60 protein-coding genes (2 of these 60 only partly in view) are annotated in these 54,766 nt (G+C 66.6%); 38 read left to right on the top strand and 22 right to left on the bottom strand.

Annotated features, from left to right (window positions below):
* On the bottom strand, window positions 1-337 hold the start of the coding sequence (locus tag JCQ34_RS00845) for an ROK family transcriptional regulator (RefSeq protein WP_286400885.1). The gene continues 881 nt to the left of window position 1, outside the view; the window shows 337 of its 1,218 coding nt (coding positions 1-337); the start codon lies at window positions 335-337; its stop codon lies beyond the left edge, outside the window.
* A 193-nt stretch (window positions 338-530) separates the two neighbouring features.
* On the opposite strand from JCQ34_RS00845, the gene JCQ34_RS00840 reads away from it, so the two are divergent.
* The 10 genes from JCQ34_RS00840 to JCQ34_RS00795 all read left to right on the top strand — a co-directional run bounded on the left by JCQ34_RS00840 (window position 531) and on the right by JCQ34_RS00795 (window position 10,806).
* Window positions 531-1,628 (top strand): Gfo/Idh/MocA family protein, encoded by a 1,098-nt coding sequence (locus JCQ34_RS00840; RefSeq protein ID WP_286400883.1) that lies wholly within the window; start codon window positions 531-533, stop codon window positions 1,626-1,628.
* The gene (locus JCQ34_RS00835) at window positions 1,625-2,455 is read left to right on the top strand and encodes a hypothetical protein (protein WP_286400881.1); all 831 of its coding nucleotides are present in this window, start codon (window positions 1,625-1,627) and stop codon (window positions 2,453-2,455) included. The genes JCQ34_RS00840 and JCQ34_RS00835 overlap by 4 nt, the downstream gene beginning before the upstream one ends.
* Before the next feature lie 113 nt (window positions 2,456-2,568).
* Window positions 2,569-3,897 (top strand): ABC transporter substrate-binding protein, encoded by a 1,329-nt coding sequence (locus tag JCQ34_RS00830; protein WP_286400879.1) that lies wholly within the window; start codon window positions 2,569-2,571, stop codon window positions 3,895-3,897.
* Between the two features lie 12 nt (window positions 3,898-3,909).
* A complete protein-coding gene (locus JCQ34_RS00825) occupies window positions 3,910-4,872 on the top strand; it encodes a carbohydrate ABC transporter permease (protein ID WP_286400877.1) in 963 nt (320 codons plus the stop codon).
* On the top strand, window positions 4,872-5,762 hold the full coding sequence (locus JCQ34_RS00820) for a carbohydrate ABC transporter permease (RefSeq protein WP_142131714.1): 891 nt from the start codon (window positions 4,872-4,874) through the stop codon (window positions 5,760-5,762). Before JCQ34_RS00825 ends, JCQ34_RS00820 begins: the two co-directional genes overlap by 1 nt.
* Window positions 5,763-5,804: 42 nt before the next feature.
* The gene (locus JCQ34_RS00815) at window positions 5,805-6,551 is read left to right on the top strand and encodes a sugar phosphate isomerase/epimerase family protein (protein WP_286400874.1); all 747 of its coding nucleotides are present in this window, start codon (window positions 5,805-5,807) and stop codon (window positions 6,549-6,551) included.
* Window positions 6,548-7,666 (top strand): Gfo/Idh/MocA family protein, encoded by a 1,119-nt coding sequence (locus JCQ34_RS00810; protein WP_286400872.1) that lies wholly within the window; start codon window positions 6,548-6,550, stop codon window positions 7,664-7,666. The genes JCQ34_RS00815 and JCQ34_RS00810 overlap by 4 nt, the downstream gene beginning before the upstream one ends.
* Window positions 7,667-7,712: 46 nt before the next feature.
* Window positions 7,713-8,903, top strand: coding sequence for a Gfo/Idh/MocA family protein (locus tag JCQ34_RS00805; RefSeq protein ID WP_286400870.1), 1,191 nt, complete (start codon window positions 7,713-7,715; stop codon window positions 8,901-8,903).
* Window positions 8,904-8,926: 23 nt separating this feature from the next.
* On the top strand, window positions 8,927-9,928 hold the full coding sequence (locus tag JCQ34_RS00800; protein ID WP_286400868.1) for a sugar phosphate isomerase/epimerase family protein: 1,002 nt from the start codon (window positions 8,927-8,929) through the stop codon (window positions 9,926-9,928).
* A 5-nt stretch (window positions 9,929-9,933) separates the two neighbouring features.
* Complete coding sequence (locus JCQ34_RS00795; protein ID WP_434738921.1) at window positions 9,934-10,806, top strand: TolB family protein; 873 nt, start codon at window positions 9,934-9,936, stop codon at window positions 10,804-10,806.
* A gap of 7 nt (window positions 10,807-10,813) precedes the next feature.
* On the opposite strand, the gene JCQ34_RS00790 is transcribed toward JCQ34_RS00795, so the two are convergent.
* From JCQ34_RS00790 to JCQ34_RS00780, 3 genes are all read right to left on the bottom strand, one after another.
* Window positions 10,814-11,686: a glycosyltransferase gene (locus JCQ34_RS00790; RefSeq protein ID WP_286400866.1), complete on the bottom strand. Its 873-nt coding sequence runs from the start codon at window positions 11,684-11,686 to the stop codon at window positions 10,814-10,816.
* Between the two features lie 243 nt (window positions 11,687-11,929).
* Window positions 11,930-12,289: a hypothetical protein gene (locus JCQ34_RS00785; protein WP_286400864.1), complete on the bottom strand. Its 360-nt coding sequence runs from the start codon at window positions 12,287-12,289 to the stop codon at window positions 11,930-11,932.
* 79 nt (window positions 12,290-12,368) lie between these two features.
* Window positions 12,369-13,268, bottom strand: a complete 900-nt coding sequence (locus JCQ34_RS00780; RefSeq protein ID WP_286400862.1) for an SDR family oxidoreductase — start codon at window positions 13,266-13,268, stop codon at window positions 12,369-12,371.
* Window positions 13,269-13,485: 217 nt separating this feature from the next.
* Here JCQ34_RS00780 and JCQ34_RS00775 point away from each other — a divergent pair, with 217 nt between their 5' ends.
* The 3 genes from JCQ34_RS00775 to JCQ34_RS00765 are packed head-to-tail and all read left to right on the top strand — an operon-like array spanning window position 13,486 to window position 15,079.
* Window positions 13,486-14,007 carry a DUF6328 family protein gene (locus JCQ34_RS00775; RefSeq protein WP_286400860.1) on the top strand — a complete coding sequence of 174 codons (522 nt, stop codon included), beginning with the start codon at window positions 13,486-13,488 and terminating at the stop codon, window positions 14,005-14,007.
* Window positions 14,008-14,009: 2 nt separating this feature from the next.
* The gene (locus tag JCQ34_RS00770) at window positions 14,010-14,672 is read left to right on the top strand and encodes a DUF6766 family protein (RefSeq protein WP_286400858.1); all 663 of its coding nucleotides are present in this window, start codon (window positions 14,010-14,012) and stop codon (window positions 14,670-14,672) included.
* Window positions 14,673-14,728: 56 nt separating this feature from the next.
* Window positions 14,729-15,079 carry a LuxR family transcriptional regulator gene (locus tag JCQ34_RS00765; protein WP_286400856.1) on the top strand — a complete coding sequence of 117 codons (351 nt, stop codon included), beginning with the start codon at window positions 14,729-14,731 and terminating at the stop codon, window positions 15,077-15,079.
* On the opposite strand, the gene JCQ34_RS00760 is transcribed toward JCQ34_RS00765, so the two are convergent.
* The 5 genes from JCQ34_RS00760 to JCQ34_RS00740 form a co-directional block, all read right to left on the bottom strand.
* Complete coding sequence (locus tag JCQ34_RS00760) at window positions 15,076-16,197, bottom strand: glycerate kinase (RefSeq protein ID WP_286400854.1); 1,122 nt, start codon at window positions 16,195-16,197, stop codon at window positions 15,076-15,078. The genes JCQ34_RS00765 and JCQ34_RS00760 overlap by 4 nt on opposite strands.
* A 105-nt stretch (window positions 16,198-16,302) precedes the next feature.
* On the bottom strand, window positions 16,303-17,112 hold the full coding sequence (locus JCQ34_RS00755) for an SDR family oxidoreductase (RefSeq protein ID WP_286400852.1): 810 nt from the start codon (window positions 17,110-17,112) through the stop codon (window positions 16,303-16,305).
* A 67-nt stretch (window positions 17,113-17,179) separates the two neighbouring features.
* A complete protein-coding gene (locus tag JCQ34_RS00750) occupies window positions 17,180-17,626 on the bottom strand; it encodes a hypothetical protein (RefSeq protein WP_286400851.1) in 447 nt (148 codons plus the stop codon).
* A gap of 88 nt (window positions 17,627-17,714) precedes the next feature.
* Window positions 17,715-18,164 (bottom strand): hypothetical protein, encoded by a 450-nt coding sequence (locus JCQ34_RS00745; RefSeq protein ID WP_286400850.1) that lies wholly within the window; start codon window positions 18,162-18,164, stop codon window positions 17,715-17,717.
* A 156-nt stretch (window positions 18,165-18,320) separates the two neighbouring features.
* Window positions 18,321-19,094 (bottom strand): class I SAM-dependent methyltransferase, encoded by a 774-nt coding sequence (locus JCQ34_RS00740; protein ID WP_286400848.1) that lies wholly within the window; start codon window positions 19,092-19,094, stop codon window positions 18,321-18,323.
* 225 nt (window positions 19,095-19,319) lie between these two features.
* Between JCQ34_RS00740 and JCQ34_RS00735 the strand changes: the two genes are divergently transcribed.
* The 3 genes from JCQ34_RS00735 to JCQ34_RS00725 all read left to right on the top strand — a co-directional run bounded on the left by JCQ34_RS00735 (window position 19,320) and on the right by JCQ34_RS00725 (window position 23,779).
* The gene (locus JCQ34_RS00735; protein WP_286400846.1) at window positions 19,320-20,975 is read left to right on the top strand and encodes an ATP-binding protein; all 1,656 of its coding nucleotides are present in this window, start codon (window positions 19,320-19,322) and stop codon (window positions 20,973-20,975) included.
* 20 nt (window positions 20,976-20,995) lie between these two features.
* Complete coding sequence (locus tag JCQ34_RS00730; RefSeq protein ID WP_286400844.1) at window positions 20,996-22,546, top strand: putative bifunctional diguanylate cyclase/phosphodiesterase; 1,551 nt, start codon at window positions 20,996-20,998, stop codon at window positions 22,544-22,546.
* A gap of 171 nt (window positions 22,547-22,717) precedes the next feature.
* Entirely contained in the window at window positions 22,718-23,779 is a 1,062-nt protein-coding gene (locus tag JCQ34_RS00725) for an EAL domain-containing protein (protein WP_286400842.1), read from the top strand.
* 60 nt (window positions 23,780-23,839) lie between these two features.
* On the opposite strand, the gene JCQ34_RS00720 is transcribed toward JCQ34_RS00725, so the two are convergent.
* Window positions 23,840-24,076 carry a DUF6480 family protein gene (locus JCQ34_RS00720; protein ID WP_236800509.1) on the bottom strand — a complete coding sequence of 79 codons (237 nt, stop codon included), beginning with the start codon at window positions 24,074-24,076 and terminating at the stop codon, window positions 23,840-23,842.
* 135 nt (window positions 24,077-24,211) lie between these two features.
* Here JCQ34_RS00720 and JCQ34_RS00715 point away from each other — a divergent pair, with 135 nt between their 5' ends.
* The gene (locus tag JCQ34_RS00715; RefSeq protein ID WP_286400839.1) at window positions 24,212-24,580 is read left to right on the top strand and encodes a hypothetical protein; all 369 of its coding nucleotides are present in this window, start codon (window positions 24,212-24,214) and stop codon (window positions 24,578-24,580) included.
* Window positions 24,581-24,612: 32 nt separating this feature from the next.
* Here JCQ34_RS00715 and JCQ34_RS00710 read toward each other — a convergent pair whose 3' ends face one another.
* From JCQ34_RS00710 to JCQ34_RS00695, 4 genes are all read right to left on the bottom strand, one after another.
* Window positions 24,613-25,440, bottom strand: coding sequence for a glycerophosphodiester phosphodiesterase (locus JCQ34_RS00710; protein ID WP_286400837.1), 828 nt, complete (start codon window positions 25,438-25,440; stop codon window positions 24,613-24,615).
* Between the two features lie 49 nt (window positions 25,441-25,489).
* Complete coding sequence (locus JCQ34_RS00705) at window positions 25,490-25,738, bottom strand: hypothetical protein (RefSeq protein WP_286400836.1); 249 nt, start codon at window positions 25,736-25,738, stop codon at window positions 25,490-25,492.
* A 120-nt stretch (window positions 25,739-25,858) separates the two neighbouring features.
* The gene (locus JCQ34_RS00700; RefSeq protein WP_286400835.1) at window positions 25,859-26,677 is read right to left on the bottom strand and encodes an HAD family hydrolase; all 819 of its coding nucleotides are present in this window, start codon (window positions 26,675-26,677) and stop codon (window positions 25,859-25,861) included.
* 115 nt (window positions 26,678-26,792) lie between these two features.
* Complete coding sequence (locus JCQ34_RS00695) at window positions 26,793-27,635, bottom strand: hypothetical protein (protein ID WP_286400834.1); 843 nt, start codon at window positions 27,633-27,635, stop codon at window positions 26,793-26,795.
* 137 nt (window positions 27,636-27,772) lie between these two features.
* Between JCQ34_RS00695 and JCQ34_RS00690 the strand changes: the two genes are divergently transcribed.
* Complete coding sequence (locus JCQ34_RS00690) at window positions 27,773-28,204, top strand: LexA family protein (protein ID WP_286400832.1); 432 nt, start codon at window positions 27,773-27,775, stop codon at window positions 28,202-28,204.
* Window positions 28,205-28,246: 42 nt separating this feature from the next.
* A complete protein-coding gene (locus JCQ34_RS00685) occupies window positions 28,247-29,527 on the top strand; it encodes a Y-family DNA polymerase (RefSeq protein WP_286404713.1) in 1,281 nt (426 codons plus the stop codon).
* A gap of 83 nt (window positions 29,528-29,610) precedes the next feature.
* Here JCQ34_RS00685 and JCQ34_RS00680 read toward each other — a convergent pair whose 3' ends face one another.
* Window positions 29,611-29,757 carry a lmo0937 family membrane protein gene (locus JCQ34_RS00680; protein ID WP_142131759.1) on the bottom strand — a complete coding sequence of 49 codons (147 nt, stop codon included), beginning with the start codon at window positions 29,755-29,757 and terminating at the stop codon, window positions 29,611-29,613.
* Window positions 29,758-30,046: 289 nt separating this feature from the next.
* Between JCQ34_RS00680 and JCQ34_RS00675 the strand changes: the two genes are divergently transcribed.
* Both JCQ34_RS00675 and JCQ34_RS00670 read left to right on the top strand, forming a co-directional pair.
* Entirely contained in the window at window positions 30,047-31,225 is a 1,179-nt protein-coding gene (locus JCQ34_RS00675) for an ABC transporter substrate-binding protein (RefSeq protein WP_286400831.1), read from the top strand.
* Between the two features lie 415 nt (window positions 31,226-31,640).
* The gene (locus tag JCQ34_RS00670) at window positions 31,641-32,423 is read left to right on the top strand and encodes a matrixin family metalloprotease (protein ID WP_286400830.1); all 783 of its coding nucleotides are present in this window, start codon (window positions 31,641-31,643) and stop codon (window positions 32,421-32,423) included.
* Between the two features lie 47 nt (window positions 32,424-32,470).
* Here JCQ34_RS00670 and JCQ34_RS00665 read toward each other — a convergent pair whose 3' ends face one another.
* Both JCQ34_RS00665 and JCQ34_RS00660 read right to left on the bottom strand, forming a co-directional pair.
* Window positions 32,471-33,439, bottom strand: a complete 969-nt coding sequence (locus JCQ34_RS00665; RefSeq protein ID WP_286404710.1) for a carbohydrate kinase family protein — start codon at window positions 33,437-33,439, stop codon at window positions 32,471-32,473.
* Between the two features lie 15 nt (window positions 33,440-33,454).
* Window positions 33,455-34,246, bottom strand: coding sequence for an alpha/beta hydrolase (locus JCQ34_RS00660; protein ID WP_286400829.1), 792 nt, complete (start codon window positions 34,244-34,246; stop codon window positions 33,455-33,457).
* A 133-nt stretch (window positions 34,247-34,379) separates the two neighbouring features.
* Between JCQ34_RS00660 and JCQ34_RS00655 the strand changes: the two genes are divergently transcribed.
* The 4 genes from JCQ34_RS00655 to JCQ34_RS00640 all read left to right on the top strand — a co-directional run bounded on the left by JCQ34_RS00655 (window position 34,380) and on the right by JCQ34_RS00640 (window position 37,217).
* A complete protein-coding gene (locus tag JCQ34_RS00655; protein WP_286400827.1) occupies window positions 34,380-35,027 on the top strand; it encodes a cyclodeaminase/cyclohydrolase family protein in 648 nt (215 codons plus the stop codon).
* 93 nt (window positions 35,028-35,120) lie between these two features.
* Window positions 35,121-36,086, top strand: a complete 966-nt coding sequence (locus JCQ34_RS00650) for a hypothetical protein (protein ID WP_286400825.1) — start codon at window positions 35,121-35,123, stop codon at window positions 36,084-36,086.
* A 91-nt stretch (window positions 36,087-36,177) separates the two neighbouring features.
* Complete coding sequence (locus JCQ34_RS00645; RefSeq protein WP_286400823.1) at window positions 36,178-36,411, top strand: hypothetical protein; 234 nt, start codon at window positions 36,178-36,180, stop codon at window positions 36,409-36,411.
* A 65-nt stretch (window positions 36,412-36,476) separates the two neighbouring features.
* Window positions 36,477-37,217 carry an SDR family NAD(P)-dependent oxidoreductase gene (locus JCQ34_RS00640; RefSeq protein WP_286400822.1) on the top strand — a complete coding sequence of 247 codons (741 nt, stop codon included), beginning with the start codon at window positions 36,477-36,479 and terminating at the stop codon, window positions 37,215-37,217.
* Between the two features lie 70 nt (window positions 37,218-37,287).
* Here JCQ34_RS00640 and JCQ34_RS00635 read toward each other — a convergent pair whose 3' ends face one another.
* Genes JCQ34_RS00635 through JCQ34_RS00625 form a run of 3 tightly spaced genes read right to left on the bottom strand, consistent with a single transcriptional unit; the run spans window position 37,288 to window position 40,784 of the window.
* Complete coding sequence (locus JCQ34_RS00635) at window positions 37,288-38,250, bottom strand: ribokinase (RefSeq protein ID WP_286400821.1); 963 nt, start codon at window positions 38,248-38,250, stop codon at window positions 37,288-37,290.
* A complete protein-coding gene (locus tag JCQ34_RS00630; protein ID WP_286400820.1) occupies window positions 38,247-39,677 on the bottom strand; it encodes an MFS transporter in 1,431 nt (476 codons plus the stop codon). Before JCQ34_RS00630 ends, JCQ34_RS00635 begins: the two co-directional genes overlap by 4 nt.
* Window positions 39,678-40,784 (bottom strand): nucleoside hydrolase, encoded by a 1,107-nt coding sequence (locus JCQ34_RS00625; RefSeq protein WP_286400818.1) that lies wholly within the window; start codon window positions 40,782-40,784, stop codon window positions 39,678-39,680.
* A 219-nt stretch (window positions 40,785-41,003) separates the two neighbouring features.
* Between JCQ34_RS00625 and JCQ34_RS00620 the strand changes: the two genes are divergently transcribed.
* The 13 genes from JCQ34_RS00620 (at window position 41,004) to JCQ34_RS00560 (ending at window position 53,332) form a co-directional block, all read left to right on the top strand.
* Complete coding sequence (locus JCQ34_RS00620; protein ID WP_376978701.1) at window positions 41,004-41,993, top strand: LacI family DNA-binding transcriptional regulator; 990 nt, start codon at window positions 41,004-41,006, stop codon at window positions 41,991-41,993.
* A 46-nt stretch (window positions 41,994-42,039) separates the two neighbouring features.
* Window positions 42,040-43,146 carry a GTP pyrophosphokinase gene (locus JCQ34_RS00615; RefSeq protein WP_286400814.1) on the top strand — a complete coding sequence of 369 codons (1,107 nt, stop codon included), beginning with the start codon at window positions 42,040-42,042 and terminating at the stop codon, window positions 43,144-43,146.
* A complete protein-coding gene (locus JCQ34_RS00610) occupies window positions 43,147-44,127 on the top strand; it encodes a hypothetical protein (RefSeq protein WP_286400813.1) in 981 nt (326 codons plus the stop codon).
* A 10-nt stretch (window positions 44,128-44,137) separates the two neighbouring features.
* The gene (locus JCQ34_RS00605) at window positions 44,138-44,539 is read left to right on the top strand and encodes a rhodanese-like domain-containing protein (RefSeq protein WP_286400812.1); all 402 of its coding nucleotides are present in this window, start codon (window positions 44,138-44,140) and stop codon (window positions 44,537-44,539) included.
* A 166-nt stretch (window positions 44,540-44,705) separates the two neighbouring features.
* The gene (locus tag JCQ34_RS00600; RefSeq protein WP_286400811.1) at window positions 44,706-45,404 is read left to right on the top strand and encodes an ABC transporter ATP-binding protein; all 699 of its coding nucleotides are present in this window, start codon (window positions 44,706-44,708) and stop codon (window positions 45,402-45,404) included.
* On the top strand, window positions 45,401-46,687 hold the full coding sequence (locus JCQ34_RS00595) for an ABC transporter permease (RefSeq protein ID WP_286400809.1): 1,287 nt from the start codon (window positions 45,401-45,403) through the stop codon (window positions 46,685-46,687). Before JCQ34_RS00600 ends, JCQ34_RS00595 begins: the two co-directional genes overlap by 4 nt.
* A 60-nt stretch (window positions 46,688-46,747) precedes the next feature.
* Window positions 46,748-47,308, top strand: a complete 561-nt coding sequence (locus JCQ34_RS00590; protein WP_286400807.1) for a hypothetical protein — start codon at window positions 46,748-46,750, stop codon at window positions 47,306-47,308.
* Between the two features lie 85 nt (window positions 47,309-47,393).
* Window positions 47,394-48,446 carry a D-2-hydroxyacid dehydrogenase gene (locus tag JCQ34_RS00585; RefSeq protein WP_286400805.1) on the top strand — a complete coding sequence of 351 codons (1,053 nt, stop codon included), beginning with the start codon at window positions 47,394-47,396 and terminating at the stop codon, window positions 48,444-48,446.
* A 9-nt stretch (window positions 48,447-48,455) separates the two neighbouring features.
* On the top strand, window positions 48,456-49,193 hold the full coding sequence (locus JCQ34_RS00580; protein WP_286400803.1) for a fumarylacetoacetate hydrolase family protein: 738 nt from the start codon (window positions 48,456-48,458) through the stop codon (window positions 49,191-49,193).
* Window positions 49,194-49,291: 98 nt separating this feature from the next.
* Window positions 49,292-50,089 carry an IclR family transcriptional regulator gene (locus tag JCQ34_RS00575; RefSeq protein WP_286400802.1) on the top strand — a complete coding sequence of 266 codons (798 nt, stop codon included), beginning with the start codon at window positions 49,292-49,294 and terminating at the stop codon, window positions 50,087-50,089.
* A gap of 160 nt (window positions 50,090-50,249) precedes the next feature.
* Window positions 50,250-51,599, top strand: a complete 1,350-nt coding sequence (locus tag JCQ34_RS00570) for an MFS transporter (RefSeq protein ID WP_142131826.1) — start codon at window positions 50,250-50,252, stop codon at window positions 51,597-51,599.
* On the top strand, window positions 51,596-52,555 hold the full coding sequence (locus JCQ34_RS00565; RefSeq protein WP_286400800.1) for an NAD(P)-dependent oxidoreductase: 960 nt from the start codon (window positions 51,596-51,598) through the stop codon (window positions 52,553-52,555). Before JCQ34_RS00570 ends, JCQ34_RS00565 begins: the two co-directional genes overlap by 4 nt.
* Window positions 52,556-52,678: 123 nt before the next feature.
* The gene (locus tag JCQ34_RS00560) at window positions 52,679-53,332 is read left to right on the top strand and encodes an ANTAR domain-containing protein (protein WP_286400798.1); all 654 of its coding nucleotides are present in this window, start codon (window positions 52,679-52,681) and stop codon (window positions 53,330-53,332) included.
* Window positions 53,333-53,352: 20 nt separating this feature from the next.
* On the opposite strand, the gene JCQ34_RS00555 is transcribed toward JCQ34_RS00560, so the two are convergent.
* Both JCQ34_RS00555 and JCQ34_RS00550 read right to left on the bottom strand, forming a co-directional pair.
* On the bottom strand, window positions 53,353-54,240 hold the full coding sequence (locus tag JCQ34_RS00555; RefSeq protein ID WP_286400796.1) for an AraC family transcriptional regulator: 888 nt from the start codon (window positions 54,238-54,240) through the stop codon (window positions 53,353-53,355).
* A 31-nt stretch (window positions 54,241-54,271) separates the two neighbouring features.
* A protein-coding gene (locus JCQ34_RS00550; protein ID WP_286400794.1) for a beta-galactosidase crosses the window boundary here: on the bottom strand, window positions 54,272-54,766 show its final stretch. 1,845 nt of this gene lie beyond the right edge of the window; 495 of the gene's 2,340 nt are visible here — the last part of the coding sequence; the start codon falls outside the window, past its right edge; the stop codon is at window positions 54,272-54,274.

Here is a 54,766-nt window from a genome sequence, read left to right as displayed (position 1 = left end):
CGGCAAGGATGGTCCCGCCAAGGTCCGTGACCGCCACGATGACATGCGTGGCACCCACATCCACGGCCAGCACCAGGCGGGCTGAAGGGTTGAAGGCAAAGCGCGACGGCGGCCTGCCGCCGCTGGAGAGGGCCTCCCCTGCCGGACCCACCAGGCCGGACAGCATCAGTGCGTCAATCCTGGAAGCGACGGTGGAACGGGCCAGCCCGGTGGTCAGGGCCAGCTCGGCACGGGTGCGTGCCCTGCCGTCCCGGAGCAGCTGGAACAGGTCGCCCGCCCGTGACAGGCTGCCGACGTCAGCGTCCTTCGCGGCCTGTTTCCCCGTGGCTTGAGTCATGTCTAAGTCATAACACTCTTACTTACTGCTGTCATCACGGCAGAAGAATGACGCGCAACAGACAACTTTTGCTTGACGCGCGTCATAAGTCGTCCTAGGTTGTGACTCACGGCACATTCGAGAATCCAATGCCTGGCATCGGCTGCAGTGATGGCCCCGCACTCCCCGAGTCCGCTTACAAAGAGGTAGGAACTTGTCCCAGCACGCAGCGCCCGCAGACCGGCCCCTCGGCGTCGGCATCCTCGGCGCCGGACCGGTCACGCAGGCCATCCACCTCCCGGCCCTGGCGCGCCTCCAGGACATCCTGGAGGTGCGGCACATCATGGATGTGGACCCCGCCGTCGCCTCCTCCGTGGCCGCCCGCGTCGGCGCGGTGGCCGGCACCAGCATGGACGCCCTGCTGGCGGATCCCGCCGTGGACATCGTGGCGATCTGCAGCCCGCACCAATTCCACGCAGACCAGGTCATTGCCGCCTGCAGGGCCGGCAAGAAAGCCGTCCTCTGCGAGAAGCCGTTTGCCATGAATGCTGAAGAAGCGGCGCGCATCTCGGCCGTCAGCACCGAAACCGGCGTTCCGATCGTCGTCGGGGCCATGCACACATTCGATCCGGGCTGGCTGGCGGCCGAACAGAACTGGGGCGACCTTCCGGAGCAGGTGCACACCATCCGCTCTTCGATCGTGTTGCCGCCCAATGCCCGGTTCGAGGACTTCGCTACCGAAATCATCACCCGGCCCGCCGCCGGCAGCCCCGACTATTCGGATATCGAAGTCATCAAGGGCGCACTGCAAGGCGGGATCATGGGGCTGGCCATCCACGACCTTCCCCTGGTGCGCCGGTTCACGCCCGACTTCGCGGACATCGAGGTCCTCAACGTGTTCCACGTCCGCCCGTTCGGCTACGCAGTTTCGCTCCGCACTCCCACCCGCGTCATCGAACTGCGCGCCGTCATGAATAGCACCTGGAAGCCGGAATGGACCTTCGAGGCCATCGGGGATGATGCTGCGCTGCATATCGACTTCACGCCGTCCTACGTCCAGGCGGGGTCCGCCGTCGCCACGATTTCCCGTGGCAACGGGAGCGAAACCAGCGTTTTCGGCCCGTATGGCCACAACGGCTACGAGGGCGAATGGCGTGAACTCGCCGGGCTCGCACGGGGAACCCGCCCTGCCCCTTCCGCCCAAACCCTGATTGACGACCTCACGTTCGCCCTGGCCATCGCCGAGGCAACGGTGGCAAGCGCCGCGGCAGGACACGCCGGCGCCGCAGAAGAAGCAGGAGTTTCGGCATGAGCGGCCAGTACACAGTTGCGGCGGCCCCCGTGGCCCGGGAAGCCGGGGCCGTCACCCCAACCATGGCTTCCCTGCCTGAAACCTTCGGCCCCGCCCAGGACACCCAAGCGGGTACAGCGGACGTGCTGGTGGTTGCAGGCGTGCCGGGTTGGACCGCCGAGGCCGCGAGTGCCGTCGCGGCGGGTACGCGGGGAATCGTGGTGGCCAACCCTGTTCCCGAAGACACCACGCAACTAGCAGCCGCGGCAGGCGCCGCAGGAACCGCCGTCGTCCTTGACCTCCGCTGGGCTTCCAACCCGGCCCTGGTGGGCGACGCCACGGAACCGGACGCCCGCGACGCGGTGCGCAGCGCCGCAGGCACCGCGTCACTGCTGGACAGTGTGGCGACGGCGGCTCAAGGCACTGATCCGCAGCGGCTCCTTGCCGACCATCTCGCCTCGCTGCTGGCCGTTTGCGGGCCGCTTGATGCCGTGCGCGTCCTGCGCCGTGGTGCCACCGGGTACACGGTGGGCGGCAGGCTGGCCAACGGAGCCCCGTTCACCGCCCAGGGCGTGCTCACCCCCGCGCGGGCGGCCGGCGTCGACATCCGCCTCTACACCGCCGACGGCGGGGTGAGCGTCCAGGTTCCCGATCCGGGCGCCGCCTGGCCCGCCGAAGTCCGGGTCACCGGCCCCCAAGGTGAGCTTTTGCTTCCCACGCTCTACGAATCCGCCCACCGGTCTGCGTGGCGGCGCCTGAAGGACCATCTTCGCGCCGGCACCAGCCCGGACGATCTGGCCGGGTTCGCCCGGCTGACCGACCTCTACACAACCCTCGCTGCCACGTAACCAGCCCTACCGATACGCAACCGAAAAAAGCAGTCCAGTCCCACCTCCACTCTCAACGATGAGCAGGACCGCACCAACCGCGCACAGCGCAAGCGGTCCCGAAAGGACACATCATGAACGCAACTTCCGAACAGCGCCGCTCCTTCTCCCGGCGCGGTTTCCTGGGCCTGACGGCTGCCGCTGCCGCAACACCCCTCCTCGCGGCCTGCGGCGGCGGTTCGGCCTCACAGGGCGGCGGCGGAGGCGGAGCCGGCGGGACCGTGAAGTTCTGGGACATGCCGTGGGCAACACCGGCGTACAACGACGCCGCCAAGGGCATCGCGGAAGGTTTCAACGGTGCCAACGGCGCCAAGGCGAGTTACCAGATCATCCAGTGGAACAACTTCTACCAGACCTTCTCCTCGGCAATCGCGTCCAAGACCGGCCCGGCTGTGTCCACGGGCGGCGGCTTTCAGGCCTTCCAGTTCGAGCAGCAGGGCCAGATCGCCTACGCGGACAAAGTCATCGAGAAGCTGAAGGCCAACGGCCAGTTCGACGACTTCCTGCCCGGCGTACTGGACCCGTTCAAGTCGGACAAGGGCTACGTGGCCGTCCCGTGGCAGCTGGACATGCGCGTCTTCTGGTACCGCAAGTCCCTGTTCGAGAAGGCCAACGTGGCACTTCCCACGGACTGGCCGTCCCTGCTGGAAGCCGGCAAGGCCCTGAAGAAGGTGGGAGCGTTCGGCTTCACCACCGGCGCCGGTGCGGGCAACAACTACGCCAACCACTCCATGATCATGATGATGGTCAACAACGGCGGCGGTGTCTGGAACAAGGACGGCGAGCTGGACCTGATGAACGACCGCAACGTTGAGGCCATGGAGTTCGTCCTGGAACTCGTGTCCAACGGCATCATCGATCCCGCCGCAGTCAGCTACACCACGGACAACATGTCGGCGCAGTGGAAGGACGGAAAGGCAGGCTACGGCCTGTTCCAGGTGAACGTGCCGCAGCGTGTCGGCGACACCTCGGGCGACCTCCTGGTAGCTGACCCCATTAAGGGCCCGCACGGCGACAAGGCCACCATCGTGTTCCCGAACAACATCATGATGTACACCAACACCCCGTCGCAGGACGCCTCGGAGGAGTTCCTGGTGTACTACCTGGGCCAGCTCAAGCAGCTGTGGCAGAAGAAGCTGATGTCTGCCCTGCCGGTCTTCAAGTCGATCACAGAGATTCCCGAGTTCGCCAACGACCCCAACAACGTCAAGATCGTCAAGGACTGGCAGCCCATCGCCAAGACCTTCGCTGCCCAGGGCAGCAAGCTGAACGCCAACCTCGCAGCGCTCGACGGCGGGCAGGCCCTGAACCAGTTCAGCCAGACCATTATCACCGGGAAGTCGGACGCCAAGACCGCCCTGCAGACCTTCCAGTCCGGCCTCGAATCGGTCCTGAAGAAGTAGGACGTACCGCCCATGTCCAGCGCCACCACCCAGTCCGGCCTGTCCCGGGCCCGCCGCGGGGTTGCCCCCGGCGGGTCCGGGCCCGTCCCCGGAAAACGCAAGAGCAAGCTTTCGGCGCAGGCCACCAGGACATTCTTCTGGCTCCTGCTCCCCTCCGTGGTCCTCCTTGTCCTGATCCACGGTTACCCCCTGATCTATGCCGCCGTCCAGGCGACGCACGACGGAAACCTGCTCCAGACCGGCAACTTCGTGGGCGGGCAGAACTTCGCCACCGTCCTGACCTCGCCGGCGTTCTGGAAGGCCGCCCAGTTCACGCTGTGGTTCACCATCGTGGGTGTCTTCGGATCCTGGCTGGTGGGGCTCGGCCTGGCCCTGCTCCTGCGCACCAAGATCCCGGCCGCCGGCACGTTCAAGGTCCTGCTGCTCCTGCCCTGGGTGGTGCCCATCGTGGTCTCATCCACCGCATGGAACTGGCTAGTGGCCACCCCGGACAGCCTGATCCCGTCGCTGTTCCGGAACCTGGGCATGGGCACCCCGCTCTTCCTGGCCGACCCCAACCTAGCCTCCATCACGGTGATGGTGTTCAAGGTCTGGGTCAGCTTCCCGTTCATGATGATGATGATCTCGGCCGCGCTGGCGTCCGTGGACACCACCGTCTATGAAGCAGCGAGCATGGACGGCGCCAGCCGCTGGCAGCAGTTCACCCAGATCACCCTGCCGCTGATTGCCCGCTCCACCTACATCAGCTGGATCCTGATGACCATCTTCTGCGTCAACGACTTCCCCACCATCTACCTGCTCACCGGCGGCGGCCCGGTCAACGCCACCACATCCCTGGTGGTCCTGGCCTACCGGACCGTGTTCCAGGACTTCGCCACCGGCCCCGGCGTGGCCATCGCCTTCCTCATGACCATGACCCTGGTGGTCATCTCGGTCATCCTGTACCGCCAGATCCGAAAGTCGAGCGTCGAATAATGAGCGCAGTCCTCCACGCCCATCCCGAATCCGGCCCGTCTCTTGGCATCGATGCCGGCAAACGGCGCAGGTCCCTCTCCGAAGCCGGCCAGCGCGGCCGCTGGTGGCGGTTCGCCGCAATCCTGATCATCACCGGGATCGTTTTGGTGCCCATCATGGTCACGGTCCTGCTGGCCTTCACGCCCGGACCCAACAGCACCGCCACCGGCTTCACCTTCGAAAACCTCAGCAATGTCTTCTCCAAGACCCTGGCCGCCACCTGGCTGAAGAACAGCCTGGTCACCACGCTCTCCACCGTGGTGGTGTCCGTAGCCGTCGCCGCCCCGGCCGGCTACGTCCTCTCCCGCGGCCGCAGCAAGGCAGTCTCCGGCTACTCGCTGCTGCTGTTCGTGATGCAGTCGCTGCCCATCATCACCTCGGTGGTGCCGCTGTTCATCCTGTTCGCCGGCATGGGCCTGGTGGACAACCTCCTGGGCCTGACCATCATCTACGTCGGCTCCACCATGACCGTGGCCACCTGGATGATGGCGGCGTACTTCGACTCCATTCCCATCAGCCTCGAGGAAGCCTCGTGGATCGACGGCTGTTCCGTCTTCGGGTCCTTCACCCGGGTGGTCCTGCGGAACTCGCTTCCCGGCGTACTGTCCACCGCGATCTTCGCTTTCCTCCTGGCCTGGAACGACTACCTGGTAGCCATCGTGTTCCTGCGCTCGAACGAAATCTTCACCCTCCCCATGGGCGTGCAGTCCTTCTTCCAGCAGAACGCGACAGACTGGACTTCGGTCATGGCCCTGGCAGTCGTCATGATGCTCCCGCCCGTAATCGTCTTCGCCACCCTGAACAAATACTTCAGCGTCGGCGGCATCGGCGGCTCGCTCGCCGGCCGCTGACTCCCCAACTTCCTCTGAACAACCACTCCACAAAGGAAATCCATGTCCTACTCATTGCAGCTTTACACCCTCCGCAACGCCATTTCGGAGGACCTTCCGGGAACCATCAAAAAGGTGGCGCAGATCGGCTACACCCAGGTTGAGCCGTACAACTTCGTGGCCACGGCCAAGGAGCTTGGTGCGGCCCTGAAGGAGAACGGCCTGACCGCACCGTCCGGCCACGCTCCCCTGATGAGCCAGGACCAGGACGAGATCTTTGCGGCAGCCAAGGAACTGGGCATCACCACGGTCATCGATCCGTTCCTGCCAGCCGAGCACTGGCAGAAGGCCGAAGACATCCAGGCCACGGCCGAAAAGCTCAACGCCGCTGCGAAGAAGGGTGCGGAGTACGGCATCCGGGTGGGCTACCACAACCATGCCTGGGAGCTGGAGTCCACCATCGAAGGCCGCACCGCTTTGGAGTACTTCGAGTCGCTGCTGGATCCGGAACTGGTCCTGGAAGTGGACACCTACTGGGCGGCAGTGGGCGGCCAGGACCCCGTGGAACTCCTCCAGCGGCTTGGCGACCGGGTGAAGTTCATCCACATCAAGGACGGGCCCCTGAACAAGGACAACAAAACCCAGCAGCCGGCAGGCCAGGGCAAGGTGCCGGTCATGGACGTCATCGCAGCCGCGAAGTCCCTTGAGGTGGGCGTGGTGGAGTTCGACGACTACGCCGGGGACATCTTCGAGGGCATCACCCAGAGCCTGTCCTTCCTGGACGCTGCAGGCGAAGGAGTCAAGGCATGAGCACCACAGCATCCCGCAAGGGACCTGTCGGCGTTGGCGTCATCGGCGCCGGCGTGATCAGCAAGCAGTACCTGGACAACCTCACGGCGTTCCCGGACCTGAAGGTCCACGTCATTGCGGACCTCTTCGAGGAAGCAGCCGAGGCACGCGCCAAGGAATACGGCATCGCCGAGTGGGGCGGGGTGGACAAGGCCCTGAACCACCCCGACGTCGAAATCATCGTCAACCTCACCATCCCCGCCGCGCACGTGGAGGTGGCAACCGCCGCCGTCAACGCCGGCAAGCACGTCTGGACCGAAAAGCCGTTCTCCCTGGACCGCGAATCCGGGCTGGGCCTGCTGAAGACCGCCGACGCCGCCGGCATCCGGCTGGGCTGCGCCCCGGACACTTTCCTGGGCGCGGGCTTGCAGACCGCGCTGCGGCTGATCCGGCGCGGCGACATCGGCACACCGCTGACGGCGATGACCACGTTCCAGACCCCCGGCCCGGAGTCCTGGCACCCCAACCCGGCATTCCTCTTCCAGCACGGTGCCGGGCCCCTGTTCGACATGGGCCCGTACTACCTCACCACCCTGGTCCAGGCCTTCGGTTCCATCCGCAAGGTGGCCGCCGTCGGCTCCAAGTCAAAGGACGTGCGCGTGATCGGTTCCGGACCCAAGGCGGGCGAGGAGTTCACCGTGGAGGTGCCCACCCACGTCTCCGCGATGGCGCAGTTCGAATCCGGTGCCTCCTCGCACAGCGTCTTCTCCTTCGAGTCCCCCCGCACGCGCATGGGCTTCGTGGAAATCACCGGCACCGAGGCCACCATTTCACTGCCGGACCCGAATTACTTCACCGGCGACATCAAGCTTTGGCGCGCCGGCGACGAGGACTGGACCACTGTTCCCGCCACCGGTCCGGCCAACGGCCGCGGCATGGGCGTGCTGGACATGGCCCGCTCCCTGCGCGCCAGCGTCCCGCACCGCGCCACCGGCGAGCTGGCCTACCACGTCCTGGACACGATGGTCTCCATCTCGGAATCCATCGACGCCGGCACGTTTATCGACGTGGAAAGCTCGGCTCCGGCATCCCCCGCCCTCCCCGAGGATTGGGCCCCGGAAACCGCAACCATCTAACCCGGCAACACCTCTCCAGCAAGCAGGAAGCCAGCAGGAACGCAAAATGACCACACCCGCACCCCCGTCAGAACCACCGGCCTCCCGCCCGGTTTCCCGGCCGGGCACCCGCCCGCTGGGCGTGGCCGCCATCGGTTACGCCTTCATGGGCAAGGCCCACTCCAACGCGTGGCGGAACGTGGCCAGTTTCTTCGACGTCCCGGCCTTCGAGCAGAAAGTCCTCGTGGGCCGGGACGCCGGCGCCGTCGCGGAGGCAGCAGCAAAGTATGGCTGGGCGGAATCGGCCACGGACTGGCGCACGGTGATCAGCCGGGACGACATCGACATCGTGGACATCTGCGCCCCGGGCTGGATGCACGCCGAGATCGCCATTGCGGCGCTGGAGGCAGGCAAGCACGTGCTGGTGGAAAAGCCGCTGGCCAACACCCTGGCCGAAGCCGAACTCATGACGGCGGCCGCCGCCAAAGCCAGGGCCAAGGGCATCCAGTCGATGATCGGCTTCAACTACCGCCGCGTCCCAGCCCTCGCCCTGGCCAAGGAGCTGATCGCCGAAGGCCGGATCGGCACAGTCCGGCACGGCCGCGCCGCGTACCTGCAGGACTGGCTCGCCGACGCCCAGGCCCCCATGACCTGGCGGTTGCGCAAGGAAACCGCCGGGTCCGGAGCACTCGGGGACATCGCCTCCCACGCCATCGACCAGGTCCTGTTCCTCCTCGGGGACCAGGTCACCGAGGTATCCGGCCGGCTCAGCACCTTCGTCAACCAGCGACCCGGCACGGACGGCCCCGAGGACGTAACGGTCGACGACGCCGCCTGGGCCACGCTGTCCCTCACCTCCGGGGCCATCGCCTCAGTGGAGGTCTCCCGGCTGGCCACGGGCAGGAAAAACAGCCTCCAGATCGAAATCTACGGCGACAAGGGCAGCCTCCTGTTCGACCTGGAAAACCTCAACGAACTTGGCTTCCTGGACGCCACCCTCCCGGTCCGCGAACAGGGCTTCCGCAGGATCCTGGTCAACGAGCCCGAACACCCCTACCTCGAGGCATGGTGGCCGCAGGGCCACATCATCGGCTGGGAACACACCTTCACCCACCAAGTCCGCGACTTCCTCACCGCGATCGAGGACGGAACCGCGCCCTCGCCGTCGTTCGAAGAAGGACTGAACGTCCAGTACGTGCTGAACGCGGTGGAGGAATCCGCCGCCAACAAGAGCACCCTCACCGTCGTCCGCCACTAACGCCCACCAGTTAAGGACCCCCCATGCCCCGCCCCTTTACCCTGTTCACCGGCCAGTGGGCCGACCTGCCCTTCGAAGAAGTCGCGAAGCTTGCTTCCGGCTGGGGCTACGACGGCCTCGAAATCGCGGTCTCCGGCGACCACCTGGACGCCTGGCGCTGGGACGAACCCGGCTACGTCGAATCCAAACTCGAGATCCTGGACAAGTACAACCTCAAGGTCTGGGCCATCTCCAACCACCTCAAAGGCCAGGCCGTCTGCGATGACCCCATCGACTTCCGCCACCAAGCCATCGTGGGGTCCAAGGTCTGGGGCGACGGCGACCCCGAAGGTGTCCGCACCCGCGCCGCCGAGGAAATGAAGCACACCGCCCGGCTCGCCAAGGCCCTCGGCGTGGACACGGTCGTCGGCTTCACCGGCTCCTCCATCTGGCAATACGTCGCCATGTTCCCGCCCGTCCCCGAAAAAGTCATCAATGCCGGCTACCAGGACTTCGCCGACCGCTGGAACCCCATCCTGGACGTCTTCGACGAAAACGGCATCCGCTTCGCCCACGAAGTCCACCCGAGCGAAATCGCCTACGACTACTGGACCACCGTCCGCACCCTCGAAGCCATCGGCCACCGCGAAGCCTTCGGCCTGAACTGGGACCCCTCGCACATGATGTGGCAGGGCATCGACCCCGTCTCCTTCATCTGGGACTTCAAGGACCGGATCTACCACGTGGACTGCAAGGACACCAAAGTCCGCCAGACCGGCCGCAACACCGTCATGGGCTCCCACCTGCCCTGGGGCGATCCCCGCCGCGGCTGGGACTTCGTCTCCGCAGGCCGCGGCGACGTCCCCTGGGAAGCCTCCTTCCGCGCCCTGACCGCCATCGGCTACAACGGCCCCATCAGCATCGAATGGGAAGATGCCGGCATGGACCGCCTCCACGGCGCCCCCGAAGCCCTCGCCGCCCTCAAGAAATACGACTTCCCCGCCTCCCAAACCAGCTTCGACGCCGCGTTCAGCAGCAAAGACTGAGCCCGGTGCGCAGGCTTCAGCCGCGCCAGCGTTGCGAAGTGTGGGTGGCCTCAGAGACGGCGGAACAGGAACTTGCATACTCCACCGGGAATATACTCCTCGAGGCACCCAACTGGACACTCGATGGCCGCGCATTGATCCTCAACGGAAATGGCAGGCTGTGGCGGTTCGACCTTGCGTCCGGTGCCCTCGCGGAAGTTCCGCTCCACGGCGTCCCGGAGCTTAATAACGACCACGTCCTGCACCCGGACGGCAGCAGCATCTTCCTGTCAGGCGAGGACGGCCATATCTACCGGGCGCCCCTTGCGGGCGGCTCGGCCACCAGGATCACGGACGACGACGGGTCCTGGCACTTCCTGCACGGTGTCAGCCCCGACGGACGGCAACTGGCGTACGTGGACATAGAGGGCGGGGACTTCGGCAAACCCGGCCGGCTTCGGACCATCCCCGCAGCAGGCGGAGCCTCCCACGACGTGGAGGTGGGTCCAGGGCACTGCGACGGGCCCGAGTACTCCCCCGAGGGAGACTGGCTCTACCTCAACACGGAATCCTTCAGCAGCGCTCCCGGCCACGCCCAGCTTGCCCGGATCCGGCCCGACGGCAGCGGATTCGAGCGGTTGCTGCACAGCAGCACCGTCGACTGGTTCCCGCACTTGTCACCCGACAGCAGACTGGCCACGTACATCCGTTTCCCCGCTGGAACCCAAGGCCACCCCGCGGACCTGCCGGTTGACGTCGTCCTTGTGCCCACCAGCGACTGGGCGGCGCCGCTGCACACCTGGCCGGTGTTCGGCGGCCAGGGCACCCTCAACGTCAACAGTTGGTCGCCGGACTCCCAACGCTTCGCCTACGTGGCATACCCGCTGGAAGCGCACTAAGGAGCCGCTAGGTCCCCCGAACGGACTCCTGGCCAAGGACCACGTCGTACGCCTCCACAGCGCGGTCCGTTACGGTGGTGGGTGCTTCCAGGTGGACGGCGCCGGAGGGCAGGATGCCGGCGCCGCCGTTCCGTTCCATGACCTGCCACTGGGCCACCACGTCCTCCCCCGCGTGGCCGGCCGGAAGGCTGGTCCAGAAACGGAACCCGCCGGCGTCGTTCAGTGCTTCCCTGCGGTACAGCACGCACCCGCCCAGCCATGCGACGTGGTACGGCACCCACTGGCCGGGCTTCAGCGATAGTTCCGCGCTGAGGTGGCTGAGGTTGGCGGCGTTATGCAGCGGCCACTGTTCGAATTCCAGTGTGCCCGGCCGGACGTGCTCCGGGGTCACGGGGCCGTCCCAAGCCTGGAAGTTAGCGGTCTGTTCCGGCCTGCGGTCGTCCAGGAAGGACAGGCCCTGGGGCGCCATCCCCACGAAGCCGCACTGGAGTTCGTCGAGCGCCTGGCTCAGCCGTGCCAGGGCGCCCGGTTCCAGCCAGACGTCGTCGTCCAGGAAAAGGCATTGGTCCGCGGTGGACTGGTTTAGCAGGAACTGCCGGTGTTCGGCCAGGCCCTGGCGCGGGAGGTGTCGCAGCAGCGTGACCTGCCGGCCCTGCGCCTCAAGCACCCGCACCATCGCGGCAACGGCCGGGTGTTCCCAAGCGGGTTGCCCCGCTGACTGGTCGCTGACCACGACGGCGAACGCGGGTTCCTGCTGCGCGGCCAGTCCCGCGAGGGTGACGGCGAGTTCGGCTGGCCTGTTGCAGGTGGGCACCAGGACATCCACCGCTGCCGTGTCCGGCCGGTCCTGTTGCTGCGCCCACTGCTCCGAAAACCTCATGCCCACGGTCCACCTTCCTGCCGTCGAAGTTGGCGCCGGCGGGGCGGCACAAAGTGCCTGCCGCTGCGCGTTGCCGGCGAATTGGTTTCGCGTGTTCCGTACCCAGCCGTGCGGGATGTATTCGCGCCGCCATCCCCCGCCACAGCCCCGCCAGGCCCCGGGCCCGGGCCCTCCGGAACGGCAAAGGCCCCCGCCTCCGCTGCCGGGTGGCAGCAGGAACGGGGGCCTATGGTTCAGGGCGACTTATCCGGCGTCGAAGCTTTCGTCGTCGTCATTGGGGGATTCCTCCTGCGGAAGGTCGTTGCCGCTCCCATCGGGAATGCCCGTGGCTTCCTGGCCGGACTCGGATGAGACCTCTGCCGACCCCTGGGAATCGTCATTCGACTCATCGATGTCCGCTGCGCTGGAGGGAAGGTCCATGTCGCGCGAGAGGGGGTCCCCGCCTGTGCCCGACTGCGGCTCATTGGTTTCCGCGCCGGCCGAAGACGTGCCACCGCCGGACTGCTGGCCGCCCTGCGTGCCGGCCGCCTCCTGCTCGGCGGTGGGGGTGCCGTAGCCGCCCGGGGCGGTCTCGGGTTCAGCCTGCTGGTTTTCCTGCGTCATGCTTCCTCCTGTTGTGCGTTGCCGATGGTGCTGGTCTGGTGAATATTCGTGGTCAGTGCTGGACGCGTGTAGTCCTGGACTACAGCCCCTTGCCGCCGGTGACCGGCAGGACTGCACCCGAAATGTAGGAGCCGTCCTCGGAGGCAAGCAGCACGTACGCGGCTGCCAGCTCCGCGGGCTGTCCCGCGCGTTCCAGGGGCGTGTCCTGGCCGAAGGATGGGAGCTTGTCCGGCCGCTCGGTGGCGGGGATAAGGGGTGTCCAGATGGGGCCGGGCGCCACCGCGTTGACGCGGATCCCCTTGGGTCCCAGTTCCTGGGCCAGGGCCTTGGTGAATGCCACCTGTGCGGCCTTGGTCATGGCGTAGTCGATGAGCCCGGGTGAGGGGTTGAAGGCCTGGATGGAGGCTGTGGTGATGATCGAGGCCCCCGCCTTCAAGTGCGGTACCGCGGCCCGTGCCGACCACAGCAGCGAGTAAAGGTTGGTCCGGAAAACCCGGTCAAACTCCTCGGTGGGAAGCGTCTCCAGGCTCTCGCGGTTCTTCTGGTACGCCGCGTTCAGCACCAGGACATCGAGCCGGCCGAACCCGGATACGGTCTCCTCCACGATGCGGGTGCTGAAGTCCTCTTCGCGTCCGTCGCCGGGAAAGAGGAGCGCGCGGCGTCCGGCTTTCCGGATCCATTCCGCGGTGTCCTGCGCGTCGTCTTCCTCTTCGGGAAGGTAGGAAATGGCGACGTCGGCCCCTTCGCGGGCGAAGGCGATGGCCGCGGCCTTGCCGATGCCGGAGTCCCCGCCGGTGATGAGCGCCGCTTTCCCTTCGAGCTTGCCGTTCCCCTTGTAGCTCTGCTCCCCGTGGTCCGGTTTGGGGTCCATGGGCGCGGTAAGTCCGGGCTGTTTCTGTTCCTGCTCCGGGAACGGTCCCGAGTGGTAGCCGCCGCGCGGATCTTTTGGCTGGTCTGTCTGCTTGTCCGTGTCGCTCATGTCCGCCTGCCTGTGTCGGTTGACCTGTTCGGTTGGAAGAGCACCGCCGCGCTCCGGCCCTTCGAAGCTATCCGGAGTAGCGGACCAAGTCCACCACTCCAAGGTAATAATCAGTAAACTTATCAAATGTGGTCGCAGGCGCAACGCCAGCCTTGTTTCTGGGTATGGGAGGAGTAGAAAGAAGGCCTGGAAGTGGCTGGAGTGGAAGGAGGGCCGTATGTCCGAAGTCGAGGACTACACGGGCCGGACGGGACGGAATGAAACCCGCGAGGAGCAGCTGGACCGCAACTGGGCGGAACTCCTGCAGGAGCTGCGCGTGCTCCAGACCGGGGTACAGATCCTGGCCGGCTTCCTACTGACGCTGCCTTTCCAGCAGCGCTTCGAAAAGCTGGACGACTGGGAGGTTGGCCTCTACCTCACCAACGTGGTGATCGCCGCCCTGACAACGGCCTTTATCCTTCTCCCGGTCAGCGTGCACCGGCGGCTCTTCCGGAAGCGGCTCAAGGAGACGCTGGTTTCGAGCGCGGACACCATCACCAAGATTGCCCTTGGCGGCATCGCCCTGCTGAGCGCCGGTACCGCAGCCTTGGTGTTCGACGTCGCGGCCGGAAGGTCCGCGGGGGTCACCGCCGGCGGGGCGCTGCTGGGCGTCATGGTGGTCATGCTGGTGTTCGTCCCGCTTCGGCTGAACAAACGGGCCACCGGGAAAATCCTCCCGCCCACCCAGGAGAAGGAGTGAAAATGCGGAAATGGGCCAAAGAGCATGGCCTGCTGGTTGCCAACCTGGCTTGCTTCCTGGTGTTCTTCGTTGGCATGGTCCTCTCCGGGGCCGCGTCCTACAGCGAGGACCAGCAGGCCCACGGCGAACCGCCGGTCTCAGTTCTTCAGTTCCTGGGCACCGGCGCTTTCGTGGAAGCCACCTTTGAGAACTGGGAATCCGAGTTCCTGCAGATGGCCATGTATGTGGTCCTCACGGTGTTCCTGTTTCAAAAAGGATCAAGTGAGTCCAAACCGGTGGGAAAGAAAGCGCCGCAGGATGGGGACCCGCAGCAGGCGGCCGTCAGCAGGGCCACGCCGTGGCCCGTCCGGCGGGGCGGTGCAGTACTCAAGCTGTACGAGAACTCCCTGTCGATCCTGCTCTTCGCCCTCTTCCTTGCATCATTTGCCCTTCACGCCGCCGGGGGTGTGGACGAGTACAACCAGGACCAGCAAAGCCACGGCCAGCCCGCCATCACCTTCCTGCAGTATCTGGGCAGCAGCCGCTTTTGGTTTGAGTCCTTCCAGAACTGGCAAAGCGAATTCCTGGCCGTGGGCGTCCTGGTGGGCGCCTCGGTCTACCTGCGGCAAAAGGGGTCCCCGGAATCAAAGCCCGTCGCCGAACCCCACTACGAAACCGGCGCCTGAAGACCCCAACCAATCCAGCACCAATCCACCCAGCCCCAACCAAAAGGAGAGACTGTATGCGAACCATTGTGCGAACCACCCTTCTGGCCCTGCTGCTCCTTGCCGCCCCGGCCCTGCCGGCCGGCGCAGCCACTGCGTCGGCACCGGCAGCCACCGCCAGCCAGGCAGCCCCGGAACAGGTGGCCCCGGGATCAACAGGCGCTGCGTGGGCGGCAGCCACTTCTCCCACACCTTCTCCGGGGGATTCCGCGTCCACCGGCCCGGCCAACCCCGGGACCGGGGAGTCGGCCCAGAATGAGAACACGCGCCTTAACTACACCCCGTGGGTGATTGCCGGCGTGGCCGTCCTGGTGGTGATCGCCATCCTGATCTTCCGGCGCCGCCGCAACACCACGATCGTCGGCTAGGCGCCCTCAAGTACCTGGCTTGTAACCCAGGTCAAGTACTTGCCGGCGTTAGCCACCGCATCCTCCGGGCTGGATGCCACGTCCAGCAACTGGGCAGCCGCCTCCACGCCGTGCCCGGCGAGATCCTCAAGGGTCACCAGGATCCTGCCCGCCACCACGATGACAGGAATCCCGCGGTCCCGGGCCGCGTCGGCGAGCGCAATCGGCGCCTTGCCGGTGAGCGATTGCGAGTCCATGGATCCTTCGCCCGTAATCACCAGGTCCGCCTGGCCCAGTTGGTCCGCCAGTCCGGTGAGGCCGGCCACCAGCGCGAAGCCGCCTTCCAGCGTGGCGCTGGTGAAGGCAAGGAACGACGCCGGGAAGCCGCCGGCGGCGCCGGCGCCCGGTACGTTCACGTCCCGCCCCGTCGCCTCCCGCAGCACAGATGCCCAGTTGCGGAGCCCGGCGTCGAGCATTTCCACGGCGTCCCGGTCCGCACCTTTCTGGGGCCCAAAGACGTGCGCCGCGCCGGTGGGACCGTACAGCGGGTTGCGGACATCGACAGCGATGCGGAAAGTAGTGGCGGACAGCCGCGGGTCCAGCCCACTCGTGTCCAAGGCAACCACATCCGCCAGCGCGCCGCCGCCCAGTGGCACCACGTTTCCGGCGGAGTCGAGCGGCTTCAGGCCCAGGGCACGCAGGGCGCCGCTGCCGCCGTCGGTCATGGCCGAACCGCCCAAGCCCAGGACGATCTCGGTGGCTCCGGCGTCAAGCGCCGCCGCGATCAGCTGGCCGCAGCCGTAGCTGTGGGCGCGCAATGAGTTGGCCGGGGTTGGTTCCATGTCGGCCAGGCCGGACGCCTGCGCCGTCTCGATCACCGCGGTCACCTTGCCGGCGCCCTTGTGGATGGCCCAGGCAGCGCCGAGCGGGGCGAGGATGGGGCCAACTACCGCGTTCAGCCGCTCCTCATAGCCTGCCGCAACCGCCGCTTCCAGGGTGCCTTCCCCGCCGTCGGCAATGGGGAACTGGGTGGCGACGGCGTCCGGGTACACCCGCAGGGCCCCTTCGGCGATGGCTGCGGCTGCCTCGGCTGCCGTCAGGGACCCCTTGAACTTGTCCGGAGCGATAAGAATGCGCATGCCGTCCATCATGCCAGCACGCCGCGGGAAAGCGTTTGCCCAATCCGGGATGTGGACCTCAGCATTGCAGGGAATGGGAGACTCCCCTCCCCCGCGCGGCTCCCTTTAGGCCTCGCGCCAGTCGTGGCTGGTGATGTGCGAGCCCGCCTGCGGTCCCATCTGCAGCATGCCGCCGTCAACAACCCAGCCCGCGCCAGTGACATAGCTGGAGGCCGGCGAGGCAAGGAACGCGATGACGTTGGCGATCTCCCAGGCGTTCCCCGGCCGCCCCAGCGGCACCCCGGGCCGCTCCGCCGCCGTCGGGTCCTGGTCCTCCTGCCCGGTCATGGGGGTGGCAATCTCTCCGGGTGCCACCGTGTTGGCCGTGATGCCGTACTGGCCCAGCTCAAGGGCAAGTGTCTTCATGAGGCCGCCCAGGCCGTGCTTGGACGCGTCGTAGGCGGATGAGCCCACGCGCGGCTGGAACTCGTGCACGCTGGACACCGCCACGAGCCGTCCGCCCGTGCCCGCCTTGACCATGCGCCGCGCAGCGGCCTGCAGGCAGACGAAGGCGCCGTTGAGGTTCGTGTCCAGGATCTGCATCCAGTCGTCGATTTCCATGTCCAGGAACTTGGTGCTTGCCCCCGTCCCCGCGTTGTTGACGAAAACATCCAGCCCGCCCAGCTCCTCGGCAAGTTCGTCGATGACGCCTCCCGCGTCGCGCAGTTGACTGGTATCCAGCCGCCGGACCACAGCCTTGCGCCCCAGGCCCCGGATTTCCCCAGCAGTTTCCTCCGCCCCCTCCTTGTCCGAGTGCCAGGTGACGCCGACGTCCATCCCGGCGCGGGCCAGCGCCACGGCAGTGGCCTTGCCGATCCCGGAATCGGAGCCGGTGACGATGGCGGTGGTGGGGGCAAAGTGGCTGGTGTCCGGCATGGCGGGCCTTTCGTTTGCGTTGGGCTCGGTCGGTTGGGCTGGTCGTTGGGTCAGGCGGGGCGTTGGGTTAAGCGGGGCGGCGCAAGTCCGGCTGGCAGGACTCGCTGTCGGCTTCGGCAACGTCATCCCGGACCGCCGCCCCCGAATCATCAGCTGCTTCTGGGACGGCCATCAGCGGGACGGCGAAGGTCACCACGGGCCGGCCGTCGGAGTCGTCCGCGGACCTGATGGTCAGGCTCCTGGTGCCCGGCGGTACCGACGGGGTGAACACCTGCAGGTTGCGGGAACCCACGGTGGCCGATTCCTGCAGGGTGTATTCGGTTCCGAAGTGGTCCTGCAGGATGAGCCGCGGTTCAGGTGCGTCATCCGAGGGCAGATGGATGTTGACCACCAGGCCGGAAGCCCACACCTCCACGGAAAGGATGGTGAATTCGGTGGCGGAGGTGACGTGCCGTCCATAGGTGGGGGGCAGCAGCATCCGGCGCAGTGCGCCGGATGGAATGAGGTTGCTCATGATATGTCCTGTAGGTCTTGCGCCGGCGGTTGGCAGATGGCGCCGGAGGGTGATCCGGCGCCGTCAAGCGCTGGGGCGCGGGTGCGGCTCAGGCGTCTTCCCGGTTGGGATTTTCCAGCCGGAAGAAGTTCGATTGGGTGCCGTCGCTGCGCTGTTCCTGGTAGATGAAGTTGAGTTTCCGGGAGTCGAAGGTGTCGAACCATTCCTCCCAGCTGACGTGGCGGAGCTTGTCGTCCTTGCCACCGAAGTCGATCCGCAATACTCCGAGGTGGTCGCCGTGTTCCGTGCCCTCCACGGTGGCCGGCACGCCGTCGCGCTCCTCCGCCCACTGCTTGATGACTTCGTGGTGGGTGGTGGCCAGGCTGCGGCCTTCACGCTCTGGCTCATCCTCGGTTGGGGTTACTTCCTGCGAGTACTTCAGGGACTTTGCGGAGTCCGGTCCGCGGCGGATCTTCCCGCCCTCGGGGCCAGCCCCCAGGTCCTCGACGTCCCCGCTCCCACCCGCTTCGCGGTTCCTGCTGCCTTTGTCTTCTGCCACGCCCGCCTTCCTTTCGCTTCGGGCTAACTAGTAAGTCTACTTACCATGGAGCCTCCGGAGCGGACCCCCTGTCAAGGGGAGGGGAGGGTGCTTTGCGGACGGTTTGCGGAGCGGGGGGTAAAGCCTGCGTGACAGGCAGGGGAGGTACGGGGGCCGCTATCGGAGCGGGCGGACCACCGCGTAGTAGCCGGGCACCCGGTCCTGTCCCGGGACACCGGTTGCCGGGTTGGTTTCGATAGCCACGTGGCCATCCTCAAGGAGTTCCCAAGCCGACGCCGGGAAGGCACGTTCGCGCTCTTCGGGCCCGAAGTGCCCCGGCATGGGCAGTCCGCGGATGGCGAGTTCCAACGGCGCCGGAATGCCGCGGGTGGTGGCTCCGAGGTGGGACACGTACTCCACCGGGTTCCCCTGGAAATTCGTCTCGGCCATGAACACGGTGCCGCGAAGGCCGGCAAGATGCCACAGGTTTTCAACGAGTGCCGTCTGGTGCCCGGGGTCGAGGACGTGCAGTACGCCGCGGATGAAAACGTTCGCCCCGTCCTCGCCTGCGCCAATGGCCTGGGCCAGCGCTGCGCCTGCACCCTCCGCCGTCATGTCCCGTGCTTCAAATGCTGCGCTGCTGCCTGCAGACTCCGCGCGCGCCCTGGCAATGGCGTGCCGGGAGACATCAACACCAATGACCTTGGGAAAGATCCCGGCGAGCTCACGGGTAAAACCACCGTGGCCGCAGCCGGTGTCCACTACGGGAAGTGCAGGATCCAGGTAGCGCTGGAGGCTGTCCTTGTAGCCAAGGAACTCATGGTCGCTGCCGGAGTCCCACAGGACCTCCCCACCCGGGCCCGTGGCGGTGATACCGGCCCAGTAGGTGTCCCACGCCTTGTGCCGGTCCTTCGGGGCGTTCCGGGAGAGCCTGACGAGTTTGGGGATCATCAGGTACTTCTGCCAGGCCGAGGAAGATGAGTTTGTTGGGGACACGGCTCAAATATATGTTCCCCCGCCGGGAGCCGCGGCACGTTGGGCTACATTACGGCGCGCCCTGCCGTACGTGGCGTGGAGCCGGGACGGGAACGGAGTGGTGGAAGCAGCTTCCTCCCAGTAGACCTGCCCGGCGGCCATCCCCCTAGAATGTACTCAACTGGGAGGGAAGGGAGCACCGTGACGGCTGTGCCGAGTGACACCCGCCTGCCCCGCACCGCCGTCGTCGCCGATCCCGACGCCGGCCGGCTGGCCACCAACACCCAGGCACTGCGCGACGCCGGCTACAGCGTCTTCGAAGCGGCCGACGCCGCTGGCCTCGCCGCCCTGCTGCACACCACCGAACCCTCCGTCATCGTCGCCGACGCCGCCCTGTCCGCAGCATTGTCAAAAGTCCCGTCCACCGTCCCCGTCCTGGTGCTGGTGGACCTGGACAACCCGCAGGAGATCCGCGCCGCCAACGCGCCAGGCGTCCACGACTGCATCACCAAGCCGCCTGCCCCCAGGGAGCTGGTCCACCGGGCCTCCGTCCTGATCGAGCAGGTGTCCCGGCGCCGCGCCTCCCGGCAGGAGGCCGAAGGGCTGCGCGGGCAGCTGCGCGAGGTCTCGGCTGCAGTGCGCGCCACCAACGATCCCCAGGAGATCGCCAACCACGTCGTCACCGGATTCGGGCGGACCTTTAGGGCGGACCACGTAGTCCTGGCCACCTTCGAGGACCACCGGGTCCCCGTGATCACGGCCGCCTGGCACCGGCCCGGGCTGGCAGGGCTGCCCGCGGATGCCCTTCCCGGCGAGGACGAAGCCCGCGCCACGGCGGACGCGCTCTGGGCGGGGACCGAGACCCTCTCCGCCGAAGGGAACGAGGCCGAGCCCAAAACAGACGACAAGCCCGTGGCCGCCGTCGCCGGAGCCGCCTCCACCCTGGCAGTGCCCATCGGCGAAGGAAATTCCTCCCTGGGCATCATCTGGATCGCCATGATGGACCGGCCCCGCACTTGGTCCAGCGCCGAACTGGGGCTGATCCAGCACGTGGCCGGCAACGCCGCCTATGGCCTGATCCAAAGCCACCTGATCAGCAGCCAGCAGCAGGTGGTGAAGCAGCTGCGCGAACTCGACAAAGCCAAGACAGACTTCCTGGCCACCGTGAACCACGAGCTGCGCACGCCCCTGACCTCGATCATGGCGTACCTGGACATGATCCAGGAAAGCACTGAGCACCCCGTGTCCAGGGAGGTCCACCAGATGCTGGACATCGTGGTCCGCAACACCGAGCGGCTCCGGACGCTCATAGAGGACATGCTCAGCGTTTCGCGCGGCGGCCTGGACAACACGGAGATGCACCTGGCGCCGGTGCGCCTGGGCCACACCCTGGACCTGGTGGCCGCGGCGCTGCGGCCGTTGGCCACACTGCAAAACGTGACCATCGAGGTGGACCCGGTGCCGGAGGACCCGGAAATCCTTGCCGATGAGGTGCAGCTGCAGCAGGTGTTCACCAACCTGGTGTCCAACGCCATCAAGTTCACGCCCAAGGGCGGCCGGATCGAGGTGGGCAGCGAATCCCACGCCGCCGAGGACGGCTCCAAGTGGGCCACCGTCCGGATTTCCGACACCGGCATCGGCATCTCGAGTGACGAAATCAACCACGTCTTCACCAGGTTCTACCGCGCCTCCAACGCCATGAACGGTGCCATCCCGGGGACAGGGCTGGGCCTCGCCATCTCCAAGGACATCGTGGACCGCCACGGCGGGCAGATCGAAGTCGACTCCACCCTGGGCTCCGGGACCACGGTTACCGTCTGCCTCCCCCTTGGGACTGACCGCGTGCAGGCCAACTAGGCGCCGAAGGAGGACTGCCCATGTTTACCGACGACGACCCCCGGCTCTCCCAGCTGCTGGAAGGCATTGTCCGGCTTGCCTCCGGCGACCTCACCTCCCGCATCGAGGTATCACCGGCCCGGGATGAGCTGGATGCCATCATCATGGGCACCAACCTGCTGGCCGAGGACCTGCAGGTTATCTACGAAGAACTTGAACAGCGCGTCCAGGTCCGCACCCAGCTCCTGCACGAGGCACACCTTGAGATGCAAAAGATGGCCATGCAGGACCCGCTGACGGGCCTGGCCAACCGTTCGGCGCTGATCGAAGCCCTTCGCGCGGCCCTCGAGGCCCGCTCGGGGTCCGGGCGGGAAACGGGAGAAGAAGGTCCAGCCATCCTGCTGATGGACCTCGACGCCTTCAAATCGATCAACGACAGCATGGGGCACACGGCCGGGGACCAGGTACTGGTCACCGTGGGTGAAAGGCTCCGGAACGCCGTCAGGGTGTCCGACGTCGTTGCCCGGCTGGGCGGGGATGAGTTCGCCATCGTCATGCCGTCGGCGTCGGCGGACCAGGCCGCCGTCGTGGCGCACCGGATCCTGGCCTCGCTCAACGAACCCATCGAGCTGCCCGGCCGCAGCGTTCGTTGTGGTGCCAGCATCGGGCTCAGCGTGGGCAGCGAAGGCCGGACCCCGGAAGACATGCTGATGGAGGCCGACGTCGCCATGTACGCCTCCAAGGCCGAGGGGCAAAACAAGCTGCACAGGTTCGAGCCCGCGTTGCTGCTGATGCGGCGGCTCCGCAGCCAGTTGGTGGACGACCTGCGGGCCGCCATCAAAGACGACGCGCTGACGCTGCACTACCAGCCGGTGGTAGAGCTTGCCACCGGCCGGATTGAAGGCGTCGAGGCGCTGGTCCGGTGGAACCACCCCACCCGCGGCTTCATCATGCCTGACGAGTTCATTCCCCTTGCCGAGGAAGCCGGGCTGATCTCGGAACTGGGCCTGTGGGTGCTCCAGACCGCCGTGAAGCAGCTCCGGTGCTGGACCGACGCCGAACTGGTGGACAGTTCCTTCTCCGTGCGCATCAACATTTCCGCCACGGACCTGCAGAGCCTGCAGTTCATTGAGGACGTGCGGAACACCCTCCAGGAAACAGGGGTCAAGCCGGAGCAGGTGGTCCTGGAACTGACGGAAGTGGCCATCGTCAAAGGCAACGAGTTGGACCGGTATTCACTGGGTGGTCTCCGCGGCCTGGGCGTGGGCATCGAAATCGACGACTTCGGCACCGGCTACTCCTCCATCAGCTACCTCCGCCGCCTCCCGGTGGACCGGGTCAAGGTGGACAGGTCGCTGATCACCGGCCTTGAGAGCGACCCCAGCCAGCCGGCCCTGGTGGCAGCGGTGCTGCAGTTGGTCCGGGCATGCGGGCTGGAAGCGGTCTGGGAAGGCGTTGAGACGGCGGAGCAGGCGCAGATCCTGCGTGATCTGGGCTGCCGCAGCGCCCAAGGCTACTACTTCAGCCGCCCCGTCCCGCCGGAGCAAATACCGGAACTGCTTGCTGACCAGCAGGAAAGCGCTAACCAATAGCGCGAAACTACTGCGCTTTTGGAGCCGCCGTTATACGATCAGCGTGCGGTGTCCGGTTCTTCTTCGCCGCAGGTTTCAGGGTCTTTCAGCATCGTACTTTTATAAGGCGTTTGGAAATTTGAACATAATTGGGCCATCGGGTCATTACTTCGTCAACTGGGGGCGTTGCTAATGTCGGTTCGGGTACAGGCATGGGGAATTATCGCCGCTGTCCTGGCGGATACGGATCCTGCAGGAGCCGCCATCCGGCAGCGCTTGAGCACAAGCCTCGACGAGAATCCCGGCGTGCCCGAGCGGGCGTTGCTGGAGTACCTGCTCGAGACCCGGCAGAGCGATGCCAATACGGTCGAGACGTTGGAAACGGCCAGGGAGATGCGCCTTACGCCGCCCGCCCTGCCGCCACAGTTCGCTGAGCAGTTAGACGCCATCCGCAGCATGTCCCGGATCAGCGCCCTGCTCGAGAACAAGATGCTGATGACCGCTTTCCAGCCCATCTATGGGCTCGAAGGAAAAACCGTGGTGGGCGCGGAGGCGCTCTCCCGCTTCGTCAGCGACGACGGTGCCGCCGCTGAATTGTGGTTCGCCGAGGCAGCCGCCGTGGGCTTGGGGGCAAACCTTGAGTTTTCCGCGCTCGGGTCCGCTGCTGCGGCGGCGCGAAACCTGCCGGAAAACCTTTACGTTTCGTTGAACATTTCGCCCACTTCCTGCATGGACCCGCGGCTGCCGGAACTGTTCGACCACATCGAGCTTCCCATCGACCGGGTGGTGCTCGAATTGACCGCGGATATCCCGGAAGAGGAATACCTGCAGTTCATTTCCGCGATTAATCCGCTGCGTGAAAAGGGGCTCCGGGTCGCGGTCGACGACACCCACAGCGGCGCGGGGGCGCTCAGCCGCATGATCCATCTGCGGCCCGATTTCCTCAAGGTGGGCCGCAATGTCATCGCCGATGTGGACAAGGACGGGCTGCAGCACGCCCTCGCGTCCTGCCTGGTGGACTTCACCGCCCAGATCGGCGTGACCCTGGTGGCGGAAGGCATCGAGACCGTGGGCGAACTGAAGGCCCTCAGCGAACTTGGCATCAGCGCCGGCCAAGGCTACCTGTTGGGCCGGCCGTCCGTCCGGCCTGAGGACTGGGCCAAATGGAACACGCGCCTGGACATGGACGGCCTGGAGCGCCACCTGGCCGGCCCCAGCAAGCCGCGGAAAAGCCAGGGCAAGGCGACCTCCTAACGCTGGCCGTGGGCCAGCTGCCGGCAGACCGCAGGCCCGCCGGCAGCTGGACACCAGGCACTATTCGGAGTGGCCCTGGTCCCTGCTCATCTGGTCCTCGGCGGGCGGCGTCTCTCCGGGAGGTACTCCCCCGCCTGGTTCCAGGCCGGTGACATTGCCCTCTGCGGGGTCGGGGTTCGGCGAGCCGCCGGACTCTTTGCTGCGCTGCTCAGCGAGGTGGGGCTGGGCGGCGCCAACATCGTCCTTCCCTGGACGGTCGGGGTTCGCGGGGTCATTTTCCGGATGGTAAGTGCTCATGCTGCCTTTCCTTCCTCTCCGGCTGCGGTTCAATTCCCCAGCACTGGACTAATTGTAAGCATGCTGATAATTCTGGAGGAGAAGGGCCGGTACGCCGCTGGGGCGCCGGCACGCGATGTCGGAAGGAGCAGTCAGATGGGAATTGGCGACAGCATCGGCAAGGCAGCGGAGAACGCCATGGAGGACCTGGCCGGGACATCCAAGCCGACGGAAAAGACGGATGTTCCGAACCCGGCAGACCCCAATGACGACGTTGAAGTGCACTCGTCCCTAAGCGAAGGGTCAAACGCGATGGAGGCGGAGAAGCAGAAGGCCCCCGGCCTCAAAACAGGGGCAGCGCCGGCTCCGGTGTCCAACAGCCCGCTGGGCGGGGACGTCGACGGGACGGACAACGACAGGGCACACAGCGACATGGCACGGCACGACCGGAAGCAGAACGAGGAGATGGACGACGGCGGCCTGGCCGGCGATGCGACGGCGCCCACCGAAACGGACCGCGGCTAGTCCCTCGACAGGTTCAGTAAGCCGGGCGGGGTTCAGCCGGTCGGGTCGTTGGTCCCCGGCGCATCCCGCCACTGGCCGCGGGCCCGCAGCACGTCGCGGAGCAGGTCCGCCCGGTCCGTGACAATCCCGTCCACGCCAAGGTGGAGGAGCCGGCGCATTTCGGCCTCTTCATTGATGGTCCATACGTGCACCACCAGGTTCAGTTGATGGGCGCGCCGGATGAAGCCGGCAGTGACTACAGGTATCCGCCCATACCGGACGGGTACCTGTAGTGCGTGCACGTCACGGAGGACCCGGCCCATGAGCCGCCGGAACACCGGGCGTGGCAGTACCGGGCCCAGCAGCGTGAAGAGGGCGTTCGAGGCCACTCCGGCGGACGAAGCCACCGGTTGGCTGAGCAGCTTCAGTACCGCCCGCCGCCGGCGGTCCGAAAAACTGGTGACCAGCACCCGGTGGTGCACCTGGTTCCGCTCGATGGCGGCCGCGGTGCTGCGGACCGAGCCCCAGTCCTTGACGTCCAGGTTGAGCCGGGCACCGGGAAGCTCGGCGACCAATTCGTCGAAGGTGGGAATGGGCACGCGGCCGTTGATCCGGGCCTTTGCCACCTCCGCCGCGGGCAGTTCCGCCACCCGGCCGTTGCCGTCCGTCACCCGGTCCAGGGTTTCGTCGTGGAACAGCAGCAGCACGCCGTCGGACGTTGTGTGGACGTCCGTTTCAAGGTAGCGGAAGCCAAGTTCGACGCCGGCGCGGAACGCGGCCATCGAGTTTTCCAGCCCATCGGCGGAGAACCCGCGGTGGGCCATGGCGATGGGCAGCTGCCGCCCGGCGTCGTCCGGGTGCTCGAAGAAGGGCAGGGTCACACTGCGAGCGTACCCGAGGCGCGAGGCCTTCAGTCAGCGCTGCTGCAGTTCAGTCGGTGCACGGAAGGATGTCCACGCCGTCGCTGCAATGCAGCAGGGTGCGCCCGCGGCCGCCGTCGAGGTGGACCCAAACCGCCGTGTGGTCCGGCGTGATGGTGTCCACCACGCCGCTTGACTCAAAGCCGGGTGAAAAGAGGACCCGGACGCGGTCGCCTTGGCGCAGCTGCTTCCAGTGCGGGGCCGGTGTTGCTGCGCGGAGCGGCCCATCGGCTGCGTGCTGCTTGGTGCTTCTTGCCATCGTTACCCCCTTTGAGCCGGCGGAGGTGCCTGCTCTCCACGCTTCACGCTACGGCGGGAAGGTAAACGCCAGGTGAGCGCAGGCTGGGAAAACGGTGCCGCCGGAGCCGGCAGGGTAGTTTCAGGAAAACTGGACGCCCAGGGAAGCGAGCCGGGCCTCCAAAACCTGGGCCACGCCGTCGTCGTCAAAATGCGGCGCCTGCTGCCCTGCCGCGCGGATGGCCTCCGGGTGGCCGCTGGCCATCGCATAGCCGTGTCCGGCCCAGCGGAGCATCTCGATATCGTTGGGCATGTCCCCGAAAGCCACCACGTCGGCCGCCTCAATGCCCAGGGCGGACGCATACTCTGCCAGGGTGACAGCCTTGTTGACGCCGGGAAGGGACAGTTCCAGCATCGCGACGCCGGGCGAGGAGTGGGTGGCGGCGGCCAGGTGCCCGACGGCGGGAGCCACCTCGGCGAGGAAGTCGTCAGGCGTGCCGTCGCGGACGATGGCGAGGAATTTCACCACGGAGTCGTCGCGGGTGAGCGTGTCCTTCAGCGGCGCGGGGGTGAATTCGGCGAGCAACTCGCTGGATTCGTTCTCGATGAAGCCCGGTTCCAGGTGGAAGCCGGTGAGCGTCTCCGCGGCGAACAGCGCCGCCGGGCGAAGTTCTTTGATAATGCTCCGCACTTCCATGACGGTGTTGATGGCCAGGGCGCGGGCAGAGACCAAGCGGTCCGCCTCGAGATCCCACACCACCGCGCCGTTGGAGCAGATCACGCGACCAGTGTGGCCCAGCTGCTCTTCGAGGGGGTGCAGCCACCGGGGTGGGCGGCCGGTGACAAAGACGAGTTCGACGCCGGCGTCCCGGCAGGCGTGGAAGGCGCGGACGGTGCGGGGGCTGATTTTGCCGTCGTGCCCGAGGATCGTTCCGTCGATATCGCTTGCTACCAGCCGCATCCTGCAAGTCTACGTGGGCGTTGGGCAGCTGGCGTTCGCTGGAAGGCGGCAGGCCGCCGTCGTACCTGCTGGGGAAGAACTCCCGCGCCTGCTGGACGCGGATCTGCCCTTTCCATCAGCGGATGATCGCAGCCGATTCCACGGAATATAGCCGGGCGTAATTCAGGCACATGCTCAGCCCTTCATCGGCGGGTACCCGGTTGCCGGTGAGGACTAACGGGTCGCCAGCGGTAATCCGGGGGCCGGCGGGCAGGACGAGTGTCCCGCCGCTGAGGCTGGTTCCTGCGGGGAAGATCAGCGTGTAATCGTCCCCGCCCTCCGCCTGCAGGATGACGCACCCTGCCCCGTCCCTGTCCAGCGTGCCTTTGAGCTCCGCCGCAGGTCCGGGAGCGGATGCCTGGCCGGTATTGACCACCGCCTTCAGTCCGCCCGTTCCCTGCAGCACAGTGGCGGTAAGCGCTGGGGAGGCTGGCACCAGCCGGAAGGCGTAGCGGCCGTTGGCGCCGTCCGCAGGGCTCATGAGGAACTCCACTCCCAGGATGGAAAGCGTCACCTGGGCTTTGAAGACGGCACCGTCGCAGGGGACCTGGACGGGCACGAGGACCTCGCCGCCGGCCTGGGTGGCGAGCGACAGCTCCGTCTCCGTTGGACCCTGGCAGGTGAAGTGAACGTCGTAATGGCCGGGTTTTGCCGCCGCAAAGCCGTAACTGACTGTGGTGCTTGACATGGTGGCCCCGGCGAACTGGCCTGGCAGCTCGAGCTGTAGCTGCCGGCGCGACCATTCCTGCATGGCCTGCACCTCTGCCGGGCGCGGATCCTCCGCGTGGCCGGTGGCCACCTCCTGAGGTGCCGTTGCCGCCGTGGCTGACGGCTTCGCCGGTTGCCCCTCCGGCGGCCCGCTGTACTCGCAGCCCGTGAGCGCGGCGAGCATCACTGCCGGAACGAACCAAAACCTCAAGAACCGCATCGTTTCCCCCCCAGAGCCGACGGTGCTCCCAGCCTAGCCCCTCGGCGCCCCAGCCTTGAGGAGTGTCCGTTGTCAGCCTCCGGGGCTACACTGAAACTATCGAACATATTTTCGAATAAAGGTGTGTTGTGGGCGTTGTTATCGGTCCCCGCGTGATAGATGCGGGTGCCTCGTTGTTCTCGGTGCTGATCTCGCCGGTGGCGGTGGCGGCCGGGTTTCCGTCGCCCGCACAGGACTACTTCGACGGCAGGATCGACCTGAATGCGCACCTGATCAAGGACATCACCAGCACCTTCGTGGTCCGGGTGACCGGGGACTCCATGGAGGGAGCGGGCATCAGCGACGGTGACGAACTGATCGTGAACCGCGCCCTGGAACCCAGGGACGGATCCGTGGTGATCGCGGTGCTGGACGGGGAACTGACGGTCAAGCGCCTCCGCATCACCCGCACCGGAGTGGTGCTCCAGGCGGAGAACCCCAAGTACCAGGACATCCACGTCCCCGCCCTGTCCGAGCTGACCATCTGGGGTGTTGCAACCAGGTGCCTGCACCATGTCTGAGCTGCGCAAGGGGTGAGAATTGCCGTGGCCAAGCCTGCCGTCATGCCGCAGATGCCGCAGATCGCGCACGTGGACGTCAACTGTTTTTATGCCTCAGCCGAGCGCGCGTTCGACCCCTCCCTTGAAGGGCGCCCGCTGGTGGTGCTGTCCAACAACGACGGCTGCGCGGTAACCCGTTCCCCCGAGGCGAAAGCCCTGGGCATAAACACCGGTGAACCCTGGTTCAAGCTCGCGCCGCGGGCCAAGGAATGGGGCCTGGTGGCAAAGTCCAGCAACTACGAGCTGTATGGGGACATCAGCGCCCGTGTGATGGAGCTGTTGGGCAGGTACTCGGCCTGGCTGGAGGTTTACAGCATCGACGAGGCGTTCCTGGGCGTCAAGGGCGCCCCGGATGAGCTGCTGTCCCTTGGCCGGAGGATAAAAGAGGCAGTCCGGCGGAACGTGGGGGTTCCCGTTTGTGTGGGCATTGCGCCCACCAAGACCCTGGCAAAACTCTGCAATAAATGGGCCAAGAACAATCCCGCTTTTGGCGGGGTCTGCCTGTGGGAGTCGGTTCCGGCTGACGTGCGGGAGGGTTTGATGGGCCGTTTGCCGGTGGATGAGGTCTGGGGCATCGCCGGGCGGCTCAGCAAGCGGTTGAACGTTTTGGGGATTTTCACCGTCCTGGACCTGATCCGGGCGGATCCCGTGATGATCCGGGACAAATTCTCCGTGGTGCTGATGCGCACCGTCCTGGAACTGCGCGGCACACCGTGCATCCCCATGGAGGAGGAACGGATTGGACGCGACCAGTTGATCTTCTCCCGCTCCTTCGCCACGCCTGTAGCCACTGCCGCCGGCCTCCGTGAGGTCCTCAGCATCTACGGTCAGCAGGCGAGTGCCAGGCTCTCAAAGCACGGGCTGCAGGCGAAGGTCCTGACGGCGTTCGCTGCCACTTCCCCATTCAGGGTCAACGAACAGGCTTATCCCTCTGTGTGCGTCTCGTTGCCCATGCCCACGGCGGATCCGCTGCTGCTCACCAAGGCCGCGCACGCCCTGTTGCCCCACATCCGCGAAGGGCTGAAGTATGCCAAGGCGGGTCTTATGCTCACAGACCTGCGGCCTACGGGAAACCAGCCGCCGCTGGAGCCGTTCGAAAACCGGCATGAGGAACGCGGCATCGGGCCCCTGCTTGAGGACGTGGGCCGTCGCTTCGGGCGGGGCTCCATCGGGTTGGGGCATGCGGGCATCAGGTCCGGATTGGACTGGACCATGAAACGGGACATGCGCTCGCCCCGGTACACCACGCACTGGGACGAACTCCCCCTGGTCAAAGCGGCCTGAAACGGAGCAGGTCCCGCCGCCGGCGCATTGCCGGCGGCGGGACCTCGTTACTGCCTGGGCGGTTTTGTCTGGACGTTTCCTGCCTAGACGCGCCGCCGGGCCGTGACGAAGTGGAAGATCAGGACGACTACTGCGACGACCAAAAGAATGTGGATAAGGCCGCCACCGATGTTTGCGAGCAGTCCGAGAAGCCACAGAACGGCGATGATAATGGCGATCCAAAGCAACATGAGAGTCTCCTTGACTAGTTTTTCAAAATCCCCATGCCGGGCACGTACCCACCAAAACGGCAGGTGAATCAACGCAGGTCAATCAGGAAAAGCCGTTGCTGACCGCAGTCGCTGCCGGGGCCTGCTGTATTGGCCCCGAATCAAGACGTCCCGCGTCGAATTTTGACGCCCCGCTACGCCGCATTGAGGGTTCGCGTCGCCCCGTGAACGCCTGCTACGGCAGTGATTGTGGGGCCGCTGGGTGCTCCGTAACCTCGTCTCAGCATCCGCCCCAGCAAAGGACTTCACCATGGCAAACTCGCAGGACAACAGTCCCCGGAACCAGCAAGGTTCCACCCGGATCGTCGCCGGCCAGGCGGCCGAGCCCAAGCGCCAGCTTGGGCTGAAGATCGGCATCGCGGCCGCCGCCCTGGCGCTCATCGGCGGCGGTGCCGCGGTCGCCTCCGCCGTCAACAACGCCGCCCCGGTCGCATCACAGGAGACTGCTCCTTCCGGCAACCCCGCTGCGGAGCTGAAGCTCGGCTACTTCGGCAACGTCACGCACGCGCCTGCCCTGGTGGGCGTCAGCAAGGGCTTCATCGCCGATGAACTCGGCAGCACCAAACTCAGCACCCAGGTCTTCAACGCCGGCCCTGCAGCCATCGAGGCGCTGAATGCCGGCGCCATCGACGCCACCTACATCGGACCCAACCCGGCCATCAACTCGTTCGTCAAAAGCCAGGGACAATCCGTGAACATCATTGCCGGGGCTGCTGCCGGCGGCGCTCAGCTGGTGGTCAAGCCGGGCATCAGCTCCGCTGCCGACCTGAAGGGCAAGACCCTGGCTTCACCGCAGCTAGGCGGCACGCAGGACGTGGCCCTCCGTGCCTGGCTTTCAAGCCAGGGTTACAAGACGAACGTGGACGGCAGCGGTGACGTCGCCATCAACCCGACGGAGAATGCCCAGACCCTCAAGCTGTTCCAGGACGGAAAGCTCGATGGCGCGTGGTTGCCTGAGCCGTGGGCATCACGTTTGGTGCTGACCGCCGGAGCCAAGGTGCTGGTGGATGAGAAGGACCTGTGGGACGGCTCGCTGTCCGGCAAGCCGGGGGAGTTCCCCACCACCATCCTGATCGTGAACCAAAAGTTCGCCGCCGACCACCCGGACACCGTCAAGGCGCTGCTGAAGGGCCACGTGAAGTCCGTTGAGTGGCTTAGCTCTGCATCCGCTGGAGAGAAGGCCACCGTCATCAACGCCGCACTGAAGGAAGCCGCCGGCGCGGAGCTCAAGCCCGACGTCATCGACCGCTCGCTGAAGAACATCGTGTTCACCGTGGACCCGCTGGCCGATACCTACGGGAAACTCCTGGCCGACGGCGTGACTGCCGGCACCACCAAGCAGGCCGACATCAGCGGCATCTTCGACCTGCGCGCGCTCAACGGCGTCTCGAACGAGAAGACGTCAGCTGCAGGGCTCGGAAAGGAGTAGCCCCACCCACATCGATTGCTCCGTAAATGTCCTTTTGAGCGTCCAAAACGGCATCTACGGAGCAATCGATTTCTCATGGGAGCCTTTTTGCGGAAATCCTTCGTATTTCCTGAGCCCGGAGTGGGAAGCCCGCCACTAGGCTGAGGGGGTTGCCCTGCGGCGGGCGGCCAAGGATTGGGGGACGCCGGTGCACGGTTTTGGGACAAACAGGGATTCGTTGCCGGATAAGTCAGGCGGCTTTCTCCCGCCGAACGTCCGGCGTTCTGCCAGCGGACGGGTCCCGCAGTGGGCCATCGATGAGGCTTTGGGAAAGGCCGAGCCGCCGGCGCCTTGGCGCACTCCTGAACCTTCCCCGCCTGACCTGCGGAAGTTCGGGCGCCGGCCCCGGAAGCAACAGCGCCGGCCCAAGCGGTCGGTGCAGTTCCGGACCATGCTGGGGATCGCCGTCGTGGTCTGCCTGTACTTCACGCCGACGTTCTTTGACCGCGCGGTCCTCCCAGTCACTGCCCCGTACCTGCCCGGCGCCAAGGTGCCGCCGCCAGGCGTGGAGGCCGCCCCGTCACCCTTGGGCAAGCCGCCGGCCAGCACCGGTTCAACGGCATTCGTGCTGCAGGAATCGCCCAAGGCGGGACAGACATTAGTGGCGTACGATCCGTGCCGCCCCGTGCATTACGTTGTTCGGCCGGACAATGCCTTGCCGGGTGGGGATGGGCTGATCAACGAAGCGGTGGCAGCCGTTTCCCGCGCCTCCGGCCTGCAGTTTGTCTACGACGGAACCACTACGGAAGCGCCGGCAGATCAACGTCAAGCTTTCCAGCCTGAGCGCTACGGGAAGCGCTGGGCACCGGTGCTGATCGCTTGGTCGTCGCCCGCGGAAACCCCTGAACTCGCCGGCAACGTCGCAGGCCTCGGCGGTAGCGGCTATGCAACAGCCCCTGGACAACCGCTGGTCCTCGCCGCCGGCCAGATCAGCCTGGACGCCCCCGACCTCGCCGGCATCATGGCCAGCAGGCCGGATGGCGCCGCGGAAGTGCGGGCCATCATCATGCACGAGCTCGGGCACGTGCTGGGCCTGGCCCACGCGAACGATCCAAGCCAGCTCATGTATGCCGAGAACAAGGGCGTGCAGGACTTCGCAGCCGGCGACCGCGCAGGGCTTGCACTGCTGGGAGCGGGACCCTGCGTGCCGCAGCTCTAGGAGGACTGCTGCCCGCGGAGGAACCCCATCGACTGCTCCCCACCGGCTTAGCCCTCTTTTTCAGCCCCGTGCAGCTCAGCGCGCGTGGGCGGGTTGGCCCCCGGCCGGGACACGGTGACGGCGGCGGCCCTTGCGGCGTGCTCCAGGAGTTCGGCCAATCCCTCAACCGGCAGGGCCCGCAGGTCCTGCCGGTTCTGGGCTCCATCCAGCTCCCGGTCCACCAGGCCGGACAGCAGCGCCGCCATGAACGAATCCCCCGCTCCGACGGTGTCCGCAACGTCCACTTTTGGCGCAGGCACGGATACTTCGCCGGCCCGGCACACGCCCCACGGGCCCTCCGCGCCACGGGTGACGACCACCATCGCGGGCCCCTCCTCCCCGCCGAGCGCCAGCCACTGGCGCGCCGAATCCAGCACATCCTGCCCGGGATACAGCCAGGCCAGGTCCTCGTCGGACGCCTTGACCACATCGGAGAGCACCACGAACTTCTCCGCCTGCCGCCGGGCGTAGTCCACGTCCGTGATGATGCTCGGCCGGCAGTTGGGATCGAAGCTGATCGTTGCGGACGGGTGGGCGTGTTCGACGGCGGCGAGCACCTCGGTGGCGCCCGGCTTCAGCATCGTCGCGATGGAACCGGTGTGCAGCAGCGTGGTGCCCTGCAGCATGAAGCCGAGCCGGTCGGCAATGCCGGGGAGGTCCCAGGCGAGGTCGAACGTGTAGGTGGCGGCGCCGTCGTCGTCAATCAATGCGGTGGCCACGCTGGTCGGCAGGTCGTCCGGGGGCACCGGCAGCATCACTGAACTGGCGCGCAGGTGCGCGGCCACCGAGTCGCCGTAGGCGTCCCTTCCGTAGCGGCCGATGAACTGCACCGGATGGTCCAGCCGGGCCAGGCCCACCGCAACGTTGAGCGGGCTGCCGCCCACGTGGGCCTGGATTCCGGTGGCGCGCTGGACAACGTCAACAAGGCCTTCGCCGATCACTGTGAGCATGGTCATACTCTGCCAGAAAGAGGGCAGCGTCAGCAGTTCATGTCAGCGGAGCAGGCGGCCCACAAGGTCCCGGCACGTCACATAGGCCTCGGCGCTGACATCGATCAGGGCGAAGTGGTCGCCCGGCACCATGACCAGCTCCGCCGGAACGGGTCCGGAACGGCCCGCATCCACGTAGGTGGCGGACATGCTCAGCGGCACGTCCACATCCTCCGTGGCGTGGACGGCGTAGACGGGCACGCCCAGCGGCAGCGCGGCCATGGGGTCTGCCATGCGGTGCCGTTCGGGGAAGCCCGACGACGGGCCGCCGAGCAGGTTGGCCACGGCTCCGTTGCTGAGGTTCAGGCGCTCGGCCTCGGCCAGGTTGAGGACGCCGGACTGACTCACCACCCCGGTGAGGCGGACGCCGTCGTTCTCCACCTGCAGGCCATCCTCCGCCCCAAGCCCGCGCAGCCGCTCCCTCCCCGCGGCCCACACCGCCAGGTGGCCGCCGGCCGAGTGGCCCAGCGCCACCACTTTGCTGAGGTCCAGTGAGTGCGGTTCCGCGAGCGCGCGAAGCTTGTCGATGCCCGCCAGGATGTCCTGGAAAGTGCCCGGCCACCCCCCACCGTTGCCGGCCCTCCGGTATTCAAGGTTCCAGGCGGCCATGCCATGGTCAGCCATGTCCTGTGCCAGTGGCTCCCCCAGTTCTGCCCCATACTGCGGGCGCCAGTAGCCGCCGTGGATCACCACCACGACGCCCCGGTGTTTCCCGCCGGGTGGAAGGTCGGGGAGGAACAGTTCACCCCACTGGCTGGGGTCCTGGCCGTAGTCATAGCGGTGGCGGTGCGTCACACTGGCCCACTTTAGCTGCCGCCATCGGCACGACGCCGCGGCTTTCCGGGGGCAGCACCGTCGAAACTGGGCCAGAACGCACTGTGCGCCTTCTTCCGTTTAGCCGCGCAGCTTTGTGGGCACGATTCCTGACATGGAAAAACCTGAAGTGACCACGCAGGGGTCGACTGTGGAGGAATGGACGCGGGCGCTGGCGGAGTCCACGGGATCACCCGGCGGAGGGGCGGGCACGGGCCTGATGCTCGCGGTGGCGGCTTCGCTGACGTCGATGGTTGCCGGCTACAGCGGGGACGACGGCGGCGAGCCGGCCAGGATCCGGGAGCGCGCCCAGGCGCTGCGCCAGGAAGCCCTTCGGCTGGCAGATGAAGATGCCTCCGCTTCCAAAGCGTTCGGTGCCGCCTTCCGGCTGGGACCCGGCGAGGAACGGGACGAAGCAATCCGCCGCGCTTCAGTGGAAGCTGCGGCGGCATCCGCTGTCCTGGGCGAGCGTGCCATCGAAGCCATCGACGACCTCGCCTGGTTGGCAACCAAGGGCAACCGTGCGCTGGTGGCGGATGTCGTCGTCGCGTTCGGTGCCCTCCGCGCCGCGCTGGCCGGGGCCCGCACCAATGTCAGCTTCGACCTCGGCTCGCTCCGGTCCGCCGGCACCAGCCTGGAACAGGTTCGGGAGCAACACCCTGACCTGTGGGCCGCGGTCCAAGAACTCAACGCCGCCATGGACCGGATTGACGAACTGTCCACCGCCGTTGATCATCGTGCCGCCCCTACGGATGCCATCTGACGCTGGCGACTCGGCATTTGGACTTGCCGTCTGACCTGTGCTTATGGTGAACAGCATCGCTTGCCGAAGCGCACCTGTGGGGAGGGGTATCAAGTGAAGTCCAAAGGCAGTGCCTGGGCGTTCCTCCGGCCCCTCCTGCTCGTCGTGGCGGCAACAGCAGCCTGGATTGCCCTGTCAGCGGCGGGCGCGTCCGCCGACTCCTCACCGTCCCGCGATTTGCTTCCGAAGGCTGTGGATTCTGCCGCCGCCAAGCTCACCCATCAGGCCAAAGATGAGCTGGAACCGGTGCAGGCAGGGCTGGACGGCGAGACGGCCACGGCCCCCGCTTCCACTGCTGCTTCGCTGATCCCGGCGCCATCCCTCCGCCCAGCCGCGGAGGAGGTCTCCGGCTTGGCCGACAACGCTGTGCAGTCTGTTCCTGTGGTCAACGGGCTTGTGCCCACGGGAGCTGTCGCGGCCGTGGTGGATCCTGCGGTGGGTGCCGTGGACGGCGTCGTCGGCGGGACGGTGGGGGCTGCTGTTCCCTTGGCCGGTACGGTCCTGGAACCCCTGGACCCCGTCCTTGAACCGGTCCTTGAACCGGTGGTCAACGCTGTTGTCCTGCCCGTGGTTCCACCGCTAGCAGAGCCTCAGGCAGTCCTTCCTGTCGCCACGGATGTCAGCGCGGCTTCTGCTCCGGAGCCCGCGCCTGGCCCTCCCCCAGTTGCTGAACTGCCGACGACCTCTCAGGGCGTGACGAATCCCGCGCAGTCCGGTGCTGTGTCGCAAAACCTCGGCGCGAAAAGCCGCCTGCAGATGAAGCCCGGAGCCGCAACGCCGGTGCTTTCCGAGGCCGGTCCGGACGACGCCCCGTTCCGCGCGCCGTCGGAAGTGCCGCCTGCCGTGCCAGGTGCTGCGCTAGGCGGAAGCGGCCCATCCGGCGGCAACGGGCCGGCGGATGCTGGCTGGATCAGCTCACACCACTTCCCGGTCCCAGCGGTTGGCATGGCCGCCGTTCCGGGCCATTCACTTACAGCCCCCGCCCCGGTGTCCTTCGACACCGGCTCTTCCCCTGACTAGTTCAGGCCGTGCCCGCGTCCATTTCACGCGGGGGACGCGCCAATTCCCGGGCTGAGCAGCAGGCCCAATCCAACTTTCAGGAGAACTTCCCATGACCCGTCGCAACTTCCGCAGATACTTGCTCGCTACCGCTTTCGCAGGCGGCCTCGTGACCTTTGGCGGTGCCGCCGCCAACGCAGCCGCTGCCCCAGTGTCAGCTGGCTACTCTTCCACTTCGGCGACGCTGGCCAACACGGGCATGAACACCGGCCTGTTGATAGTGGGCCTGCTGTTTCTTGCCTTTGGAGGACTGCTGGCGCTGGTCCTGGGGCGCAAGCGCCGCTGAGTGCACCCAAGGGAGGCCAGCAGAAGTAGCGTAGGGACAACACGCATAAACCAGGGAGGTCCCGCATGGCACGCGTCTTCATCACCGGATCCACGGACGGGCTGGGCCGGGCCGCCGCCGCCTCGCTCTTAAAGGACGGCCACGAGGTAATCGTGCACGCCCGGTCCTCCCGCCGGATCCCCGCGGTCCAGCACCTGCTGGACCGCGGGGCGCAGTGCGTCGTCGGGGACCTGGCGGTGGAGGAGGAAGTCCGGGAGACCGCGGACCAGGTCAACGGGATCGGCGGCATTGACGCCGTCATCCATAACGCCGGGGTGCTGAATGGCGCCGCGCTGCTGCCAGTAAACGTGGTGGCACCTTACCTCTTGACGGCCCTCATTCCCGGTCCCCGCCGGCTCATCTACCTGAGCAGCGGAATGCACCGCGGCGGCGACACCGGCCTGGACGGCCTGGACTGGACCGGGCGGACGACGACGGCCTCCTACTCCACCACGAAGCTGCAGGTCACTGCGCTGTCGGCAGCGGTGGCACGGCTTGTGCCGAACGTCGCCAGCAATGCGGTGGATCCCGGCTGGGTGCCCACCCGGATGGGCGGCCGGTCGGCGCCGGACAACCTGGAACTGGGCCACCGCACGCAGGAATGGCTGGCCACCAGTGATGATCCGGCGGCCCTGGCCAGCGGCGGCTACTGGTACCACCAGCGCCGGCAGACCCCGCATCCCGCGGCGAACGACCCCGAATTCCAGGACGCGCTGCTGGCGCAGCTCGCGGAGCACACCGGGGTCACCCTGGAAGCGCGGGGCTAACCCTCATCGATTGCTGAGTACTTGTCGTTCTCGAGCGTGAAAACGACAAGTACTCAGCAATCGATGGTGTTTAGGACGTGCGGAGGCGGCGTTCGACGTCGGCCGCCTCCGGATACGCCGCCTGGGTGCCTTTGCGGGTGGTCGCCAAAGCCGCGGCAACGGAGGCGAACGCGGCGGCATCGGCAAGCCCATCGCCCGCCGCGAGGCGGACAGCAACAGCCCCGGTGAAGGCATCGCCGGCGCCGGTGGTATCCACGGCGTGCACCTGGGTCGGCTGGACGAAAGCCACGCGGGAGCCAGCAGGAGCCAGCGAGTCCAGCACCACCGAACCGTTCGCACCCAGCGTCACCAGGACCTGGTGGATCCCCCTCTCAGAGAACCGAGACCGCACCGCATCCCACTCAGAGGCAGCAGCACCGGCACCGGGAACCGAAGAACGCAGGAACAGCGCGGCCTCGTGCGCGTTCACCAGCAGGATGTCCGCCAACCCGGCCAGGGCTGACGGGATCTCCGCGTACGGCGAGAGGTTCAGCAAAACCTGCGCGCCGGCGTCGTGCCCTGCCTGCGCTGCGGCGAGCACCGTGTCCATGCTGACCTCCAGGCAGAGGCTCACCACGGCGGCCCCCTCCAGGACGTCCGCCGCATCCGCCACGTCCTTCGGCGACAGGGTGCCGTTGGCACCGGCCGAGATGATGATGTTGTTCTCGCCGCGGGCATCCACGGCAATGACGGCAACACCGGTGGGCTCGGCAGACGTCCGCACGTGCCCCACATCCACGCCGGCCCCGGCCACGGAGGCCTCAAGCATGGCGCCGTTGGCGTCCTCCCCCACGGCGCCCACCAGGCTGACGTGCCCGCCCAACCGGGCCGCGGCAACGGCCTGGTTGGCGCTCTTGCCGCCGGGGTTCACGGCGAAGCCGTTGCCCTGGACGGTCTCGCCGGGCTGCGGGAGGCGGTCGCAGTAGATGGTGAGGTCGGCGTTCAGGGAACCGACGACGACGATCCGGCCGGCGCCGGAAGCCGCGGCACTCATGCGGCCACCTCAGCCTCAACCGGCTTGGGGATCAGCAGCGAGGCGGCGAACGCGGCGACGGTCAGCGCCAGGCCGACCACCACGACGGTGAGGTACGACGCCGTCGCATCGCCGAGTGCCGACGTCGCCACCAGCACGGCCGGCAGGATGAGGAAGCTCAGGCCCGCACCCAGGTTGAAGGCGCCGGCGTTCATGCCGGGCAGGAAGCCGGGGTTGCCGGCGGGCGAGAGGACAACGCCGAGTCCGTTGAGCATGATGTTGACCGTACCGGCGTACATGATGCCCAGCAAGACCGTGCCGGCGATCATCATCGGCAGGCTGTGCAGGCCAAGGAACGCGATGACGGCGAGCGCGGCGATGCTGCCAAGCAGGCCGATGCGCAGAACCTTGGTGTAGCCAAGCACAGGTGCGAGCTTGCCGCTCAGCGGTCCCACCACCCAGCCGAGCAGGGCGTACGGGGTGAGGATGATCAGCGACATCTCGGTGGGACCGACTCCGAAGCCCGGCGAGGCAGCCTGCACGTAGGCGGGCACGATGCCGTTGATGACGGCGAAGATGCCGGTCATGGTCAGGGTGGTGGTGAGGAGCGGGGCCCAGGTGGAGCGCTGGCGCAGGTGGACGGTTTCCACCATGGGCTGGGCGGCCCGCTGTTCCGTGCGCCAGAAGGCGAGGAACGCTAGGGCGGAAACGACCACCAGGGCCAGGCTCAGCATCAGCGTGCCGGAGTCGAAGCCGGCCACCAGCTTGGAGCCTTCGTTCAGGGCGGTCAGCAGGGCGCCCACGGCCACCACGATGAAGAACACGCCCAGCCAGTCCATGCGGGTTCCTGCGGCGGGCTTGCTTTCGGAAGCGAGGAACATGATGAGGGCTGTCGCGGCGACGGCGAGGACCACCATCAGCCAGAAGATGCTGCGGAAGCCGTAGTGCTCGGCGAAGTAGCCGCCCACGAAGGAGTCCACACCGGCCACGCCGCCGTTGACTGCAGTAATAAGGCCCATCAGCGTGCCGTACTTGCGCGGGTTGCTGACGGCGGAGCGCAGCATGATGAGGCAGAGCGGGACGGTGGGTCCGCTGACGCCCTGGATGATGCGGCCCACGAAGAGCCACGTGATGTCCGGGGCGAGCGCCGCGATCACGGAGCCCACGGCCATGAGCAGCATCATGCCCACCAGGACCTTCTTGCGGCCCACGATGTCGCTAAGGCGCGGCAGGAACAGGGAGAACAGGGCGGCGGCGGTGAAGAACCACGTCTGCGAGAGGCCGATGACGGCCTGGTCCGCCTTGAGTTCCTCGCCCATGGTCACCAGGGCGGGGCTGAGCATGGAGGCGTTGAGCTGGAACGCCACGCAGGCGGCCAGCAGCGCGGTCATGAGGGCGGCGATATTGCCGCGGCCGGTCTTGGTTTCACTCAGGGTTGCGGTGGTCATTTACTTGACCCCTCCGGCGGTGAGGTGGGCACTTTCCGGGCGTACGACGTCGGCCGCGTCGGCTTGGGTGCGGTCTGCACCTTGGTGGCTGCCGGCGTCGTCCGTGTTGGCGTTGGCGCCCGGCTCGCCGATCCGGACCAGCGCGTCGGTGACCAGCTCCCAGAACCGTGCGTGGTCCAGGTCCACGGCCACGCTGGTGTGGCAGTCGGCCGGCGCGGGGGCGCGGAAGTCGGCCACGGTCATGCCCAGGGTGAGCGTGCCCGTCAGTTCGATGTTCACGGGGACCTTGCGGGTACTGACGATGCTGGGGTCGATCACGTACGCCACGGCGCAGGGATCGTGGACGGGCGGGAAGTCGAAGCCCTGGGCGTCCTTGTAGGTGTGGGCGAAGAAGTCCATCAGCTCGGTGACGAACTTGGCGGGGCCGGTGCCGATGGCGGCGATCTTCTCCACCACGTCCGGGGTGGCCAGCGCCTGGTGGGTGAGGTCCAGTCCGACCATGACCACGGGCCATTTCTCGTTGAAGACGATGTGGGCGGCCTCGGGGTCGATGATGATGTTGAACTCGGCCACGGCGCTCCAGTTGCCCACGTGGTAGCCGCCGCCCATGAGGACCACTTCCTTGACGCGTTCCACGATGCGCGGTTCCTTGCGGGCGGCCAGGGCGATGTTGGTCAGGCCGGCGGTGGGGACCAGGGTGACGGTTCCGGGCTCGTGTGCCATGACGGTGTCGATGATGAGGTCGACGGCGTGGCGCGGGTCCAGTTCGATGGTGGACTCGGGCAGGGCGGGGCCGTCCATGCCGGAATCGCCGTGGATGTCCGGCGCGGTTTCAATGCTGCGGACCAGGGGGCGCGGGCAGCCGGCGGCGAAGGGGACGCCGGTGATGCCGGCGATGGTGCCGACGGCCAGGGCGTTGCGGGTGACTTTCTCGAGGGTCTGGTTGCCCACCACCGTGGTGACGGCCAGCAGTTCGATGTTGGGGTTGCCGTGTGCCAGCAGCAGGGCGACGGCGTCATCATGGCCGGGGTCGCAGTCCAGGATGATCTTCCTGGGCTCGTGCTGGTTCGCTTGCGGATTTGGTTCCACGATGGTTCTCCACGTCATTGGGGCCTGCCTTGCGGGCAGGGGTTTCTGTCTTCCGGGAGCGATCATGGCAGGGTTTTGTGGTCTACGTCAAACGCTTAACGTGCTCTCGGCATTGCCGCACGTCAAACGCTTGACGCCTTGCCTGCTCTGGACGCATGCGGGGCCGACTAGGATCGAAGTATGGATTCCGGGGAACAGGTGCAGCAGCGGGCCCGGCCGCGCCGGGTGACGGCGGCGATGGTCGCCGCACGGGCCGGGGTGTCGGTGGCCACCGTGTCCCTGGTGGCCAACGGCAAAACGGCAGGCCGCGTTTCCGAGGACAACATTTCCCGCGTGCGGGAGGCCATCACCGAGCTGGGCTACGTGGTGGATGGGATCGGCAGCTCGTTGGCCAAAGGCGTCAGTTCCATCGTGATCCTGGTGGCGCCGGACATTTCCAACCCGTTCTTCGCCAAGGTGATCGGCGGCGTGCGCGAATCCCTGGGACCCAGTTACCAGCTGCTGCTCTCGGTCACGGACTCCGGCGAATTTCCCAAGGCCGACGACGTCCGGAAGCTCATGTCCCTTCGTCCCGCCGGGCTCTTGGTGGACGCACCGAACGCCGGCTTCCTGGCCGACCTCTCGGTGGCCGGGCCGCTGGTCCTGCTGGACGCGCCCGGCCTGGAATCCGTTGCGCCGGCCGTCAACCTTGACGTCGCCCAGGGTGCGCGGGAGCTGGCCGCCCACCTGGCCGACGCGGGCCATCGGCGGGTTGCCTACCTGGACAGCGTCACCGGAACGGAAACCTTCACCATCCGCCGGGAGGCGTTCCTCGCCGAGGCGGCAGCCCGGGGCATGTCGGTGGATGCGGACCACATGCCCGCCACCACCATCGACGTCGGCGAGGCCGCGGCCGCCTTCGCCGCAGCATGGCCGGACTGGCAGCGCGAGGGGGTGACCGCCGTCGTCTGCGCCACCGATACGCACGCCTATGGGGTGCTGCAGGAAGCACGTGTGGCCGGAGTGCGGATCCCGGAGGAGCTGGCGGTAGCCGGGTTCGACGACCTGCCGTATTCTGCCACCAGCAGCCCGGGCCTGACCAGCGTCCACCTGCCGGCGGCCCTTCTGGGCCTCAAAGCCGGGGAGCAGCTGCGCCGGCTGATGGAGGGCCAGGCGCTGGAGCAGGAGGAGCTGACGCTGGAGAGCTCCCTGGTGGTGCGCGGTTCCACGTCGCCTGCCGAAACGTAGGGAGTCCCAAAGGCTCCGTGTCGGACCCCGGCCGTAAGCTGGGGTTATGCCGAGTAACTGGGAAAGCCTGGACGCGCCGCTGCGCGAGTCCGTGCAGCACAACGTGGAGATCTACGAGCGCGTCCGGCCTGCCCTGAAGCTTGTCACCCGGGACGTCCTGCTGACCCTGCGGGGCATGCTGAAGGACAGCGAAGTCACCCCGCTGTTCGTCACCGGACGCACCAAGACGGTGGAGTCCTTCAAGGAGAAGATTTCCCGCACCGAGGAACCGCTGGAACCGGGGGGCCGGCGGCTGCTGAAGTTCCCGGACCCGTTCCGCACCCTGAACGACATGGTGGGAATCCGCGTCATCACCAAGCTGCCGGCGGAAAACGCCGTGGTGGCCAACATCATCAAGCGGCAGCGCCAGGTTTTCGATTGCCGAGGAGACCGCGAGAAGGACATCGGCTCCATCGAGTCCGGCACCTATGGCTACTCCAGCCGCCACCTGATCCTGCGGACCATCCAGAACGAGGCCGTCAAGGAGTACCAGCAGGTCTTCAACCCGGACGTGCAGCCCAACGGCAGCTACTTTTTCGAGTGCCAGATCCGCACCATCTTCGCCCACGCGTGGAGCGAAATCGAGCATGATATCCGCTTCAAGGCCGAGGACCCCCGCGCCTGGACGCCGCACTTCGACCGCCAGTTCACGGCCACCGCGGCCATGCTGGAGACGGTGGAAACGGCCTTCGCGGACCTTCACGAACGGTACGAGGAAGTCCGCAGCTACTGGGACATGGACGGCGAAGGAGCCGCCCCGCTCACGCCCAACCGGATCCGGGATGTCTGGCGCACCCTGCTCCCCCACGTCGACCGGAAGGTGGACGACGACTGGGGCTGGGCCGCCGAACTGCTCGCCGCACACGGGCTCAACCAGACCATGCAGCTGGCCGGGCTGCTGAACGCCAACCGCATCACGGAGGTCCGCAAGGCCCTGGACCACCGCTACTCCCCCGGTCCCGACCGGCTCCTGGACGACCTCCTGCTGTGGCAGTACGGCACCAGTCACGTGGACCTCACCGCAGAAGCGTCCGACGTCGTCCCTCACCCCCGGCGCGACAGCCTCCTGCGGCGGCTGCGGCAGATCGAACGGTACCGGATGACGAACAAGTAAATGGCTCTGGGAGTGCCGCTGGTCCTGTCCGGGTTCGGCCCGGTGGGGCAGGCGTTTGTTGATTCCGCGTTGGGGCAGGATCCCTTGCTGCAGGTTGCTGCCGTTCGGGGCCATTCGGCAGAAGTTTTCCCTACGCCCGGGTCCGCGGTACCTGAGCGTGCCTCATGGGCGCCCATCCGCACCATCGAGCAGACACTGGCCCGGACCAATGCTGCCGTTCTGGTCCAGGCGCTGCCCTCCACGCCCGGCGCTCACGCGCGGGCCCTGCATGAGGCGCTTGCTGCCTTGCGGAGCGGCGTGGATGTGGTGACGGCAACCAAGAGCCACGTACTCAGCCACTGGCGAAACCTTGAGCAGGCCGCTGCGGAGGGCAACAGCCGGATCCGCATCTCCGGGGCCACCGGAGCCGCGCTTCCCGCCGCCGACATGGCCCGCGTCGCCCTGAGGGGCATGGGTTGCAACGCTGTCCGGGCTTGCCCCAACGGCACGTCCACCTTCATCCTGGACAAGCTTTCCGCTGGTATCGGGCTGGAGGATGCCGTGTTGGAGGCGCAGCGGCGGGGCACTGCCGAAGCAGACCCTTCCGCGGATCTATCCGGGAAGGATGCGGCCACCAAGGTGCGCCTGATCGCTGGACTCCTCTGGAACTGGGACGTTTCCGGGATTGCGGTGGAGACGGAGCCGATTGACGCGTCTACGTGCGCCAGAGCATTGGCCGCCGCCCAACAGGGACTGCGCCTCCGCGCCGTCGCAAGCGCCTCCCTCAACCGGCCCATGGTGGTCACTGTGCAGTTGGAAGCCGCGGCCCCGGGGGACCCGTTCTTCTCCATCGCCGGCCCGGAAAAGGCGATGGTCTTCAGCTGCCCCGAGGCCGGGGACATCACGGTGCAGGGCGGCCGCTCAAGTCCCAAGGGTGCAGCCCTGGCAATGCTGAAAGACGTATTTAACCTGGCCGGGCTGAGCCGGCCCGGATTCCACTAGGAGGAAACTTTTGGAACATTACGATACTTCCGGGACCCCTGCCATCGACCAGTTGCTGGCGGAGAGCCGCGCCGGGCTCGAGCGTGTACATGCCTCGGATCTTGAGCGGGAGATGGCGGCAGGTGCCCTTGTTGTGGACACTCGTCCGGTCGATCAGCGGGAGCGCGACGGTGAGTTGCCGGGAGCGGTGGTCGTTGACCGCAACGTTCTCGAATGGCGGCTCGATCCTTCCAGCCCCCACCGGCTCCCGATTGCTGATGACCGTGATCGGCGGATCGTCGTGGTCTGCAGCGAGGGGTACAGTTCCAGCCTCGCTGCACACACCCTTCAGCGGCTGGGCCTGGCACGCGCCACCGACCTCATCGGAGGATTCCAGGCGTGGGCAGCAGTGGGCGGGTATGCCGCTGAATAAGCAGCCCTGCTGATTGAATTGGCAGGGCGTTCCTGCCTCAGATCCTGGTCAGCTTTCATCAAGGTTCGTCCCCTACCCTCTTGTTTTGCGGTTCACCTACCGCATGTTTAGCGTGCTACTGACCGGCCGGATGGCAGGCATGGTGCCGGGCTAAAGAAGGAAACCCATGTCTGTGCCGATTTTGTCCACCCGCAACCTGACCAAGACCTACGGACGCGGGCCCGACCGTTTCGACGCCCTGAAAGGCGTGACCCTGGACATCGACCGTGGAGACTCCGTCGCAATCGTCGGCAAGAGCGGATCCGGTAAGTCCACGCTGATGCACCTGCTCGCACTCCTGGACAGCCCGGGTGGAGGAGAAGTCCATGTCGACGGAACGAACGCCAAAACGTTGAGCGGCCGGAAACTGAACACCTTGCGGAACCAGATGTTCGGCTTCGTCTTCCAGCAGTTTTTCCTCAACCACGCCACCAGCGTGCTGGACAACGTCGTCCTGCCACTGAAGATCGCCGGGGCGGGGGCGCGGGAGCGCCGCGCCCGGGGCATGGAAGTCCTCGAACAGCTCGAACTGGCCGACAAGGCCCGCAACAAGGCCGGGAACTTGTCCGGCGGCCAGAAGCAGCGCGTGGTCATCGCGCGTGCCCTCGCGAACAACCCGCAGGTTCTCTTCGCTGACGAACCTACTGGAAATCTCGACACCGCCACGGGCGCCATCGTCGAAGACATCCTGTTCGACCTCAACCAAAACCACGGCATCACCCTCATCACGGTGACGCACGACCACGACCTGGCCGCGCGGTTCAACCGCCGCCTCTACATCCGGGACGGGCAGCTCATCACCACTCACGAGGAGCACGCGGCATGAAACCGCTTGAAACGCTGAAAACCGCCATCGCCAACAGCTTCCGCAGCAAACTCCGCACCACCTTGACCATCCTGGCGATCTTCGTCGGAGCGTTCACCCTCACCATCACCAACGGTCTGGGCACCGGTATTTCCAACTACATCGACAGCCAGATCGCCGCCGTCGGGCCCAGCAACGCCTTTACAGTCACCAAGACGGACGCCGGCACCAGCCCGGGGTCCGGCCCGCAGAAATACGATCCCAACACCAGGGTCCTCGCCGCAGGCGGCCGCCCGGGTTCGACACAGATGGCCCTGAACCAATCCGATCTCGACGCCGTGGCCGCCGTTCCCGGGATCACGGCAGTCTCCCCGGTCAGCCGGCTCAGTCCCGCCTACATCCAGTGGGACAACCAGGACAAATACCAGCTCTCGGTCAGTCCGTTGGCAGGGGCCCAGCCGCAGCTGGCCTCCGGCGAAGCACTGGATGATGCCGGCAGCCAGCCCCAGGTAATCCTACCCACCAGCTACATCACACCGCTGGGTTTTACGGGCAACGACCAGGCCGTGGGCCAGGATGTCACCATCGGGATTCCGGACGCCACCGGCAGCATGCACGCCGTCACGGCGCGGATTAATGGCGTGGAAGACAACGCCCTCCTTGGCTCCGGCGGTGCTTTCGCCAACAAGGCCCTCACTTCCGCCCTCGCGGACGCTCAAAGCACGGGAGCGCCCGCCGCCACGAAAAACACATGGACCGCGGCGACCGCCACCTTCTCACCGACGTCAAAAAAAGAGATCAACGACATGAAATCCCGGCTCAGCGCCGCTGGCTACTCGGCCCAGACGCTCGAGGACAGGATTGGCACCGTTAAGACCGTCATCAACGGCATCATCGGCGTCCTGGACGCCTTCGCGATCATCGCCCTCGTCGCCGCCGGATTTGGCATCGTGAACACGCTGCTGATGTCGGTGCAGGAACGGACCCGGGAAATCGGCCTTATGAAAGCAATGGGCATGGGCAGCGGCTCTGTATTCGCGCTTTTCAGCACCGAGGCGGCCTTCATCGGACTGCTCGGCAGCCTCATCGGATCCGCCGCCGCCATCGGCCTGGGCACCGCCATCAGCGGCGCCCTCGCCCGGGGCCCCCTGAGCGACCTCGCCGGGCTGCAGATCCTCAGCTTCGCCCCCGCACCCGTCGCCGGCGTCATCCTCCTGGTCATGGTCATCGCCTTCATCGCCGGCACGCTCCCCGCCTGGCGCGCGGCCCGGCAAAACCCCATCGATTCCCTCCGCTACGAGTAGCCTCACGGCGGCCCACAGCCGGTACTTCAGGCACTAACGGAAGACACGGAGGTGTTGGACATGCGGGGACCAGAGGCTCTCGCGTCCTTGGCGGCTGCGAGTGGGCGCCTGACCGGACCCCACTTCATCGGGCTGAAGCTCGGGGTGGTCCTTCTGGCGCTGGTCTTGATCCTTCGCGTCCGTCGGCGCCTTTTGGTCAGGGTCAGGGGGTTGGGATGGCGGCGCCTGGCGATCGCCTGCGGCGCCGCTTCTACCCTCTTCTACGTCGCCTGGATTCTCTATTTGGGCGGGACGATGCCCTCCGTAACCGTCGCCTACAACTGGAACACGGCCTGGCTGGCCCTGGACGCCTTTGAAGCCCTCTCCGCGCTGCTGACCGCGGTGTTTCTCTTCAGGAACAGCACCCTGGCGATCCTTACCGCCACGGCCTTCTCCACCAGCCTCTGCATTGACGCCCTCTTCGACGTCACGACAGCCCAGCAGGGTCCACCACTTCTCACCGCGGTCCTGGAAGCAGTCCTCGTTGAGCTTCCGTTCGCGGCCCTGTCGGCAGTCCTTGCCGCGAAGCTCCTCGCCGCGACCACGCACCGGAACCACGCGCGGGCTGATCCGGGTCCCTAGCGGTGCAGGTTCCGAGCCGGGTCAACGGTCGGGCAACCGGAGGGTGTTGTTCACCATATGGGACGGCAACCAGTATAGTGAACGAATGACTCCCTGTAAGACTGTGGCCATCGCCGTCCCGCTCGAGGCAGAGCTCGTGGACCAGATCCGCGCCGTTGACCCGTCCATCTCCGTCGTCTACGAGCCCGAACTCCTGCCGCCGGAACGCTATCCTGCAGATCACGCTGGCGACCCCGCCTTCAAACGCACCGAAGAGCAGGAGGAACGCTATTGGGCCATGCTCAACAGCGCCCAGGTACTTTACGGGTTCCCTAACGAAAGCCCCGCAGGCCTGGCCCGAGTCGCGCTGGAAAACCCGGGGCTGGAATGGGTCCACGCCATGGCGGCCGGTGCGGGTGGAGCAGTCAAGGCATCCGGCCTGAGCCGGGACCTTCTGCAGAAATTCAGAATCACAACCTCCGCCGGAGTACATGCCCTCCCCCTCGCGGAGTTCGCCGTGATGGGAATCCTGAACGGCTTCAAGCGGAGCGCGGAACTGGCCGAAGACCAACGGGCCCGGGTTTGGCCAGAACTCCGGGTCCCCACCCGGTTGGTCAACGGGTCGAATTTGGCGGTCGCCGGCCTCGGCGAAATAGGCCTGGAAACCGCCCGGATCGCCCGGGCCCTGGGCATGAAGGTCAGCGGGACCAAGCGGAACGTGGAACCCATCGCCGGCATCGACCACGTGGTGGACAACGACGGCCTCCCCGCCCTCCTGGCCACGGCAGACGCCGTCGTCAATACGCTGCCCGGCACCGCCTACACGGAAAAACTGTTCAACCGTGAGCTTTTCGCCGCCATGAAGCCCGGAACCACCTTCGTCAACGTGGGCCGGGGAACCGTGGTGGATGAGGAGGCACTGCTGGAGGCATTGGATAACGGCCAGGTGGGCTACGCATGCCTGGATGTCTTCGCCGTGGAGCCGCTGCCGCAGGACAGCCCCTTGTGGAAGCACCCCAAGGTCATGGTTTCGCCGCACACGTCAGCCCTCAGCGCGGCCGAGAACCGCCTGATCACCGAACGGTTCTGCAGCAACCTCCGCACCTTCCTCGACGGCGGGGATCTCCCCCACCTCGTGGATACGGTCCACTTCTACTGAGCCGCGATTATGCGTATCGCCAGGATCACAACAGCAGCAGGTCCCCAGCACGCCGTCGAACGGGACGGGACCTGGCATCACGTGGCTGACCCATTCGCCGCCACCCTTCGCTACACCGGCGGCACCACGCCATTCAGTCAGGCAACTTTCCTCGCCCCGGTGACGCCCGCCGTCGTCCTGGGCATTGGCCACAACCGGACGCTGAATGACCACCCTTTGCCCATCCAGGCGTGGCACAAGTCCGTCCACACCGTTGCCCCACCGGGAGGGGCCATAGTGGCGGCCCGTGACCGCGGCACCGTCCACGCAGAGGGTGAACTGGCCGCCATAATCGGCAAAACAGCCACCAACCTCACGGCCTCGAATGCCCTGGAGCACGTCCTGGGCTACACGTGCGTCAACGACGTCACCAATGTGGACCAGAACGCGGTGGACGAACGGAACTTCCAAGGCAAGGCCGGGGTCAACTACACGCCCCTGGGTCCCTGGATAGAGACCGAACTCCGTAATCCGGAGCACGCGGGCATCGACGTCTATGTCAATGGAACCGCGAAGGCGAACTCCGGCACCTTCAATCTGCCGTCCAGTGTGGTGGACTGCCTCGTCTACGTCACGACCTGGCTGACCCTTGAACCCGGCGACGTCGTGATGACGGGCGCGCCGGCCACCGCAGTACCCGTGGCGCCCGGGGATCGGGTGGACATCGTGGTGGAAGGTATCGGCGCGCTGAGCAACACCGTCGCCTGAAGGCGGGGGACAGGGAGGGGTGCCAACCCCTTTATGATGGATAGCGTTCAGTCCACTGAACGCCTACCGAAGTCTGCCCTGGCGACCTAAGGAGAATCATGGCCGATTCCCAACCTTCCGCTTCCTCCGACAAGCCGGGAGCCGCCTCGCCGGCGCCGGCAGTCACCCGGGCAGCGGCCGTGCTGGACGCCCTCGCCGCCTCTGCCACCGGCCGGCTGACACTGAGCGACCTCTCGCGCGAGGTGGGAATTCCAAAGTCATCCACCTCCAACCTCCTGCTGGCACTGGAGGAGGCGCGCCTGATCAGCAGGCAGGGCGCTGAGTTCACCCTGGGCCGGAAGCTGGTGGAACTGGGCGCCGCCTATCTTGGGCGCATGGACGAGGTGCAGGAGTTTTACCGCTACTGCGAGCAGGCCTCCGTCCTGTCCCGCGAGACGGTCCGGATCGCAATGCTGGACGGTACCAACGTCATTTACCTGGCCCGGTACGAGGGCCATCCCGCCGTGCGGCTCACGTCCAACATCGGTGACAAGATGCCGGTGTCCCTGTGCGCCGTGGGCAAGGCCCTGATCGCGCGGCTGCGTGACCATGACCTGGAGGAAATGTTCCCGGACGACGCCGAACTGCCGGTCCTCACGCCGAAATCCCTGCGCACAGGCGCGGAGCTCAAGGCACAGCTGAAAGAGATCCGCGAGCAGGGTTATGCCTTCGAGGATGAGGAGTCAACCACCGGGGTGGTGTGCCTCGCCGTTTCCGTTCCCACCCGCGGAGCCCACGGACCCAGTTTGGGCCTGTCCGTAACGGCATTGAAGGCCACCTACACGCCCGAGCAGGGCTCGCAGATGGTCAAGGAACTGCAGGAACTGGCCCACTCCCTGGGCAACCCGATGGGTTAGGGACCGCGGCGGCCTGGCGGCCTTTCGGAACTTCAAAACCAAAAACTGTTGCTCGTTGTTCAGCTTGCTGTATTGTGTTCAGCATAGTGACCGACACAACAGGTGTTGTCGCTATCCCACCAGGCCAACGGGGGCCTGGAGTGCATTAGAGGGAGTTCTCGTGACAACTCGTACTAACTCACCGCAGGCCACCACGGACGGCGCCGTCGTCGATCCGGACCAGCTGCGAAGGGCAACACTTGCCAGCTCCGTGGGTTCCGCCCTGGAGTACTACGACTTCTACATCTACGGCCTGGCCTCGGCCCTGATCTTCGGGCCGTTGTTCTTTGCGCCGCTCGGGGAAAGCGGAGCGGTCATCGCCTCCTTCGCCACCTACGGCGTCGGATTCGCCGCCCGGCCCTTCGGGGGCGTGGTGTTCGGCCACATCGGCGACCGCTTCGGCCGCAAAATGGTGCTGATCCTGACCATCGGCCTCATGGGCCTGTCCAGCTGCGCCATCGGCCTCCTGCCCACCTTCGACCAGGCGGGCATGCTCGGGGCGGTGCTCCTGGTGACGCTGCGCATTTTGCAGGGCCTGGGCGCCGGCGCCGAGCAGGCAGGCGCCACCACCCTCATCTCCGAGGTGGCCCCGCGCCGCCGTCGTGGTTTCTTTGCCTCCCTGCCGTTCGTTGGCATCCAGCTGGGCACCCTCCTGGGCGCCGGAACCTTCGCCCTGATGGCCCTGGCGGACAAGCAGGTCCTGCAGGGCTGGCTGTGGCGCGTTCCCTTCCTGGCCAGCGTCATCCTGATCGCCATCGCCATCTTCATCAGGCTCCGCCTCAAGGAGACCCCGGTCTTCCAGGAACTGGAGAAGCACAAGGCCGTGGTGAAGAACCCGGTGGGCCAGATCTGGAAGCACTCCAAGAAGAACGTGCTGGTGGGCATTGGCCTCCGCATGGGAGAAAACGGAAACTCCTCCATCTACTCCGCACTGCTGGTGTCCTTCATCAGCATGCCGGCCGGCGTCTTCCCCGGCGACAAGTTCATCGGCCCCACCGGCCTGCTGATTGCCGCGGGCTTCGCAGCGGTGCTGGTTGTCGCCTTCGGCGCCCTGTCCGACCGCTTTGGCCGGGTTCCCGTGTACCGCTACGGCGCGCTCTTCCAGGCCGTCATCGCCCTGCCGGCCTTCTACCTGGTCACGCTCGGCAACGTCGCCCTGGTCTGGGTGGTCATGGTGGTGGGCATCGCCCTGGGCGTGCAGGCCATGCTCGGCCCGCAGTGCGCCCTGCTCCCTGAACTGTTCGGCTCCCAGCACCGCTTCACCGGCGTAGCCCTCAGCCGTGAACTCTCCGCGGTGCTCGCCGGAGGCTTCGCCCCGATGATCGGCGTCGCACTGCTGGCGGCCACCAACCACTCCTGGCTGGTGCCGGCGCTCTACTCGCTGGTCCTGGCGGGCATCTCCTTCGTCACCACGTTCTTCACCCCGGAAACCAACGGCCGCGACCTGGTGGTCGTGGAGGACGCCAGGTGAATAGCGGTAACGACGCCCTGACGAATCCCGCGCCCAAGCGCGCGGGATTCGTCGGGTTGGGGCTGATGGGGGCGCCGATGGCCGCCAACCTGCTCAAGGCAGCGTGGCAGGTTACGGGATGGAACCGCTCCCCCTCGGCCGTCCGCGACCTGGAGTCGCTGGGCGGGTCCGGCGTCGGCCACGTTGCGGACCTCCGGGACGAACCCGTCATCATCTTCATGCTTCCCGACCTCTCCTTCATCGAGGACGCTGCGGCCGGCCTCCTGGATGCGTGGCGGTCCGTGCCGCCCGCACCGGGAACACTCGTTGTGGTGATGAGCAGCGTGTCGCCGGTTGCGGTGCGGGCCTTTGGGCTCGCCGTTGCGGATGCCAGCGGCGGGAAGGCCACGGTGCTCGACGCACCGGTCAGCGGCGGTACTGCCGGCGCGCAGCGGGGAACCCTGGCCATTATGGCCGGCGGATCCCCGGAGGACTTCGAGCGGGGGCGCCCGGTTTTGGAGGCCATGGGGACCTCCGTACGCCGGATGGGTGACTTGGGTGCCGGCTCACTCGCCAAGGCCTGCAACCAGCTGATCGTCGGGACCACGACGGCGGCTCTCGCCGAGGCGGCTGAGCTTGCGGAACGCTCCGGCCTGGACGTGGAAGCCCTCTTCGAGGTCCTGTCCGGCGGTCTCGCTGCGAGCAGGGTGCTGGAGCTGGTGGGACCCCGGCTCGCGGCGAAGGACTACACCCCGACCGGCCCGGCGAAGTTCATGCACAAGGATCTGTCCTTTGTACTGGAGGCTGCAGACCACGCCGGTACTGCCGTGCCCCTGGCACGTGCCGGGCTTGAGCTCTACGCGGAACTGCTCGCGCAGGGCCTCGGTGACCTAGACCTGGCGGTGGTGCGGCAGGCCATCGCGAACATGGAGGTCACCGCCGCCGATGGGGAGGGCACGCAGCAATCCTGCAGTTGAACGTGGCGGGCATTGCGGCACGGCTGCCTGTCGCCTAACCGGCATATGGGTTGCTATATTCTGGTCCTTTCAAGCCCGGCTCGAGGGGACAGCGCCAGGCCAAGCACGTCGAACGGTCCGCCAGTGATCTCCAGCAGCAAGTACCCGGGACCTTTTCAGGGAGGGATCCCACAGAACGACTTTCTCAACTGCCCTACGGGGCTGGTCGAGTACTACTTCGCAGACGGCATCTTCCGCTGGTCTGACGGCCTGTACCGGATGTACGGCTATGAACGGGGCGAGGTGGTTCCCTCAATGGAAATGGTTCTCCCCCATATCGAGCCCGAAGACCGGCCGAGGGTCCAGGCATACTGGGACCACGTCTCCAAGCATGGCGGGCCGTCGTCCATCTACGTGTCCATCCGGGACCGCAAGGACCGCCAGCACAAGTTGCTGTACTCAGCGGACTACATCATGGACGGCACCACTCCCATCGGAGTCTGGGGCGTAGTTGTGGACCTCACCACCTCGATTCACACGGACCGACATCAGCTCGCCACCGAGGCAGTGGCCGCCTCCGCAGTAAACCGCGCAGCCATCGAGCAGGCCAAGGGCATCCTGATGGGGCGCACCGGCGTCACGGCAGACGAAGCGTTCGGGCTCATGAGCCAGTTGAGCCAGGACACGAACCGCAAGGTGTACGCGATTGCCCACGAAATCATTGAGCGTGCCACCACCCGGGCCGGAGAGCAGGCGGATGCCGGGGAGCAGGAAACCCGGGGCCATCCCCTGCTGTAACTGACGGACCGGAAGGTGAACTACCCCTTCCGTTCGGCCCGGTAGGCGCTGGGGCTGACCCCGTGCAGCCGGCGGAACTGGCGCGAAAAGTAGAACTGGTCCTGCAGGCCGACTTCCCGGCCCACCTGGGCGATGGACAGGTCAGTGGTGTCCAGAAGGTGCCGGGCCCGGGCCATCTTCAGGGCGGTGTGGTGGGCCAGGACTCCACCGCCCGTGGCTTCGCGGAACAGCTTGCTGAGGTGTGACGGCGACACCCCCACCAGCGCGGCGAGTTCCGGCAGCCGGACGGTCCCGTGCGCCCGTTCCTCCAGGTAGTTCAGGGCCTGCTGGAGCGGCGTCCCCGTCTCCGGAGCGCGGCGTTCCACCGCCAGCGTGGCCAGCAACTTCCACGCCATCCCGGCCGTGGCCACCAGCCGCGCCGGCGACTGGTCCTTCTCCAGGGCCGTAATGATCTCGTCCAGCATGGCCGTCAGCCGGTCCACGGCCAGCAGTGGAATGATGGGCCGGTCGGTCCCCACTCCGGCCTCGGCCACCAACTCGGCAACATCGCTTCCACGCACATGGCACCACCAGATCGTCCATGGATCGCCGGGGGCGGCACCGTACGCATGTGCCTGGCCGGTTCCGCCGGGAAGGACGACGGCGGCCGCCTTGCCGACCTCGGTCCGCGCACCGGTGGTTTCCACCCACCCCCGTCCGGCGACGCAGAGGATGATGATGGTTTCCTCGGCGCCGAGGGGACGGTGGCGTCCGTGGTCTTTCGCGGCAGGAAAGACGCCGGCGTCCGTAACCACCAGATGCCGGGTAATGGGACGGGCAAGAGCCTCACGGACCAGTGGACGTGGCACCACCACCAGCCGCTGGTTGGCGAACCCGTGCGCCCGTTCCACGTCCGCTCCTTCCGTCACGAAATGTCCATCCTATGACGGGGGCGGCGCATCAGTCGCGGGCTTCCCGCCAATCCGTCCAGCGGACCACCTGGACGCTGTCCAGGGCCAGCAGGTCGCCGGCGGATGCATCCCGTCGACGCTGGGCGGCCGCAGGCACCCCCACCTTGGCGGCCTTGGGCAGCGGAAGGATCTGAAGGACGACGTCGGATCCGGGCTGGATGCCCGCATCACTGGTTTCGAGGAGCCAAGGGGAGCCGTCCCAGAACCTGTCAGCCACCACCCGGCCATCGACCAGCAACCGGGCGACGTCGCCCGCCCAGGCGATCTCCAACTCCGTCATCCCGCCCGCGGCGGCACGTCCCGGCGTCGGAAGTTCAAGCCGGTACAGGGCCGAGAGCCCACCGATGGTTTCACCGTCCGGCGCCGCTGCCCGGCCGGCCAGCGAGCCAAAGGAGGCAGGAACAGGCTGCGCAGCACGGACAAGCTCCACAGGCACGGATTGGCGTGCCGGCCCCTGGACTGCGGCTTGGGCGGCTACGTCCTC

It is taken from the genome of Pseudarthrobacter defluvii, from assembly GCF_030323865.1.
Lineage (GTDB): Bacteria > Actinomycetota > Actinomycetes > Actinomycetales > Micrococcaceae > Arthrobacter > Arthrobacter sedimenti.
Note: the sequence above shows the minus strand (reverse complement) of the source record. Positions and strands in the feature narration are given on the sequence as shown.

Coding starts and splice junctions, on each gene's coding strand:
- JCQ34_RS00625 (WP_286400818.1), bottom strand. CDS start 40,784: ATGACGTGGAGAACCATCGTGGAACCAAATCCGCAAGCGAACCAGCAC.
- JCQ34_RS00765 (WP_286400856.1), top strand. CDS start 14,729: ATGCGAACCATTGTGCGAACCACCCTTCTGGCCCTGCTGCTCCTTGCC.
- JCQ34_RS00615 (WP_286400814.1), top strand. CDS start 42,040: ATGCCGAGTAACTGGGAAAGCCTGGACGCGCCGCTGCGCGAGTCCGTG.
- JCQ34_RS00620 (WP_376978701.1), top strand. CDS start 41,004: ATGGTCGCCGCACGGGCCGGGGTGTCGGTGGCCACCGTGTCCCTGGTG.
- JCQ34_RS00785 (WP_286400864.1), bottom strand. CDS start 12,289: ATGACGCAGGAAAACCAGCAGGCTGAACCCGAGACCGCCCCGGGCGGC.
- JCQ34_RS00680 (WP_142131759.1), bottom strand. CDS start 29,757: ATGTTGCTTTGGATCGCCATTATCATCGCCGTTCTGTGGCTTCTCGGA.
- JCQ34_RS00610 (WP_286400813.1), top strand. CDS start 43,147: ATGGCTCTGGGAGTGCCGCTGGTCCTGTCCGGGTTCGGCCCGGTGGGG.
- JCQ34_RS00715 (WP_286400839.1), top strand. CDS start 24,212: ATGGGAATTGGCGACAGCATCGGCAAGGCAGCGGAGAACGCCATGGAG.
- JCQ34_RS00705 (WP_286400836.1), bottom strand. CDS start 25,738: ATGGCAAGAAGCACCAAGCAGCACGCAGCCGATGGGCCGCTCCGCGCA.
- JCQ34_RS00730 (WP_286400844.1), top strand. CDS start 20,996: ATGTTTACCGACGACGACCCCCGGCTCTCCCAGCTGCTGGAAGGCATT.
- JCQ34_RS00810 (WP_286400872.1), top strand. CDS start 6,548: ATGAGCACCACAGCATCCCGCAAGGGACCTGTCGGCGTTGGCGTCATC.
- JCQ34_RS00825 (WP_286400877.1), top strand. CDS start 3,910: ATGTCCAGCGCCACCACCCAGTCCGGCCTGTCCCGGGCCCGCCGCGGG.
- JCQ34_RS00770 (WP_286400858.1), top strand. CDS start 14,010: ATGCGGAAATGGGCCAAAGAGCATGGCCTGCTGGTTGCCAACCTGGCT.
- JCQ34_RS00640 (WP_286400822.1), top strand. CDS start 36,477: ATGGCACGCGTCTTCATCACCGGATCCACGGACGGGCTGGGCCGGGCC.
- JCQ34_RS00675 (WP_286400831.1), top strand. CDS start 30,047: ATGGCAAACTCGCAGGACAACAGTCCCCGGAACCAGCAAGGTTCCACC.
- JCQ34_RS00590 (WP_286400807.1), top strand. CDS start 46,748: ATGCGGGGACCAGAGGCTCTCGCGTCCTTGGCGGCTGCGAGTGGGCGC.
- JCQ34_RS00800 (WP_286400868.1), top strand. CDS start 8,927: ATGCCCCGCCCCTTTACCCTGTTCACCGGCCAGTGGGCCGACCTGCCC.
- JCQ34_RS00635 (WP_286400821.1), bottom strand. CDS start 38,250: ATGAGTGCCGCGGCTTCCGGCGCCGGCCGGATCGTCGTCGTCGGTTCC.
- JCQ34_RS00835 (WP_286400881.1), top strand. CDS start 1,625: ATGAGCGGCCAGTACACAGTTGCGGCGGCCCCCGTGGCCCGGGAAGCC.
- JCQ34_RS00685 (WP_286404713.1), top strand. CDS start 28,247: ATGCCGCAGATGCCGCAGATCGCGCACGTGGACGTCAACTGTTTTTAT.
- JCQ34_RS00585 (WP_286400805.1), top strand. CDS start 47,394: ATGACTCCCTGTAAGACTGTGGCCATCGCCGTCCCGCTCGAGGCAGAG.
- JCQ34_RS00700 (WP_286400835.1), bottom strand. CDS start 26,677: ATGCGGCTGGTAGCAAGCGATATCGACGGAACGATCCTCGGGCACGAC.
- JCQ34_RS00805 (WP_286400870.1), top strand. CDS start 7,713: ATGACCACACCCGCACCCCCGTCAGAACCACCGGCCTCCCGCCCGGTT.
- JCQ34_RS00575 (WP_286400802.1), top strand. CDS start 49,292: ATGGCCGATTCCCAACCTTCCGCTTCCTCCGACAAGCCGGGAGCCGCC.
- JCQ34_RS00760 (WP_286400854.1), bottom strand. CDS start 16,197: ATGCGCATTCTTATCGCTCCGGACAAGTTCAAGGGGTCCCTGACGGCA.
- JCQ34_RS00645 (WP_286400823.1), top strand. CDS start 36,178: ATGACCCGTCGCAACTTCCGCAGATACTTGCTCGCTACCGCTTTCGCA.
- JCQ34_RS00775 (WP_286400860.1), top strand. CDS start 13,486: ATGTCCGAAGTCGAGGACTACACGGGCCGGACGGGACGGAATGAAACC.
- JCQ34_RS00790 (WP_286400866.1), bottom strand. CDS start 11,686: ATGAGGTTTTCGGAGCAGTGGGCGCAGCAACAGGACCGGCCGGACACG.
- JCQ34_RS00595 (WP_286400809.1), top strand. CDS start 45,401: ATGAAACCGCTTGAAACGCTGAAAACCGCCATCGCCAACAGCTTCCGC.
- JCQ34_RS00655 (WP_286400827.1), top strand. CDS start 34,380: ATGGAAAAACCTGAAGTGACCACGCAGGGGTCGACTGTGGAGGAATGG.
- JCQ34_RS00580 (WP_286400803.1), top strand. CDS start 48,456: ATGCGTATCGCCAGGATCACAACAGCAGCAGGTCCCCAGCACGCCGTC.
- JCQ34_RS00720 (WP_236800509.1), bottom strand. CDS start 24,076: ATGAGCACTTACCATCCGGAAAATGACCCCGCGAACCCCGACCGTCCA.
- JCQ34_RS00830 (WP_286400879.1), top strand. CDS start 2,569: ATGAACGCAACTTCCGAACAGCGCCGCTCCTTCTCCCGGCGCGGTTTC.
- JCQ34_RS00780 (WP_286400862.1), bottom strand. CDS start 13,268: ATGAGCGACACGGACAAGCAGACAGACCAGCCAAAAGATCCGCGCGGC.
- JCQ34_RS00725 (WP_286400842.1), top strand. CDS start 22,718: ATGTCGGTTCGGGTACAGGCATGGGGAATTATCGCCGCTGTCCTGGCG.
- JCQ34_RS00820 (WP_142131714.1), top strand. CDS start 4,872: ATGAGCGCAGTCCTCCACGCCCATCCCGAATCCGGCCCGTCTCTTGGC.
- JCQ34_RS00750 (WP_286400851.1), bottom strand. CDS start 17,626: ATGAGCAACCTCATTCCATCCGGCGCACTGCGCCGGATGCTGCTGCCC.
- JCQ34_RS00815 (WP_286400874.1), top strand. CDS start 5,805: ATGTCCTACTCATTGCAGCTTTACACCCTCCGCAACGCCATTTCGGAG.
- JCQ34_RS00740 (WP_286400848.1), bottom strand. CDS start 19,094: ATGATCCCCAAACTCGTCAGGCTCTCCCGGAACGCCCCGAAGGACCGG.
- JCQ34_RS00600 (WP_286400811.1), top strand. CDS start 44,706: ATGTCTGTGCCGATTTTGTCCACCCGCAACCTGACCAAGACCTACGGA.
- JCQ34_RS00630 (WP_286400820.1), bottom strand. CDS start 39,677: ATGACCACCGCAACCCTGAGTGAAACCAAGACCGGCCGCGGCAATATC.
- JCQ34_RS00755 (WP_286400852.1), bottom strand. CDS start 17,112: ATGCCGGACACCAGCCACTTTGCCCCCACCACCGCCATCGTCACCGGC.